The 57,671-nt window shown below is 57.9% G+C and carries 50 protein-coding genes and 1 pseudogene (1 of these 51 running past the window's edge); 24 read left to right on the forward strand and 27 right to left on the reverse strand.

Going from position 1 to position 57,671, the window contains the following annotated elements:
- Window positions 1–173: 173 nt before the first annotated feature.
- Window positions 174–401, forward strand: a pseudogene (locus H7848_RS11900) (DDE-type integrase/transposase/recombinase); the annotation flags it as partial.
- Window positions 402–595: 194 nt separating this feature from the next.
- Window positions 596–880, forward strand: a complete 285-nt coding sequence (locus H7848_RS19875; RefSeq protein WP_237072719.1) for an IS110 family transposase — start codon at window positions 596–598, stop codon at window positions 878–880.
- Between the two features lie 381 nt (window positions 881–1,261).
- Here H7848_RS19875 and H7848_RS11910 read toward each other — a convergent pair whose 3' ends face one another.
- Window positions 1,262–3,472 carry a 3-hydroxyacyl-CoA dehydrogenase NAD-binding domain-containing protein gene (locus tag H7848_RS11910; RefSeq protein WP_208351785.1) on the reverse strand — a complete coding sequence of 737 codons (2,211 nt, stop codon included), beginning with the start codon at window positions 3,470–3,472 and terminating at the stop codon, window positions 1,262–1,264.
- A gap of 14 nt (window positions 3,473–3,486) precedes the next feature.
- Window positions 3,487–4,701: an acetyl-CoA C-acetyltransferase gene (locus tag H7848_RS11915; RefSeq protein ID WP_208351787.1), complete on the reverse strand. Its 1,215-nt coding sequence runs from the start codon at window positions 4,699–4,701 to the stop codon at window positions 3,487–3,489.
- 322 nt (window positions 4,702–5,023) lie between these two features.
- Here H7848_RS11915 and H7848_RS11920 point away from each other — a divergent pair, with 322 nt between their 5' ends.
- Genes H7848_RS11920 through H7848_RS11935 form a run of 4 tightly spaced genes read left to right on the forward strand, consistent with a single transcriptional unit; the run spans window position 5,024 to window position 9,675 of the window.
- Complete coding sequence (locus tag H7848_RS11920; protein WP_208351789.1) at window positions 5,024–6,019, forward strand: phosphotransferase family protein; 996 nt, start codon at window positions 5,024–5,026, stop codon at window positions 6,017–6,019.
- 3 nt (window positions 6,020–6,022) lie between these two features.
- Window positions 6,023–7,264 (forward strand): acyl-CoA dehydrogenase family protein, encoded by a 1,242-nt coding sequence (locus H7848_RS11925; protein WP_208351791.1) that lies wholly within the window; start codon window positions 6,023–6,025, stop codon window positions 7,262–7,264.
- On the forward strand, window positions 7,261–8,001 hold the full coding sequence (locus H7848_RS11930; RefSeq protein WP_208351793.1) for an SDR family oxidoreductase: 741 nt from the start codon (window positions 7,261–7,263) through the stop codon (window positions 7,999–8,001). Before H7848_RS11925 ends, H7848_RS11930 begins: the two co-directional genes overlap by 4 nt.
- A gap of 39 nt (window positions 8,002–8,040) precedes the next feature.
- Window positions 8,041–9,675 carry an ankyrin repeat domain-containing protein gene (locus tag H7848_RS11935; protein ID WP_208351795.1) on the forward strand — a complete coding sequence of 545 codons (1,635 nt, stop codon included), beginning with the start codon at window positions 8,041–8,043 and terminating at the stop codon, window positions 9,673–9,675.
- A 7-nt stretch (window positions 9,676–9,682) separates the two neighbouring features.
- Here the strand turns inward: H7848_RS11935 and H7848_RS11940 are convergent, their stop codons facing one another.
- Together H7848_RS11940 and H7848_RS11945 are read right to left on the reverse strand one after the other, a co-directional pair.
- The gene (locus tag H7848_RS11940) at window positions 9,683–9,985 is read right to left on the reverse strand and encodes a hypothetical protein (RefSeq protein WP_208351797.1); all 303 of its coding nucleotides are present in this window, start codon (window positions 9,983–9,985) and stop codon (window positions 9,683–9,685) included.
- A 147-nt stretch (window positions 9,986–10,132) separates the two neighbouring features.
- Entirely contained in the window at window positions 10,133–10,324 is a 192-nt protein-coding gene (locus tag H7848_RS11945; protein WP_208351800.1) for a hypothetical protein, read from the reverse strand.
- Window positions 10,325–10,536: 212 nt separating this feature from the next.
- Here H7848_RS11945 and H7848_RS11950 point away from each other — a divergent pair, with 212 nt between their 5' ends.
- Window positions 10,537–11,259, forward strand: a complete 723-nt coding sequence (locus tag H7848_RS11950) for a hypothetical protein (protein ID WP_208351802.1) — start codon at window positions 10,537–10,539, stop codon at window positions 11,257–11,259.
- Between the two features lie 250 nt (window positions 11,260–11,509).
- Here the strand turns inward: H7848_RS11950 and H7848_RS11955 are convergent, their stop codons facing one another.
- The 4 genes from H7848_RS11955 to H7848_RS11970 all read right to left on the reverse strand — a co-directional run bounded on the left by H7848_RS11955 (window position 11,510) and on the right by H7848_RS11970 (window position 16,443).
- Entirely contained in the window at window positions 11,510–12,856 is a 1,347-nt protein-coding gene (locus H7848_RS11955; protein WP_237072720.1) for an MATE family efflux transporter, read from the reverse strand.
- Window positions 12,857–12,921: 65 nt separating this feature from the next.
- Window positions 12,922–14,370 carry a ribosome biogenesis GTPase Der gene (gene der, locus H7848_RS11960; RefSeq protein WP_208351804.1) on the reverse strand — a complete coding sequence of 483 codons (1,449 nt, stop codon included), beginning with the start codon at window positions 14,368–14,370 and terminating at the stop codon, window positions 12,922–12,924.
- 50 nt (window positions 14,371–14,420) lie between these two features.
- The gene (locus H7848_RS11965) at window positions 14,421–15,743 is read right to left on the reverse strand and encodes a PQQ-like beta-propeller repeat protein (protein WP_336512093.1); all 1,323 of its coding nucleotides are present in this window, start codon (window positions 15,741–15,743) and stop codon (window positions 14,421–14,423) included.
- Between the two features lie 46 nt (window positions 15,744–15,789).
- The gene (locus H7848_RS11970) at window positions 15,790–16,443 is read right to left on the reverse strand and encodes a tetratricopeptide repeat protein (RefSeq protein ID WP_208351806.1); all 654 of its coding nucleotides are present in this window, start codon (window positions 16,441–16,443) and stop codon (window positions 15,790–15,792) included.
- Window positions 16,444–16,669: 226 nt separating this feature from the next.
- On the opposite strand from H7848_RS11970, the gene H7848_RS11975 reads away from it, so the two are divergent.
- Window positions 16,670–17,758 (forward strand): efflux RND transporter periplasmic adaptor subunit, encoded by a 1,089-nt coding sequence (locus H7848_RS11975; protein WP_208351808.1) that lies wholly within the window; start codon window positions 16,670–16,672, stop codon window positions 17,756–17,758.
- Window positions 17,758–21,555: an efflux RND transporter permease subunit gene (locus H7848_RS11980; protein WP_208351810.1), complete on the forward strand. Its 3,798-nt coding sequence runs from the start codon at window positions 17,758–17,760 to the stop codon at window positions 21,553–21,555. The genes H7848_RS11975 and H7848_RS11980 overlap by 1 nt, the downstream gene beginning before the upstream one ends.
- 7 nt (window positions 21,556–21,562) lie before the next feature.
- Here the strand turns inward: H7848_RS11980 and H7848_RS11985 are convergent, their stop codons facing one another.
- From H7848_RS11985 to H7848_RS12025, 9 genes are all read right to left on the reverse strand, one after another.
- On the reverse strand, window positions 21,563–22,576 hold the full coding sequence (locus H7848_RS11985) for a Hint domain-containing protein (RefSeq protein WP_208351813.1): 1,014 nt from the start codon (window positions 22,574–22,576) through the stop codon (window positions 21,563–21,565).
- Between the two features lie 69 nt (window positions 22,577–22,645).
- Window positions 22,646–23,557, reverse strand: a complete 912-nt coding sequence (locus H7848_RS11990; RefSeq protein ID WP_208351815.1) for an ABC transporter permease — start codon at window positions 23,555–23,557, stop codon at window positions 22,646–22,648.
- Window positions 23,558–23,560: 3 nt separating this feature from the next.
- Window positions 23,561–24,874, reverse strand: coding sequence for an ABC transporter permease (locus H7848_RS11995; RefSeq protein ID WP_208351817.1), 1,314 nt, complete (start codon window positions 24,872–24,874; stop codon window positions 23,561–23,563).
- A gap of 3 nt (window positions 24,875–24,877) precedes the next feature.
- Complete coding sequence (locus H7848_RS12000) at window positions 24,878–25,363, reverse strand: YegJ family protein (RefSeq protein WP_208351819.1); 486 nt, start codon at window positions 25,361–25,363, stop codon at window positions 24,878–24,880.
- A 55-nt stretch (window positions 25,364–25,418) separates the two neighbouring features.
- Window positions 25,419–26,489: an ABC transporter substrate-binding protein gene (locus H7848_RS12005; RefSeq protein WP_208351821.1), complete on the reverse strand. Its 1,071-nt coding sequence runs from the start codon at window positions 26,487–26,489 to the stop codon at window positions 25,419–25,421.
- Window positions 26,490–26,536: 47 nt separating this feature from the next.
- The gene (locus H7848_RS12010) at window positions 26,537–27,634 is read right to left on the reverse strand and encodes an ABC transporter ATP-binding protein (RefSeq protein WP_208351823.1); all 1,098 of its coding nucleotides are present in this window, start codon (window positions 27,632–27,634) and stop codon (window positions 26,537–26,539) included.
- Between the two features lie 157 nt (window positions 27,635–27,791).
- Entirely contained in the window at window positions 27,792–28,367 is a 576-nt protein-coding gene (gene bchJ / locus H7848_RS12015) for a bacteriochlorophyll 4-vinyl reductase (RefSeq protein WP_208351825.1), read from the reverse strand.
- A complete protein-coding gene (gene bchE, locus H7848_RS12020; RefSeq protein WP_208351827.1) occupies window positions 28,368–29,990 on the reverse strand; it encodes a magnesium-protoporphyrin IX monomethyl ester anaerobic oxidative cyclase in 1,623 nt (540 codons plus the stop codon).
- Between the two features lie 75 nt (window positions 29,991–30,065).
- A complete protein-coding gene (locus tag H7848_RS12025) occupies window positions 30,066–31,229 on the reverse strand; it encodes a hypothetical protein (RefSeq protein ID WP_208351830.1) in 1,164 nt (387 codons plus the stop codon).
- Window positions 31,230–31,361: 132 nt separating this feature from the next.
- Here H7848_RS12025 and H7848_RS12030 point away from each other — a divergent pair, with 132 nt between their 5' ends.
- The 7 genes from H7848_RS12030 (at window position 31,362) to H7848_RS12060 (ending at window position 40,380) form a co-directional block, all read left to right on the forward strand.
- Window positions 31,362–32,075 (forward strand): VIT1/CCC1 transporter family protein, encoded by a 714-nt coding sequence (locus H7848_RS12030; RefSeq protein ID WP_208351833.1) that lies wholly within the window; start codon window positions 31,362–31,364, stop codon window positions 32,073–32,075.
- Window positions 32,068–33,576: a bifunctional aminoglycoside phosphotransferase/ATP-binding protein gene (locus H7848_RS12035; RefSeq protein ID WP_208351834.1), complete on the forward strand. Its 1,509-nt coding sequence runs from the start codon at window positions 32,068–32,070 to the stop codon at window positions 33,574–33,576. Before H7848_RS12030 ends, H7848_RS12035 begins: the two co-directional genes overlap by 8 nt.
- Before the next feature lie 204 nt (window positions 33,577–33,780).
- Entirely contained in the window at window positions 33,781–34,791 is a 1,011-nt protein-coding gene (locus H7848_RS12040; protein ID WP_208351835.1) for a branched-chain amino acid ABC transporter permease, read from the forward strand.
- Window positions 34,788–36,092: a branched-chain amino acid ABC transporter permease gene (locus H7848_RS12045; protein WP_208351836.1), complete on the forward strand. Its 1,305-nt coding sequence runs from the start codon at window positions 34,788–34,790 to the stop codon at window positions 36,090–36,092. The genes H7848_RS12040 and H7848_RS12045 overlap by 4 nt, the downstream gene beginning before the upstream one ends.
- Before the next feature lie 229 nt (window positions 36,093–36,321).
- Window positions 36,322–37,914 carry a phosphate ABC transporter substrate-binding/OmpA family protein gene (locus H7848_RS12050; RefSeq protein WP_208351837.1) on the forward strand — a complete coding sequence of 531 codons (1,593 nt, stop codon included), beginning with the start codon at window positions 36,322–36,324 and terminating at the stop codon, window positions 37,912–37,914.
- A 49-nt stretch (window positions 37,915–37,963) separates the two neighbouring features.
- Complete coding sequence (locus H7848_RS12055; RefSeq protein WP_208351839.1) at window positions 37,964–38,998, forward strand: hypothetical protein; 1,035 nt, start codon at window positions 37,964–37,966, stop codon at window positions 38,996–38,998.
- A gap of 260 nt (window positions 38,999–39,258) precedes the next feature.
- Window positions 39,259–40,380 carry a TauD/TfdA family dioxygenase gene (locus tag H7848_RS12060; protein WP_208351843.1) on the forward strand — a complete coding sequence of 374 codons (1,122 nt, stop codon included), beginning with the start codon at window positions 39,259–39,261 and terminating at the stop codon, window positions 40,378–40,380.
- Between the two features lie 27 nt (window positions 40,381–40,407).
- Here the strand turns inward: H7848_RS12060 and H7848_RS12065 are convergent, their stop codons facing one another.
- On the reverse strand, window positions 40,408–40,671 hold the full coding sequence (locus tag H7848_RS12065) for a hypothetical protein (protein WP_208351845.1): 264 nt from the start codon (window positions 40,669–40,671) through the stop codon (window positions 40,408–40,410).
- Window positions 40,672–40,697: 26 nt separating this feature from the next.
- Complete coding sequence (locus H7848_RS12070) at window positions 40,698–43,481, reverse strand: [protein-PII] uridylyltransferase family protein (protein ID WP_208351849.1); 2,784 nt, start codon at window positions 43,479–43,481, stop codon at window positions 40,698–40,700.
- 54 nt (window positions 43,482–43,535) lie between these two features.
- Here H7848_RS12070 and H7848_RS12075 point away from each other — a divergent pair, with 54 nt between their 5' ends.
- The 4 genes from H7848_RS12075 to H7848_RS12090 all read left to right on the forward strand — a co-directional run bounded on the left by H7848_RS12075 (window position 43,536) and on the right by H7848_RS12090 (window position 45,986).
- On the forward strand, window positions 43,536–44,006 hold the full coding sequence (locus H7848_RS12075) for a YbaK/EbsC family protein (protein ID WP_208351851.1): 471 nt from the start codon (window positions 43,536–43,538) through the stop codon (window positions 44,004–44,006).
- A gap of 107 nt (window positions 44,007–44,113) precedes the next feature.
- Complete coding sequence (locus H7848_RS12080) at window positions 44,114–44,527, forward strand: DUF2852 domain-containing protein (protein WP_237072721.1); 414 nt, start codon at window positions 44,114–44,116, stop codon at window positions 44,525–44,527.
- 72 nt (window positions 44,528–44,599) lie between these two features.
- Window positions 44,600–45,055, forward strand: coding sequence for an RDD family protein (locus H7848_RS12085; RefSeq protein WP_208351857.1), 456 nt, complete (start codon window positions 44,600–44,602; stop codon window positions 45,053–45,055).
- A gap of 103 nt (window positions 45,056–45,158) precedes the next feature.
- Window positions 45,159–45,986, forward strand: a complete 828-nt coding sequence (locus H7848_RS12090; protein WP_208351860.1) for an arginyltransferase — start codon at window positions 45,159–45,161, stop codon at window positions 45,984–45,986.
- A gap of 162 nt (window positions 45,987–46,148) precedes the next feature.
- Here the strand turns inward: H7848_RS12090 and H7848_RS12095 are convergent, their stop codons facing one another.
- From H7848_RS12095 to H7848_RS12115, 5 genes are all read right to left on the reverse strand, one after another.
- Complete coding sequence (locus H7848_RS12095; RefSeq protein ID WP_208351862.1) at window positions 46,149–46,628, reverse strand: disulfide bond formation protein B; 480 nt, start codon at window positions 46,626–46,628, stop codon at window positions 46,149–46,151.
- Window positions 46,625–47,203, reverse strand: coding sequence for a YqaA family protein (locus H7848_RS12100; protein ID WP_208351864.1), 579 nt, complete (start codon window positions 47,201–47,203; stop codon window positions 46,625–46,627). The genes H7848_RS12095 and H7848_RS12100 overlap by 4 nt, the downstream gene beginning before the upstream one ends.
- Before the next feature lie 101 nt (window positions 47,204–47,304).
- Window positions 47,305–48,441 carry an acetate/propionate family kinase gene (locus H7848_RS12105; protein ID WP_208351866.1) on the reverse strand — a complete coding sequence of 379 codons (1,137 nt, stop codon included), beginning with the start codon at window positions 48,439–48,441 and terminating at the stop codon, window positions 47,305–47,307.
- Window positions 48,438–49,817 carry a bifunctional enoyl-CoA hydratase/phosphate acetyltransferase gene (locus H7848_RS12110; protein WP_208351867.1) on the reverse strand — a complete coding sequence of 460 codons (1,380 nt, stop codon included), beginning with the start codon at window positions 49,815–49,817 and terminating at the stop codon, window positions 48,438–48,440. The genes H7848_RS12105 and H7848_RS12110 overlap by 4 nt, the downstream gene beginning before the upstream one ends.
- A gap of 39 nt (window positions 49,818–49,856) precedes the next feature.
- On the reverse strand, window positions 49,857–50,147 hold the full coding sequence (locus H7848_RS12115) for a YggT family protein (protein ID WP_208351869.1): 291 nt from the start codon (window positions 50,145–50,147) through the stop codon (window positions 49,857–49,859).
- Window positions 50,148–50,272: 125 nt separating this feature from the next.
- Here H7848_RS12115 and H7848_RS12120 point away from each other — a divergent pair, with 125 nt between their 5' ends.
- The 4 genes from H7848_RS12120 (at window position 50,273) to H7848_RS12135 (ending at window position 54,000) form a co-directional block, all read left to right on the forward strand.
- Window positions 50,273–50,821, forward strand: a complete 549-nt coding sequence (locus H7848_RS12120; RefSeq protein WP_208351871.1) for an acyl-CoA thioesterase — start codon at window positions 50,273–50,275, stop codon at window positions 50,819–50,821.
- Window positions 50,822–50,887: 66 nt separating this feature from the next.
- Entirely contained in the window at window positions 50,888–52,294 is a 1,407-nt protein-coding gene (locus tag H7848_RS12125) for an MFS transporter (protein ID WP_208351873.1), read from the forward strand.
- Complete coding sequence (mepA, locus tag H7848_RS12130; RefSeq protein ID WP_208351875.1) at window positions 52,255–53,112, forward strand: penicillin-insensitive murein endopeptidase; 858 nt, start codon at window positions 52,255–52,257, stop codon at window positions 53,110–53,112. The genes H7848_RS12125 and mepA overlap by 40 nt, the downstream gene beginning before the upstream one ends.
- 24 nt (window positions 53,113–53,136) lie before the next feature.
- Entirely contained in the window at window positions 53,137–54,000 is an 864-nt protein-coding gene (locus H7848_RS12135; RefSeq protein WP_208351876.1) for an esterase-like activity of phytase family protein, read from the forward strand.
- A 153-nt stretch (window positions 54,001–54,153) separates the two neighbouring features.
- Here H7848_RS12135 and H7848_RS12140 read toward each other — a convergent pair whose 3' ends face one another.
- The 3 genes in view from H7848_RS12140 to H7848_RS12150 are tightly spaced (at most 60 nt apart) and all read right to left on the reverse strand, a layout consistent with a single transcriptional unit that may run on beyond the window.
- On the reverse strand, window positions 54,154–55,326 hold the full coding sequence (locus H7848_RS12140; RefSeq protein WP_208351878.1) for a DNA recombination protein RmuC: 1,173 nt from the start codon (window positions 55,324–55,326) through the stop codon (window positions 54,154–54,156).
- A complete protein-coding gene (gene mutL, locus H7848_RS12145; protein WP_208351927.1) occupies window positions 55,323–57,140 on the reverse strand; it encodes a DNA mismatch repair endonuclease MutL in 1,818 nt (605 codons plus the stop codon). The genes H7848_RS12140 and mutL overlap by 4 nt, the downstream gene beginning before the upstream one ends.
- Window positions 57,141–57,200: 60 nt before the next feature.
- A protein-coding gene (locus H7848_RS12150; RefSeq protein ID WP_208351880.1) for a branched-chain amino acid aminotransferase crosses the window boundary here: on the reverse strand, window positions 57,201–57,671 show its 3' portion. It continues 396 nt past the right edge of the window; the window shows 471 of its 867 coding nt (coding positions 397–867); its start codon lies beyond the right edge, outside the window; the stop codon is at window positions 57,201–57,203.

Raw genomic sequence — 57,671 nt, forward strand, 5'->3', positions numbered from 1 at the left:
TCTCCCGAAGGTCCATCGAAAGTGCCTTACCCACTGCTCGCCCTCCATCTTGTGGTCGGCGACAGTGAATCAGCAAAATAAGCCTATGTGAATCCCCCTTGATTCAGGTCGATTTCATCACGCTCTAGCTGGCACTCGCCATTGTCCTCGGACCAATGGCGGACAAAGGCTCGCTCCTCGATCTGCATTCACGCCGGGAGATCGGTTGGGCAGTGAGTAATCGCATGAAACCTGATTTCGCGATCCGCGCATCAAAAATGGTCATCGCGTTGCGATAACTGCCCAGGGGCTGCGTTCACCACACCGACCGCAGCAGCAGGTACTACTCACACGACTACCAGAAGCTGCTGCGACAGCACGGCTTTAAGGTATCAATGAGCGGAACCGGCAATTGTCACGACTGTGAATGTGGTATCGCAGCCTGACGGCCTGACCCATGCTACGATTGACTCCGTGTCATTGCGTTGACGTGTCGACCGTCAGGTTGCCCCGGCAGCGGGCGAGATGTGACTTTATAGGAGCCTGACGGTCTGCGTACCATCACAGTCCTGTCCGCTTCGATCGGTGCCCGGGCCATTCCAGCGAAAGGGCATTCATGAACCAGATCATCGTCGGCGTTGACACGCACAAATCCAATCACATTGCCGTTGCCATTGATGCGCATGGCGCCCGTTTAGGCAGCATGACCATTCCCACGACGCGGAAGGGATACAATGATCTCCAAACCTGGGGGTCCCAGTTCGGTCATGTCAAAGCCTTTGGCATCGAGGGAGCCGGCTCTTACGGCGCAGGCCTGTCTAGAGATCTGCAGGCCAGGGGCATAAGGTTCTGGACGTCATGCGGCCAATCGCCAGCTGCGCTATCTTCATGGCAAATCTGACTGCCTCGATGCCGAGAGCGCTGCCAGATCGGTGCTGAACGGACAAGCAACGGCCCATGCTAAGGCGCAAACTGGTTCGTCGGAGATGATCCGCCACCTGAAGATCGCGCGAGATAGTGTGGTCAAAGCCAAGTCTCAGGCGATGATCACACTGATATCGGTGCCCTGCCCGCCGGCCTCCAGCAGTCAGACAGTCACCGCGAGGTCCTCACTTAGCCGCGACGCCAGCGTACACCCCGCCGCAGCCACCCCCAACAATCACATAATCAAATGCCGTCATGACCTTCTTCTTGGAAAAAGCACTCTGGGGTTTGGGGCAAAGCCCCAATCGCACGCAGTGCCAGAAAAAATGCCTGGGCCAGCGGCCCGGGCACCTTTGGATCAGGCAGCCATGTCTTCAGATTTGGGGCCAAAGCGTCCATAGAAAGTTTCGCCTTTCTCTGCCAATTCGCGCAGCAATTTCGGCACCTCGAACCGATCGCCGAACTTCGCCGTTAACGCCTCGGCAATCTCAACCGCACGCGTCGCACCCAGAATATCCAGATAGCTGAACGGCCCGCCGGTCCAAGGCATAAAGCCCCATCCCAGGATCGCCGCGACATCGCCTTCACGGATGTCCATCAGCACACCATCCTCAAAACTACGCACCGCTTCAAGGGTTTGCGAAAAGGCCAGACGGTGCATCACCTCGGTCACATCGGGCTGCTCTTCCATAGGCGGATACTGATCGCGCAGCCCGTCCCACAGACCCTGACGACGACCGTTTTCGTCATAGTCATAGAAACCAGCCTTGGTTTTCTTACCCAGGCGTCCCTTGTCATGCAGGAAGAACGCCACATCGTCCGACGGGCTTTCAGGATAGGCATCGCCCATCGCGGCCTTGGTCGCCTTGATGATCTTGACCGCCAGATCGACCGCCGTTTCGTCACCCAACTGCAGCGGTCCCAGTGGCATACCCATCTGTTTCGCAGCGTTTTCGACCAGCGCCGGTTCAACGCCCTCTGCCACCATGCGCCAACCCTCGTTCATATAGGGAATGATGCAGCGGTTGGCATAGAAGAACCGTTCATCATTGACCACAATCGGGGTCTTTCTGATCTGGCGCACGAAATCCAGGGCCTTGGCCACGGCTTCATCCCCGGTCGCCTTGCCCTTGATGATCTCGACCAGGTTCATCTTGTCCACAGGGCTGAAAAAGTGGATGCCGATAAAGCGTTCATCATTCCGACTGGCCTTGGCCAGATCCGTGATCGGCAGGGTCGAGGTATTGGTGGCGAAAATCGCGTCATCGTCCAACTGCGCCTCGGCCGCTTTGGTGACGTCGGCCTTAACGCCCATGTCTTCGAACACAGCCTCGACAATCAGGTCACAGCCTTTCAGATCATCATAGCTGTCGGTCGGAGTGATCAGCGACAGCAGCGCCTCTTTCTTTTCGGGCGTCGACCGTTTGCGGCTGATGGCCTTGTCCAGCAAACCGGTCGAGTAGTCTTTACCCTTCTCGGCCGCTTCCATCTTCTGGTCCAGCAGCACGACCTCAATCCCCGCCTTGGCCGAGACATAGGCGATGCCCGCACCCATCAGGCCCGCGCCCAGAACACCGACCTTCTTGACGGTCATATCCTGAACGCCAGCGGGGCGGTTTGCGCCCTTTTCCAACGCGGTTTTGTTCAGGAACAACGTGTTGATCATAGCGCTGGACGATGGGTTCAATAGCACGTTCGTGAACCAGCGCGCCTCGATCTTCAGCGCAGTATCGAATGGCACCTGAGCACCTTCATAGATCGCAGACAGCATCGCCTTGGCCGCCGGATAAACGCCTTGGGTCTTGCCATGGATCATCGCACTGGCGCCGACAAAGGTCATGAAACCCGCGGGATGATACGGTGTACCACCCGGGAATTTAAAGCTTTTCTGATCCCAAGGTTTCAGAATATCGGCGTCTTTGGCGTTTTTGACCCATTCTTTGGCCGTCGCGATCAGTTCATTGGCTGGCACCACTTCATCCACCAGACCAGCAGATTTTGCGCGGTCGGGCGACACCATCTTGCCTTCCATCAAAAACTGGCTGGCGTTCATCAGCCCCAGCTTGCGGACAACACGGGTCGTGCCACCGCCACCGGGGAAAATGCCAATCAGGATTTCCGGCAGACCGATCTTGGCCTTCGGGTTATCGGCCACAAAGATGCGGTGACAGGCCAGCGGCAGTTCCAGCCCGATGCCCGCACCGGTGCCAGGCATCGCACAGGCAATCGGCTTGCCGCCTTTGTTGGTTTTCGGATCCATCCCTGCGCGTTCGATCTTGCGCATAACCTGATGGCCCTGCATCGTGAAATCGAACAGTTTCTGCGCCGGGTTATCGCCCGCCTCAGACCGCAAAGACCCAAGCGTGTTCAGATCCATACCGCCCGCAAAATCCTTCTTGCCCGAGGTCAGAACAGCGCCCTTGATCGCGTCGTCGGACAGAACCGTGTCGATGATATCGTTCAGTTCCTGAAACCCTTGCAGGGTCATCACGTTCATCGCCTTGCCCGGCACATCCCATGTGATGGTTGCAATACCGTCGGCATCGACTTCATGCGTAAATTCAGCCATTTATCTGTCCCCCCTTACACGCGTTCCAGGATCGTGGCCGACCCCATTCCGGCGGCCACACACAATGTTGCAAGGCCGATTTCCTTATCCGTGCGTTCCATTTCATCCAGCAGTGTCGATATCAAAATCGCACCGGTCGCCCCCAGTGGGTGACCCATCGCAATCGCACCACCGTTCACATTGACCTTGCCGTGATCGGCATCAAACGCCTGCATAAAACGCAGAACAACGGCCGAGAACGCCTCGTTCACCTCAAACAGATCGATGTCGCTGAATTTCATCCCGCTTTCGCGCAGGATTTTTTCGGTCACAGGCACGGGACCGGTCAGGTTCATCGTCGGGTCTGTGCCGATCTTGGCATTCGCCCGAATGCGCGCGCGGGGTTTCAGGCCATTACGTTCGCCGAATTCTTTCGACCCGACCAGCACTGCCGCAGCCCCATCCACGATGCCCGAGGAGTTACCCGCCGTATGCACATGGTTGATCTTTTCCAGATGCGGATACCGCAGCATGGCGACGGCGTCGAAGCCGGGCATAACCTCGCCCTGTTCCTTGAACGCGGGCTTCAGCGCGCCCAGGCTTTGCATATCGGTTTGCGGCCGCATGTATTCGTCACGATCCAAAATCGGCAGACCGTTCTGATCCTTGATCGTCACGACCGATTTCTTGAACCGGCCTTCTTCCCAGGCCTTCGCCGCACGTTTCTGACTTTCAACAGCGTAGGCGTCGCAGTCATCCTTGCTGAAACCGAATTCCGTCGCGATGATGTCGGCCGAAATGCCCTGCGGCACGAAATAGGTTTTCATTGCCAGATGGGGATCGACAGCCATCGCGGCACCGTCCGATCCCATCGGTACGCGGCCCATCATCTCAACCCCGCCCGCGACATAAGCATTGCCCGATCCGCCACGGATCTGATTTGCAGCGATGTTCACGGCCTCAAGTCCACTGGCGCAGAACCGGTTGATCGACACACCGGGGGTCTGTTCGCCATAATCGGAATACAGAACCGATGCGCGGGCAAGGCACCCGCCCTGTTCAGCAACTGCAGTCACGTTGCCCCAGATCACATCTTCGACCTGCGTCGTGTCCAGATTGTTACGCTCTTTCAATGTGTTCAGCACTTCGGCTGACAGCCGGACGCTGGTGACTTCATGCAGGCTGCCGTCTTTGCGGCCCTTGCCCCGCGGACTGCGGATCGCGTCATAGATATATGCTTCTTCAGCCACTTTGGCCTCCCCTTTTTTCAAAATGCCCAAAGGCAAAACCCTTTGCAGCGCGATGTGTTCGTCTGAAGCGCCTGACTACGGCGCAGATCGTTTTTATGCTCAACACCTAGTTGTAAAACCAATATCCTAAAAGGCGCGGAAAGTCCGCAGAACTTTGTAACGCTACGTAAAGAGAAATGGCCATGCCGCTGATCCCTCCCCATTTTTACAGACCGCAAACTTTTGACACAGCGGATGAAAATTTATTTTGCACTCGCTGACAAGACCAAATACCCCTAGATTCAGCAAAGTGACGTGATGTCGTCGCAACCGGAGGAGAGCGATGGACGAAACCAAGGCGCAGGCTGCGCTGAATATGGTCATGGATGCGGCCCCGCAGGTCAGCGCGATCAAAAAGCTGGACGGTGGCGTATCGAACTTCACCTATCTGGTTGAAACGGATGACAAACCGCTGATCCTGCGCACCCCACCACCCGGTGCCCGCAGCGGCAATGCCCATAACATGGTGCGTGAGGCGCGCGTGCTGCAGGCGGTTCATCCCGTCTTTGCGCTCGCCCCAAAGGCGATCGGGTCTTCGGATGATCCGTCCGCGACCGGTGACAGCTTTTTCATCATGGAAAAGCGCGAGGGGTTGATTTTGAAGCCCGGCCAGAAACTGGACATCACACCGGAGCAGGCGAGCGCCTTGTGCGACAGTTTCGTCGATGTTTTCGCAACATTGCATGAGGCCCCGATCCCGGACACAGCCCGCGATATCTTTGGCGACCCCGACGGCTTTGTCGCGCGGCAGGTCGCCGGTTGGACGAAACGCTATCACAAGCTGGGCCTGGCCGAGGATTTTACCGACCTGGTGGACTGGCTGGATCAGAACCAACCGCCGCCCAGCCCCCATACCTCGCTGCTGCATAATGATTTCAAATTCGACAACATGGTGTTGAACCCCGATGATCCGACCCGCATCATCGGTCTGCTGGATTGGGAACTGGCCGGTCGTGGTGACCCCTTGATGGATCTGGGCAATGCGCTGGCCTATTGGATCGAGGCCGCCGATCCCCCCACAGCCCATCAGTTCAAGCGCGGCCCAACCGATATTCCCGGCATGATGACCCGCGAAGACCTGATCGACGCCTATTGCGCCCGCCGCGGCTTTGAGCGCCCCGAAAGCATGACGTTTTATCAGGCGATGGGCCTGTTCCGACTGGCCATCATCGCACTGCAGGTCCACGTGCGCTTTGCCGGTGGGCCCGATGTACAGGGCCCCTTCCGCGATGCAGGCATCATGTTGCTGGGTCGCGCCACTGATCTGACGAAAGGCTGACCGATGGATTTTGCCCCCTCTGACAAAGCGAAAGAGTATATCGACCGCGTCACAGCCTTTATAGACGATCACGTTTATCCGGCCGAGGCGGTCTATAATGAACAGCATAATGCCAAAGGCGACCGCTGGTTCATCCCGCCCGTGATCGAAGAGCTGAAAGCCAAGGCGCGCGCGGCAGGTCTGTGGAACCTGTTCCTGCCCGACCCAGAACTTGGCGCGGGCCTGTCCGTTCTGGAATATGCCCCGCTGGCCGAAATCACAGGCCGCAGCCCCATCGCGCCCGAGGTCTTTAACTGCAACGCCCCGGACAGCGGTAATATGGAAACGCTGGCAATGTACGGGACCGATGCGCAGAAAGACCGCTGGCTGAACCCCCTGCTGGCGGGCGACATCCGGTCGGCCTTTCTGATGACCGAACCTGATGTAGCATCCTCGGACGCGACGAATGTGCAGTGTTCGATCACGCTTGAGGGGAATTCGACCTACGTTATCAACGGACGCAAATGGTGGTCCTCGGGCGCGGGTGATCCGCGGTGTGAAATCTTCATCGTCATGGGCAAAACAGACCCGCAGGCCGAAACGCACAAACAACAATCCATGATCCTTGTGCCGCGCGACACGCCGGGTGTGACGGTGAAGCGCCCGCTGACTGTCTTTGGCTACGACGACGCCCCCCACGGACATATGGAGATTGAGCTGAAGGATGTCCGTGTGCCTGCCGAAAACATCCTGCTTGGCGAAGGGCGCGGGTTTGAGATTGCCCAGGGCCGCCTTGGCCCAGGCCGTATTCACCACTGCATGCGATCCATCGGTACGGCGGAACGCGCGCTGGAACTGATGACCGAACGCCTGATCAGCCGTCAGGTGTTCGGCAAACCCATCGCCGCCCATTCGGTCTGGGAAGAACGCGTGGCGAATGCCCGGCTTGAGATCGAAATGACCCGCCTGTTGTGCCTGAAAGCCGCGTGGATGATGGATACCGTGGGTAACAAGGCCGCGCGCAAGGAAATCGCGCTGATCAAGATCGCGGCCCCCACCATGGCGCTTAAAATCATCGACGACGCGATACAGGCGTTCGGGGGCGAAGGGGTGTCCGGCGACACACCGCTGGCGGCGATGTATTCCTGGCAACGCTGCCTGCGCCTGGCCGATGGCCCGGACGAGGTGCACCGCCGCACCGTCGCCCGCATGGAATTCAAAGACGCCGCTGCACGCACCGGCATCACATTAGGGGGAAAAAGATGACAGAGCAGATTGCATTGGTGACCGGGGCTTCCTCGGGACTTGGCGCGCAGTTTTCAAGGGTTCTGGCGGCCAACGGCTATACGGTGATCGCAGCGGCGCGACGCGAAGACCGGCTGACCACCCTTTGTGACGAAATCGCTGATGCTGGCGGCAAAGCGCATCCGCTGCAAATGGATGTGACTGATATCGCGGGCATCGCCGCCACTTTGGATAAGACCGAGGCCATGGCCGGGCCGATCACCTGCCTGATCAACAATGCGGGCATCGGCACCGAACAACGCGCCACCGACGTGACCCCGGACGACTTCGACCACATCATGACCGTCAACCTGAAAGCACCCTTCTTTCTGGCCACCGAAATGGGCCGCCGCTGGATCGGACGCAAACAAGAGGGACGGATTGTCAACGTCAGTTCCTTGTCCGTCGCACGGGCCATCCCCGGGCTGACGACCTATGCCATGACAAAAGCAGCGATCAGCCATATGACCCGGATGTTGGCGCGCGAATGGATCAACGTCGGAATAAACGTCAACGCCGTCGCACCGGGGTACATCAAAACCGAAATCAATGAGGCCGCATTTGACACCGACAAAGGCAAACAAATGATCGCCATGATGCCCCGACGCCGGATCGGAGAGCCATCGGATCTGGATCAAACGATCCTCTATCTGGCCGACCCCGCGCAACGGTTCCTGACAGGTCAGGTGATCTATGTGGATGATGGCCAAGGGCTTTAGAACCGCGCATTGGCAACACTAATTATGTGATTGTACAAAATGGATTTCTCTGACCCGTTCAAGATGATTGCGCAAGGCCTGTCGACCATGGCCGAGAATAAACGGCAATCTTATCAAAACAATATGGATATTCTGGCCCGCTACGAAAAACGCGCGGCTTGGAAAAGCGACACTTGGACCTATTGGGATTTCGAAACGGCACCAGAGGAACGGGCGCTGCTCGACGGGCAAAAGCTGACAAAGCGACAGGTTGAGCAGCGCAGTCAGGAGTGGATCGCCAAGGATGCCAAGACAAAACCGCCCTTGATCCGTTTGATTGAAAAAGGTTCGCATGACGGAATGGCGGACCGGGTGCGCGCACTTGTCGAAGATGGCGAAGACCCCAACGGCGCCACGCTTCTTAAGGACACGCCACTCAGTTATGCACGCTACTGGGGTTACGATGATATCTTTGACCTGCTGATAGAACTTGGCGCGGATGGTGAAAAGGCGGGCTTTAGCAAACTGCATCACGCTGTGCGCTATGGCACGATCACCGATGTTGCGCCGCTGATCGGTACATTTGATATTTTATGGAAAAATTTTGATGCAACTTCGGTCCTGCATGAGGCCGTCACAGCGGACAAACCTGATGTCGTTGCTGCGCTGTTGGATCAGATAGCCGCCGAGGGACGGATTGAGGACGACGAAACCGCCTTGTGCTTTAGTCTGGCAGTGTCGCTGAAAAAAGCCAAGGTACTGGATGTGTTTCTGCAAGACGATCTGCGCTCGGAAATTGCACTAGATGCGACGTTGGAAACCTTTGACACAGACATGCTGAAAACACTGCTGAAACATGGCGCGGATGTGCATCAGATTTCAACCTTTCTACTGTTTCATAACGACCCACTTCATGTATTAGATAAGAATGGCCGACCAGCTATCATTGAGTATGTCAGGACATTAGTGGATGCGGGCTGGAGCGTCGAGGATCTGTTCGAATACGAACGCGCTCAAATTCGATATGTGACTGAAGCTTACCGTATTCCACCGCAGGATATCTCTTCCCCAGACTTTCTGGAGGGGGCTAAAATGTGTTCGGGCACCGCCAACCCCGAGGAACGTACGCTGCCTTATCATCTTGAGATGCTGCGAACAGGCGAAAGTTCCGATCTGGCGCGTCAGCGTATGACTGATCTGCCTTACGGTGTGTGGTCCGCAGATCGGTTTGGCCAATCGACGACCCGTCTGCCCGACGGACGTTGGGTTCAGATTGGGGGCGAGCATGAGGATAGCTATGATCCCGATTTCGTGATTTTCAGTGACGTTGTGGTTCAGGGTCCGGGCAATGACGTCCGTATTTTCTTCTATCCGGCATCGGTTTTTCCACCTACGGATTTTCACACGGCCACTTTGATTGACGACGCGATCTGGATCATCGGCGGGCTGGGCTACGCAAGCGACAGGCAAGATGGCGTCACACCTGTCTTTCGTCTTGATCTGGCTGATTTCAGCATGCACCGCGTCCAGACCAGTGGCGACGCCCCCGGCTGGATAAGCCGCCATAGGGCCCAGGTTCATGGATCAAGAATCACTGTTTCCGGGGGCAAAGTGTCAGTCCGCGGCCAATATTGGGATTTATCAGGCAACTATGTGCTCGACACTCAGACGGGCCGTTGGACCCAATTGACATAACGTCTGACTAGGCAGCTTTTTCGGCTTTCTCGTCAGTTTCACTGGTGTCTGGTTCGGGCGAGGGCTCTTCTTCAATCGGACTTTCACCCTCATCTTCCGGTGCCGGCAATGACAGTGCTTCGTCCTGCAACTGGCCTGGCAACGCCAATGAGATATGGCCGCTGGCCGGATCGACGGTGACTTTGGGCTTATTCGCCTGACGACCGATCAGATCGTTCAATTCATCGATCACGCGCTCGAATGCCTCGCGCTGAGTTTCGACCTTGGCTTCGATTTCATCCCCGCGTTTGCGAAACAGAAATTTGAACATGACAATCCCCGCTGTGACCTTCAGTTACTTAAACTTAGTCTATCAAAGGCCAAGAAAAATAGTTCCTGACCCCATGTTACGGAAGGTCGCAACTGCGACACAAGGAAAATTCTTCGATCTGCCAAAAATTCACGCGGCCCGCTTGTGCTAGGCGCGGCTTTGTGATGATTTTTTCCGCCCTGACAATGGGTTACGCTTCGTTTCCAGTTCAACCGAAAAAAGCTCTTTCAACTCGTCGCGCGTGACGGATTTAGGCTTTTTCTGCCCTGTGACGGCAGGTTGATGCTGCCCCTTTTTCCCAAAGGCCAATAACTGGCCAAGTCCGCTGATGCGTACCATTTCGTCCAACCCCAATCTTGCGCCGCCTCACACCCAAAATGATGGCAGCCTCGCCCTTATTTCCGCCTTTTTTTTGCCATCATCTCAAAAATCTGTTTTCTGTCAACGTGTTGTGGGATGTTTGGTTACCAAAATCTTACCCGTGATTCTTTTACAACGCTTCCTGAATGGGTAATTGTGAACCATTCCGACCATGTCATCGTTTAAGAAACATGAGACATATCAAAAGCATCCTTGTTCTGATCGTCACGCTTAGTTTCGTGATATCGCCTTTTCTGACACGTGATTTTAGCGGGTTTCGCGCGGATCAACTGCCGATTCCGCAGATTGATCCGCCCGTTCAGCCGGCGGGATATGCTTTTGCGATCTGGGGCGTGATATATATTTGGCTTGCGATGTCAGCGGTTTACGGGGCGATCTTCAAAAGAACCAGCGCGGACTGGGACGCGGCGCGCAGCGCGTTGATCATTAGCCTTGGGGTCGGGACATTCTGGTTGGCGATCGCGGTGCGCAGTGCGGAGTGGGCGACGGTTTTGATCTGGGTGATGCTGATCAGCGCGATTGCTGCGTTGATCAAAACGCCACGCACAGATCGTTGGGTTTTTCAGGTGCCGATTGCCCTTTATGCCGGATGGTTGACGGCGGCCAGCTCGGTTTCGCTTGGATTATTGGGCGCTGGATATGGTTTTGTTTTCAATCAGATAGGCTGGGCGTATGCCGGGCTTACGGTAGCAACAGTGATTGCCTTTGCCGTCCAGCTAACACGGCCGGATGCCCCGGAATATAGCCTGGCCGTTGTCTGGGCCCTGATCGGCGTCATTGTCGCCAACATGGGTGAAAACATCGGTGTGCAGGTCTTTGCCGCCGCGGCCATAGTCATTTTGGCCGCGGTTTTTCTGTGGCAGCGGATCGGCCAAAGGAACGCAACGTCATAACTCTTAACCGCCCGTACGCACGCCAAATCGCATGTGCAAATTGCACATTTTTGGCGAAATCGGCCAGGGCGAACGAGGCGTTTGTGGCAATTTGTACGTTTCGTACGCAGCTTTTGTACGATTCCGGGACGTACGAAACTGCCTGTCAATAAGCGCTGCGGTGTGGGAGATCTTTAATACTCGGCTCGCGTTAACGATTTCGTTGCGACGTTAACGTTTCTCAAACTCCAGGCCCGATAAAACATATCCGCTATGGTCGCGCCCCAGCCCCCGTCAGGCGCCAGAACCGGATCGGCAGTACGATGGCGGCCAGTATGATGCCGGTGCCGTAGCCAGCCCAAAGACCAAGCGGGCCGAAGTCTAGGATAATCCCAAGCGTGTAGCCAAGCGGCAGGGCGAACAGCCAATAGCACGCCAGGGTGAACCCTGTGGGCCAGACGAAATCCTTTGCCCCGCGCAGGGCACCCAGGGCCGTGGACTGGATACCGTCGGCCACCTGGATCAGGGCGACGACGACAAACATCGCAACGGCAATGCCGATCACCTGGGGGTCATCGGACAAGGCGTTGGAAATGTGCCGCCCGGTGAGCAGAAGCGCCACCGTCACGCACAGCATCCATCCCGCGACGATGATCATCGCCGTGCGTGCAATCGGTCTAAGACGGCTTCGCGCATTGGCTCCGATGGCCTGCCCGATGCGGACCGTCGTCGCCGTCGCCATGCCAATCGGCAGCATATATAGGACACCCGCGATTGACTGGACGATCTGATTGGCCGCCAGCGCCGCCGCCCCGAAAAGACCAAGCAGCAAGCCGACAACGGAATAGGCCGCGCCCTCGCCCACGTAGGCGATTGTCAGGGGCATGCCTTCGGTCGCCATCTGGCTTCGCAGGCCACTTTCTGTTTCCTGCTTCAGAAACCCGTTCCGGCGCAGCCATCCCAAGGCAACAGCCAAGGCCAGACCGTCGGCGATCACGGTTGCGACCCCTGCGCCAAACAATCCAAGGCCCGGCCAGCCGCCGATGCCCCAGATCATCACGTAATTGAGCGGAACGTTAACCAGAACGCCGAAAAACGCAAAACACGCTGCGGTCCAGGCCCGATCGATGGCATTCAGCACGAAAGAAATCGCCATAAGGGCCGCGACGGACATCAGAACCAGTGACACCATGAACCAATAGCCGCGCACCTCGGCTATGACCTCGGGCGGTTGACGGAAGAGTGGCAGCAGGAAATAGCTGACCGCGAAAATCGCGGCGGCGGTGATCCCGGCTATACCAGCCATGGACAGCCCGCCTTTCAGCAACCGACGCACGCCGGCATGATCGCCCTGGCCATACCGCTGCGCGGCCTCGACCCCGATGGGCGAAAGAAAGCCGTAAAGCCCGGAATAGATGATGATCAGAACCGTCGCCGCCAGTGAAATCGCCGCCAGCGGCACGGTGCCCAGGGGCGAGACCATGATCGTGTCGATCACACCAAGCAGCAATGTCGCCGATAGCCCCGCAATGATCGGGATCGAAAGGCCCAGCAGCGCGCCTGCCTCGGACGGGCCTTTGGGGGCCATATTGGCCGTTTTCTGCAGTGATTTTGACATCTGTCCCCCGCGTCCCGTGTTAGCAACAGATAGGAAGGCGGCAGGACAAAAAAAGGTACCAATGCCTAATCGGCCAGGGGACGTTTACCAAGGTGCTTGCGCAGGCGGGATGGGGTTGATTTTTTCTTGTTCTTATAGGGGTTCTTGTCCGCCTGGGATCGCATCGTCAGGCGGATGGGTGTGCCCGGCATGTCGAAGTCTTCGCGCAATCCGTTGACCAGATAGCGTGAATAGCTTTCGGGCAGTTTACCGGGGTGCGAACACATGACGACAAAAGCGGGGGGGCGCGTTTTGACCTGGGTCGCGTAGCGCAGCTTGATGCGCTTGCCGCCGGGTGCGGGGGGTGGGTGTGCCTCGACCATGCCGATCAGCCAGCGGTTCAATTGGGCGGTCGTGACGCGACGGTTCCAGACGTCGTAGGATCGTTCGATCGCGGCTTTCAAACGGTCCAGCCCCCGACCGGTTTTGGCCGAGACTGTGACCAAAGGCGCGCCGCGCAGTTGTGGCAGAAGCCGTTCAAAGGCTTCGCGCAAGGCTTTGAGTTTGTTCTGTTTATCGTCCTCGATATCCCATTTGTTGACGGCAACGACCACCGCGCGGCCTTCACGTTCGGCCAGATCGGCGATGCGCAGGTCCTGCTGTTCAAAGGGGATCGCGGCGTCCAGCAGGACCACGACGACCTCGGCGAATTTCACGGCGCGCAGGCCGTCTGAAACGGACAGCTTTTCCAGCTTTTCCTGCACCTTGGCCTTTTTGCGCATGCCTGCGGTATCGAAAATGCGCACGGGCAGGCCATCCCAGTCGATCTGCAGCGAGATCGCATCGCGGGTGATCCCGGCCTCGGGCCCCGTCAGCAGACGATCTTCGCCCAGTATCTTGTTGATCAGGGTGGATTTTCCGGCATTGGGCCGCCCGACGACGGCGACCTGCAAAGGGCGTTTACGATCGGCCAGCGCCACGTCTTCGGCGTCGATATCGACGTCAACATCGGGCTGATCCTGCGCGGCGCGCTCAGTGAATTTATCGGCCAGTGGCATCAGAACGGCCAGCAGGTCGCCCATGCCTTCGCCATGTTCAGCCGACAGGCGCAGAGGTTCGCCCAGACCCAGGGCGTAGGCCTCAATCACGCCAGCGTCGGCCGCCCTGCCCTCGCCCTTGTTCGCGGCCAGGATCACATGGGCATTCTTCTTGCGCAGGATGTCGGCAAAGATCTGATCCGTTGGGGTCACGCCGACGCGGGCGTCAATCATGAACAGACAGATGTCGGCCATTTCGACGGCGCGTTCGGTCAGGCGGCGCATCCGGCCCTGCAGGCTTTCGTCGGTGGCTTCCTCCAGTCCGGCGGTATCGATGACGGTGAACTTCAGATCGCCCAGCCTGGCAGCACCTTCCCGCAGATCGCGCGTCACCCCGGGCTGGTTGTCGACCAGCGCCAGTTTCTTGCCCACCAAGCGGTTGAACAGCGTGGATTTTCCAACATTTGGACGGCCGACAATGGCCAGGGTAAAGCTCATCCCAAAAATCTCCGACCCGGATCAGACCCCGGCTTTACACCAATGCACCGTTATCGGAAAGCCAGCAGTTGCCCGCGATCTGTCACCAGATAGAGCGTGCCACCCACGACAACGGGGTTCGTGGTCGCCCCGCCGGGCAGCCGGACTTCGTCGATGCGGGCGCCGTTGACGGGGTTGAACGACCGGATCAGACCATCGTTTGACGCCACGATCAGACGGCCGCCCGCCAGCACAGGGCCATAATGGGCAAAGACACCCTTGCGACGGCGTTCGCGTTCGCGAGTGTAGAATGGCAGCGAAACGCCCCAGATGCGTTCGCCGTTCGAGGCATCCAGCCGCACCAGTTCGCCCAGATCGGTGACGGCAAAGACAGACCCGCCAGCGGGCCAGACGGGGCTATAGGCGCCCTCGGTCGCGGTCCAAAGCCGCGCGCCATTGGCGGCTGACAGCGCCACGATACGGCCGCTTTGGTTACCGACATAGATCGTATTGCCGTCGATAACGGGATCGCCGGTGATATCAGACACGGTGGCATAGACGCGGCCCTGACGTTCGCCGGACACGGTCGCGCCCCAACGGCGGATACCGCCACGCCGGAAGGCAGCCAGCAGATCGCCCGAACTGAAGGGGAAGACGACAATCTGATCGTTCACAGCGGGGGCTGCACCGCCCACCATATTCGCAATCGTTGGTGTGCCGGGCAGTTGCCAGCGCACGCGCCCGTTTTCGGCATTGATCGCCCAGCCCACATTGTTTTCAGACACGACATAGACCAGCCCGCGGGCCACGGTGGGGGCGCCTGTTGCGGGTGCCTCAAGATCCTGATGCCAGATCACGGCACCGGTTTCCGCATCAAGCGCGCTGAGGCGTCCGAAGCCGGTGGTCACAAAAACGCGGCCGTTTTCATAGGCCAACCCGCCGCCCGACGCTTCGCCTTCGTTTTCCGACGGCGGGGTCAGATCGCGGGTCCAAATGCTGCGGCCGCCTGTGGTATGGGCCGCCACACCGGCTTTGGCATCCAGCGTAAAGATACGGCCGCCTGCAACAACGGGGTCGGCTGTGATGCGGTGCCTGCGGGTTTCACCCGCGCCGATGTTGGCGGACCAGGCCAGCGACAGGCTGCTGTCCAAGGCGGGATGCTGAATCTGGTGTTGGGCGTTGCCGTTGCGGTGGGTCCAGCTGCTGTGATTAACCTGGGCGGGCAGCCGGATCGGGACAGCGCGATTGACCTGCGCGTCGGTGGGGGCTGCGGCATCATCCGACAGGGGCGTGCGCAGATCCAGCCGTTCACCTTCCAGCCGCTCTTCCCGTTCGGCACAGGCAGATATAATCAGTGTCAGAAACGACAGGAAAATAAACTGAAACGGCTTCACGGCCTGATTGTCCTTTTCATTCGTGCGGACGCTGCCGCAGGTCGGCTTAGGTTGCCTCTAATTCGCCGCCAAGTGAAATAATCAGCTGCGACACGCGGCGTTGCAGCCCAGGTGTAATCGTATTGTCTGACAGAATCTGTTGCAGCCGCAAGAGAGCGGCGTCGGTCTGCCCGTCTTCAATCTCTAAAAAAGCAAGTTGTTCTTCGGCCAAAAGGCGGAAGGCCCCACCGGGGGCGGACAGCGTGGCAAAGCCCGCGCGGCGTTCGTCAAACGACAGCGTGTCTTCCTGCAACAGCAGCGCCTTGAAAGATGCCAGATCACGATAGATATCGGCATTTTCGTCATCTGCCCGCACGGCATTATAAATCGCCAGCGCCGCATCGCGGTCGTCATTTTCCAGATGCGCGTCGGCCAGCAAAAGCTGCACGATCACATCGGCATTGGTTTCGGTTTGAACGCCCTGCAAGGCCTGGGCACGAGCCTGAGCCTGATCCGCCTGAAAGGCTGTGATGATCTGATCGCCTGCTGCGCGCGCGGCCTGTGCATTCTGGGCCTTACGGTATTCGTTAAACGCAGCACCCCCCACCAGCGCGACAAGCACCAGCACAACGATCCAGCCATACCGCCGCATCATCTTGAACAAACGATCGCGGCGCAGTTCTTCGCTGACCTCTTCGATAAAGCTGTCGGAGTTGGACAAGAGACTTCCCTTTTTTCTTTCGGCTGTCTTACGGAAAGATAAAGGGAATGCCAAGGGGCGGCAGACAAGTGGTAAATCGCCCAAACCGCTTATTCCGTTGCGCTGTGTTTGCGAAAACGATAATTTGAACCAGAGTGTTCAGTAAGGACACATTGATTTCGCAATGGGCGCATGTGGTGATGTATTAAAGCACCCGGGCCAATTGCGAAGACGACACGAGGCCGCTATGAGACTGTTTCCGATCCTGACAGCCCTTTTGGTGTCAGGTTTTCTGTATCTAATGGTATTCGAACGCGACGCGCTGATGGCCTTTGCTGCGGGTGCGGCCGAAACGATGGATACGGCGGCAGACACCGAAAGCGCAGGGATCAAGCCGGTGTCGGTCATGGCGCTGCGGTCTAACGCGCAGTCGATTGATAACGCGGTCATTTTGCGTGGACAGACCGAAGCTTGGCGCGAAGTTGTCGTGCGTGCCGAAACATCGGGTCTGGTCGTATCCGACCCCCTGCGCAAGGGCAGCCGCGTTAATGCAGGGGATCTGTTATGTCAGATTGACCCCGGCACGCGCGAGGCCCAACTGACCGAGGCCGAGGCCCGGTTGCAAGAGGCACGGATCAATGACAACGCAGCATCACAACTCAGCGAAGGCGGCTTTGCGTCCCAAACCCGTGTCGCATCCACCACAGCGGCCGTTCAGGCCGCCGAAGCCGGGGTAAAGGCCGCGCGTACCGAAATCGACCGCCTTGCTATTCATGCGCCCTTTGCAGGATTGCTTGAGTCTGACACCGCAGAAATCGGCAGTCTTTTGCAGCCCGGCGATCAATGTGCAACGGTGATACAGCTTGATCCGATCAAACTGGTGGGTTTTGTGCCCGAGGTGGATGTTGACCGGATCACCGTGGGTGCCCGCGCGGCGGCTCGTTTAACGTCAGGGCGCGACGTCACTGGCGATGTTGTTTTCGTGGCCCGATCCGCCGATGAACTGACCCGCACGTTTGAGGTCGAAATTGCGGTTCAGAACAACGATCTGGCTATTCGGGATGGTCAGACCGTCGAAATCCTGATCGCGTCCGACGGTCTTAATGCGCACCTGCTGCCGGGGTCTGCGCTGACGCTGGACGACAACGGCACACTTGGCGTTCGTGTGATCGATGATCAAAGCAAGGCGTCTTTTGCCCCTGTTACCTTTATCCGCGACAGCATCGAAGGCGTCTGGGTCGATGGTCTGCCGCAGACCGTCGAGGTGATTGTTGTGGGTCAGGAATATGTCACCGACGGTGTGCCTGTGACGCCGACCTATCGGGGGGGCAACTGATGACGGGCCTTGTCGATTGGGCCGCCGCACGTGCACGGATGATCCTGGCCTTCATTGCGCTGTCGATCATTGTGGGCGCCGTGGCCTATGTGTCTTTGCCCAAGGAAGGCGAGCCGGATATCGAAATTCCGGCGCTGTTCGTGTCCGTCCCCTTCCCCGGCATTTCGGCAATCGACAGTGAAAAGCTGCTGGTCAAACCGATGGAAAATGAGCTGGTCGATATCGACGGGCTGAAAACCATGACCGGCACCGCCGCCGAAGGCTATGCCGGGGTGGTGCTGGAATTTGAGTTCGGGTGGGACAAGACCCGCGTCATGGCGGATGTGCGCGACGCGATGAACTCGGCCGAGGCTGAATTTCCCACCGGTGCCGAAAAATATACAATCACGGAATTCAATTTCTCAGAATTTCCGATTGTCATCATCAACCTGACCGGCGCCTTGCCGGAACGGACGCTGGTGCAGGTCGCCAAGGACCTGCAGGATCGGATCGAAAGCGTGGATGCCGTGCTTGAGGCCGGGCTGGCCGGGCAACGTGACGAGATGCTTGAGGTGATCATCGATCCATTGCGGCTGGAATCCTATAATGTGACTGCAGATGAGCTGATCAATGTGGTCACAAGCAACAACCTGTTGATCGCGGCAGGCGAGATCGAAACAGACAGTTCCGCCATCGGGGTGAAAATTCCATCGTCGTTCGATGACCGGATCGATGTTTTTAACCTGCCTGTGAAGACGAACGGCGACCGGGTGATCACGCTTGGCGATCTGGCGGATATCCGACTGACGTTCGAAGACCGCGAAGGTGTGGCGCGCTTTGATGGCGTAAATACCGTTGCGCTGCAGGTGGTGAAACGCAAGGGCTTCAACCTGATCGACACGGTGGAAGAGGTCAAACAGGTGGTCGCCGACACGCAGGCCGGCTGGCCCGAGGAACTGCAGACCGCCATCCAGGTCGGCACGTCCAACGACCAGTCGCGCGTCGTCGATTCGATGGTGACGCAGCTGGAAGGGTCGGTGCTGACCGCAATTGCGCTTGTGATGATCGTTGTGCTGGCCGCCCTTGGGCCGCGCCCGTCCCTGCTGGTGGGGTTCGCAATTCCGACGTCGTTTCTGCTGTGCTTTCTGTTCCTGGCGCTGATGGGGATCAGTATTTCGAACATCGTGATGTTCGGTCTGATCCTGGCCGTCGGCATGCTGGTGGATGGCGCGATTGTGGTCGTCGAATACGCCGACAAACGCATTCAAGAGGGCTCTGGCCCCATGCGCGCCTATGTCGAGGCCGCAAAGCGCATGTTCTGGCCCATCGTCAGTTCCACCGCGACGACGCTTTGTGCCTTTCTGCCGATGCTGTTCTGGCCCGGTGTGCCGGGTGAGTTCATGGGCATGCTGCCGGTCACGCTGATCTTCGTTCTGTCCGCGTCACTGGTCGTCGCACTGATCTATCTGCCGGTGATGGGGGGTGTGACGGGCCGGTTAAGCCGCACATTTGGCTTCGCGGCAGATGCCCTGAAGCGCAACATGCAACGCCCTGTGATCATCGCGCTGATCGCGCCCGCAATCATGATGGTCTTTCTGGGCGCGATGCAAGTTCTGAACCCACGCTATCTGTTGGGCGAGGCCGGGGAAACGGCGCCGGGCTTTGCCATATTCGTCGGTGCGGCACTGTTTACCGCAGGCGCTATCGCCGTTTCGATCACCGTCAGCGCCAGCCAGCATCCCCATCAGAAAACGCGGATCAGGGCCGGACGGGCCCGAACACTGTTTGGCCGCGCCATCCGCTTTATCACCGGCAACCCGATCATGCCGATTGTAACCATCGCTGCGGTTATCGGCTTTGTCTTTATGACGTTCGGCATCTTCGGACAGAATAATCCGGGTGTTGAGTTTTTCGTTGAATCCGAACCTGAACAGGCCATCGTCTATGTCCGGGCCCGCGGAAACCTGTCGCTGGCCGAAAAGGATGCTCTGGTCCAGCAGGCCGAGGAAATCGTGCTGGCCCACCCCGGCGTGCAGAATGTCTTTGCCTTTGCGGGTGCTGGGGGTCTGAACACTGACGCCAGTGGCGGGTCGGCCCCGCGCGATACAATCGGGCAGATCCAGATCGAAACCGTCCCTTGGGAAGATCGCCGCGACCGGCCCGATCTGGACGGCAACATCGTGCTGAACGAACTGACCGAACAGTTGGGGCAACTGCCCGGCATTCAGATCGAAATCCTGGATATGTCGCGGGGTCCTGCATCGGGCAAACCCATTCACCTGCGCATCCGGGGCGAAGATCTGGACGTGCTGGAACAGGCCGCCCTGACCGCCCGCGCCCGGTTTGAGGCCACGCCCGGCCTGACCCTGATCGAAGATACGCTGCCCCTGCCCGGCATCGACTGGGAAATCGATGTCGACGTTGAAAAGGCTGGCCGCTATGGCGCCGATGTTGCGACTGTGGGGGCTATGGTGCAACTGGTGACACGCGGCATTCTGCTGGATACGATGCGGGTTGACACCTCGGACGAGGAAATCGAAATTAGGGTCCGCCTGCCACGTGAGGACCGGGTGCTAAGCACGCTGGACACGCTGAGGGTGCGTACAGCTGACGGGCTGGTCCCACTGTCGAATTTCATCAGCCGCAAGCCGGTGCAGACCCTTGCCCAGATCGACCGCGTGGACCAGAAGCGTCACTATGATGTTAAGGCGGATGTTCTGAGTGATCTGACCGCCTTCAAGATCACATTGGAACAAGGGCCTGAGGCGGATGATAGCCAGGCGGTTGCCAGTGACGAAGCGGAAGAGGTTACTGTTGGCGTCGGCCTGGTTCTGGAAGCGGCAGATGTTGAAAGTGGGATAAGACCGAACCTGACCCTCATCGAAGAGCGTACTTGGCCCTTTGCGGACGTCGTTTCGAACTACCTGATCAGTGATTATGCCGAAGGTTGGACTGCGAATAGCATTCAGGCAGCCATCGGAAATGGTGCTTCGTTTTCGGCGGCGCCCCTGACGGCGACTGAAAGGATTGATGTTTTAACCGAATGGCTGGAAACCGAAAACCCCCTGCCCTCAGGCGTCGAATGGGAATGGACCGGTGATCAGGAAGATCAGGCCGAAAGCCAGGCGTTTCTGACGCAGGCTTTTGCGGGTGCATTGGGGCTGATGTTCATTATCCTGCTGGCGCAGTTCAATTCGTTTTATAACTCGGTTCTGGTTCTGCTGGCCGTGGTGATGTCGACCGCGGGCGTTCTGATCGGGATGCTTGTCATGGGGCAGAAGTTTTCGATCATCATGACCGGCACGGGGATTGTTGCGCTGGCGGGGATCGTGGTGAACAACAACATCGTGCTGATCGACACCTATCAGGACTACAGCCGTTATATGCCGCGGATCGAGGCGATCATTCGCACTGCCGAAGACCGCCTGCGCCCTGTGTTGCTGACAACAATCACCACGATGGCGGGGCTTGCGCCGATGATGTTTGGCCTGTCACTGGATTTCATCAACGGTGGATATTCGGTGGACAGCCCGACGGCGCTGTGGTGGAAACAGCTGGCCACGGCCGTTGTGTTCGGCCTGGGGATTGCCACGGTTCTGACACTGGTCTTCACCCCGTCCATGCTGGCCGCGCGGGTCTGGGTGACCAGCTATGCCGGTTGGGTGGCCTGGGCACTGCAAAAGATGTCCCTGGGCGAACAAAGCCGCGCAGCCCGTGACTGGGCCCTGCAGGTCGAAGCGCGGCGGGTCAAGCTTCCGGAAATCCAGTGGGATGAAGATCCGGCCAGTCCATCAACGGCGCTAAAGGCTGCTGAGTAATCGCAGATTAGGTGTTTAGGTTCAAAACCGCGCAGGCCTCGTAGGCTTTCAGCACAGGCAAGGCCGTCTGGCCGTAGGTTTGTTGAAGTTCGGGAAAAAGCGCCAGAAGTTCGGCGCGTACAGGCGCATCAAAACCATTCACGCCAGCGTCACCCGGGTAAAAGCTTTCGGTTGCAACGCCCTCGGCAAAGATGATCTGATGGTCATCGAAAAGCAGGTGGAAATAGTCTACCACGCCACCTTCGGCCACACGCACACCCGGCATTCCAACAAAATGCTTGGCCGCGACCAGAACGGCATCCTCCCCGATCATCAGGGCGACCGAAGCGTTGGCGCAGACAAAGCGATGCTGCGGGGACACGCGCAAAACCCGCCGGTTACCGATGGAGCCCGCATCAAAGACGATGGGGGCCAGGTGGCCCTTGGCAGGGACACGGGTTGACCCGACCCAACGCAGCGTCTGATAGCCATCATGTTGCGTGTGGATCTGATCACCCGGCTGCAACGCCTCGACCGGGATATCGCCGCGGTCCGTTTCAATCAGCGTGCCCGCGACAAAACAGGGGGGAACGGCGTAATCGGGCGCGGGGAAATCGGGGCCCTCGGCAGCAGACTGGATTGTCAAAGGGACGCCGACGGGCGGGAAAGTTCCGATAAAGGCCAGCCCTTCGATGGTTGCGAAGGGGGGCGAGGAATCCCTGACATTGAACCCGACAAGGGTGTACTGATTGCCATCCGGGTCTTCGACGACAAAGGAATATTCGGCCTCGACCACCGTGCCATCGCTGTAGAGTGTGCCGTCGATAGTCTGATCGCCGTTCAGAGTCTGATTACCGTCGTTGTCCTCAAAGTTGTTATCGCCGGTATCGCTGATTTCGATCGGACGCCAGTTGTTGGCATTGATCGTCAGTGTTTCACCAACAAGATGGCTGCCGTCCCCTTGGGTCACACCATCCAGACCAACGCCACCGGTCAGGAATACATCAGCTTCATCCAGAACATAGATTGAATAATCGGGCATTCTCGAACTCGTTACCAAAATTAACGATTTGGTAACGTTCTAAGGGCCTTCAATCAAGTTATGACGTGGTTAACCAGGGCTGAGACCGCGCATCTTCTCGGATCTACGGCGGAGAAATTCAACCGTTGTCAGAAGGGCGATCGAAACAACAACCAGAAGGGTCGCCACCGCCAGAATGGCCGGACTGATCTGTTCCCTGATTCCATTCCACATCTGGCGCGGAATGGTCTGCTGATCGAAGTCGGCCACAAACAGAACCACGACGACCTCGTCAAAGCTGACGACAAAGGCAAACAGAGCGCCTGAAATGACGCCAGGCAGGATCAGCGGCATGATCACGCGGAAGAACGTCGTGGTCGGATTGGCCCCCAGACTGGCCGAGGCGCGGGTCAGCGAATGATCAAAGCCGACCAACGTGGCTGTGACCGTGATGATCACAAAGGGGATGCCAAGCGTGGCATGGGCCATGATCACACCCAGATAGCTGTTGGCCAGACCGACGGACGAATAGAAAAAGAACATCCCCGTGGCCACAATGATAATCGGGACAATCATAGGCGAAATCAGAATGGCCATGATGGCGCGGCGATAGGGCATCTCGGGGCGGCTAAGACCCAGGGCCGCAAGGGTGCCCAGAACGGTGGCCAGGATGGTTGAGAAAAAGCCGATGATGACCGAATTTTTCGCAGCCTTGATCCAGGCGGCGTTCGCCCAGGCATCTGACCACCAGCTGAAATCCCGTTCAGCGCCCGGTGCATTCATTCCGAAGGTCAGCAACAGATCGTACCAGCGGGTGCTGTACCCTTCTGGGTCAAAGCTCAGCATCTTGTCGGTGAAGGTGAAATAGGGCTCGGCGTTGAAGCTGAGCGGGATCACAATCAGGATCGGCGCGATCAGGAACAGAAAGATCAGCGCGCAGATCACCAGATAGGTGTAATGCCAGATCCGTTCGAGGGGCGATGCGTGTTTCGGCAGGGCCATGGATTATCCCAGTTTCAGATTGTCGATGCCGACCAGCCGGTCGTAGAGCCAATACAGGATCAAGACGCCCCCAAGCAGAAGTGACGCCAGCGCGGCCGCCAGTGACCAGTTGAGCGAATCCTGCATGTGGAAGGCGATCAGGTTCGAAATCAGCTGACCCGATGACCCGCCCACCAACGCAGGCGTGATGTAATAGCCGACAGCCAGAATGAACACCAACAGCGACCCTGCCCCGATGCCCGGTACAGTTTGCGGCAGATAGACCCGCCGAAACGCTGTCCAGCTGGATGCGCCAAGCGACCGGGCCGCACGCACATAACTGGGGTCGATGGGCCGCATGACCGAATAAAGCGGCAGCACCATAAAGGGCAGCAGGATATGTGTCATGGCGATGATCGTGCCGATCTGGTTATAGATCATCTGCACCCGCCCATCGTCGCCGATGATGCCAAGGGCCACCATGGTGTCATTCACGACGCCTTGCGATTGCAGCAAAACGATCCAACTGGTCGTGCGCACCAGAAGCGATGTCCAGAACGGCAACAGCACCAGGATCATCAGCAGGTTGGAATAGCGCAACGGCAAAGTGGCCAACAGATGCGCAACGGGAAAGCCCAGCAGAAAGCAAAGCCCGGTGATCAGCGCCGACAGCAAAAGCGTGCGGATGAACAGCGTTACATAGACCCGACGGTTTTCATTGACCTGCACAACAGCGCCGGTTTCATCGCGGGTCAGATCAACCGCGGCCAGGTAGAAATTCAGGGTATAGGGGCTGGACGCATCGCGCATCGCGCGCCACAGTTCCGGGTCGGCCCAGTCTTCGTCGACATCCAGCAGGGCCTCTTTGAACGGCGGCTCCAACCGTTCGGCACGGCGGGCGGATTTGGTGAACAGCGACCGCGTGCCCGACACATCGTAGTTGATCCGCGTGCCCACCTGCCCCTGTGCGCGCAATTCCCGCAGACCCCGAAGATCTGCGACCAACGCGGCATAGGCGGCCTCATCCGGCTCAGTACCTGCGGGGTTTTCATCAAACCAGGCGCCAAGGTTCGTCATGATCGGTGTACGTTCATTCGTGCCGAAATCACGATGTTCGGTAAAGCTGTTGTTATGGACCGACCGATGCAGCATCTGGCCGATGGGCACGATAAAGGTGATCAGCACGAACAGCAAAAGCGGCAAAACCAGGAAAAAGGCCCGTCGTTTCGCACGGGCCTGGGCCGAGGCCAGCGCGGCCTTTAGCGGCTTGCCGTCTGCCGTGGTCAGTGCGGCCCCCGTGGGTGCAGATATCGGTGATGTCAGACTGACGTCGGCCATGCGCTACTCCGGCAGGGGCGCGAGCATTGCGCGCAGTCCGGCGGCCTGATCGTCGGGCAGATGGGGCAACATCACGCGGGTGGTGTAATTGCCATGCAGCTTGCCGCCCTTCATATACGACCAGTCCGACACCATCGAGGCCGGAAAACTGACCGGATCACCGGCGTTCATGTCGAAATCAACGGGCTGATTGGCCAGAATGCCGGTATAGTCGCCATTGTCCTGCCGTCCGGTGACAGCTGTCCAGATATGTTCCGACGCGCCATCGGGGCCTGTCGGTACCTCAATCTTCAAAAGGAAATTATCGGCAGTGGTGGCCGTATAGGAATATTCGCTTTCAAACACGTTCAGTGAACTTTTGGCCGCCGCAATCGCCGCATTCATCTGGTTGTCAGTCTGTTCAAAATCGACAATCGGGTTTTCAGCGATGACGGGCGCGGTGACGCTGATCGTCAAAATAAACGCAGTAAGTATCAAATGGCGCAGCATGGGCGTTCCTTAAAGGTCCGGGGTCCGCAGCACACTGCGCACCCCGATTTTGCAATTACTGGGCAAGCCAGGCGTTGAACCGCTCGGACAGTTCTGTGTCACGGTCGGCCCAGAACTCAAAATTATTGACCAGCGCGTTTTCCAGATTGGCTTCAGCGGTTGGCATATGCGGTGCCATGTCGGTTTCACCGTCCATGAACTTGCCGACCAGTGCGCCCGAGGATTTGCGTGCGGGGCCATAGCTGATCCAGCTGGCCTGATCCGCCAGACGCTGCGTATCGGTTGAAAACGCAATGAATTGCAGGGCCTCTTCCTTGTTTGGCGCGCCGCGTGGCACGACGAACAGGTCAAAGTCCATGATCTGACCGTCCCAAACGATTTCGAACGGCTGGCCTTCACCGATAGCTGCGTTGAAGATACGACCGTTATAGGCTGTGCTCATCACGACCTCACCATCGGCCAGAAGCTGGGGTGGTTGTGCACCGGCTTCCCACCAGACAATCTCGTCCTTGATGGTGTCCAGCTTGGCAAAGGCACGATCAACGCCTTCGTCGGTTTCCAGAAGGTCATAGACCTCGGCTGCAGGAACACCATCGGCCATCAGGGCCATTTCCAGGTTCGCCTTGGCCGATTTACGCATGCCGCGCTTGCCGGGGTAGTCGACCAGATTGAAGAAATCGTCGATGCTGTCGGGCGCACTCGTGACGTTTTCGGTGTTATAGGCAAAGACGGTGGACCAGACGATATTGGCCACCGCACAATCGGTCAGCGCCCCTTCGATGAAGTCATCCTGTGGCGAAGTGCCGTCAGGGGCGTCGGGCAGCATCGAGTGGTCGATTTCTTCCAGCAGGCCTTCGTCACACAGACGAATGGCGTCGGAATATTCCACGTCGGCCACGTCGACTGTGACATTACCCGCCTCGACCTGAGCCTTGATAGGCGTGGCGGGGTTGTCGGCATCAACCGAATTCACGGTGATCCCGGTCTCGGCCATGAAGGGCTTATGATACGCCTCGACCTGCGATTTGGTATAGGCGCCGCCCCAGGACATGACTGTGACCTCTTGCGCGGATGCGGCAAAGGCAAAGCCTGTCAAGGCGGTGGTTAGGATAAGTGTTTTCTTCATTTGGTTTCTCCCGTTTAGGACTGTTGTTGGCCGATTTGGCACGGCTCTTATGAAATCGGATCAAGCGCGCGGGCATCTTCCGTAGCCCAGGTCACTTGGGTGGTTTCGCCGAGCGACAGATGTTTGTGGCCCGCGGCATTGGGGACTTTGACAATGAAATCATCGTTGCCATGGACGTTCATCCGGCAGCGGATGTGATCGCCCAGATAGATCAGTTCCAGCACGCGGCCCTCGGTCGTATTGGGGCCAGCCGCCCCGCCAACATTGACACGTTCAGGCCGGACAGAAATCAGCGTTTCGGCACCAGTTTCCCCGCAATTCACGGCCAGCGCCTCGCACTGCTTCCCATCTGGCAGTTGAACCAGCACGGCATCGCCGGCACGATTGATAACTTTACCATGTAACCTATTGTTTTCGCCGATGAATTGCGCAACAAAGCTGTTGTCGGGCCGTTCATAAAGCTCATCGGGTGGGGCAAGCTGCTGGATCACACCGTCGTTGAACACTGCAACGCGATCAGACATTGTCAGCGCCTCGGACTGGTCGTGGGTGACGTAGACGACCGTGATGCCAAGATTTTCGTGCAAGTGCTTGATTTCATACTGCATATGTTCACGCAGCTGCTTGTCCAGCGCGCCAAGTGGTTCGTCCATCAGCACCAGTGCCGGATCAAAGACCAAGGCACGGGCCAAGGCGATGCGTTGTTGCTGACCACCCGACAGTTGCGCCGGGCGGCGACCGCCGAAATCGCCCATCTGGACCATATCCAGCGCACGCTGCACACGATCCTCGCGTTCAGACTTGCCCATCCCGCGCACTTCCAGCGGAAAGGCCAGGTTTTCGGCAACCGTCATATGCGGAAACAGCGCGTAGTTTTGAAACACCATCCCGATACCGCGCTTGTGCGGGGGGATGTTGTTGATTTCACGCCCGTCCAGCCGGATTTCGCCGTGGGTCGCTGTTTCAAACCCGGCCAGCATCATCAGACAGGTTGTCTTGCCCGACCCGGACGGCCCCAGCATCGTCAGAAACTCGCCCTTTGGCATGGATAGATTAAGGTCTTTCACGACCAGCGTTTCGCCGTCGTAGCTTTTCTGGACGCGGTCAAATTCCACGAATGCGTCCGTCGACACGGTTGATGCCAAAACTGGCTCCCTGTTATTTTCGTGCGGTTGGCCCGCTTTTGTCGCCTAACTAAAGCAAGCGCGGGCCTGTCATGCAAGCGTCATGATCGATTTTTTCAGCAAATGCCGCAAATCCGGGCTGTTTTGGGGGCCTGTGCCAAGACATGTGGCGCAGGTATTATCCTGTAACAGTAAAACGGCAGACAGGCGTCCCATCGCGCCAACAGCTATTGTGCGTGATGATGATATCTGCGTCGATCAACCTGTTGAAAAGGCGCTGCAAAACGGCTTTGTGCCAGACACTGCCGGGCATGGTTAATAGGTTATCGGCAATCTCGATTACATGGCCCACAACGTGGCATCGGCCGGACCCGGCGAAGGTCCAGGCGTTTTTCCGGATCGCTTTTGACAGCAAAGCTGCGCCCAAGCGACGCGGGGCCAGGCGCAGCAGGGTTTTGGCAAATCGGGGAATGCGGTTGGCGATGATATAGTCCGCTGTCCACAGCCCCGCTGTTTCTGCGATTTTTGCCGCAACGTCAGGCGGATGCACCTGCCAAAGCGCGTGAAACAGCGCTGCCGGAATGGCCTGATCAATCATCTGTTGCGGCGGGTTAAGCAGCAAATGTGCAAAGCCTGTGCCAGCAAACAGATCATGCGCCGCGTCAAATCCCAGATGATGTTCGACCGCCCGGCCAAGCTGAATTACAGCGTTCGGCCCAACGACGCCCTGCGTGATATGGGCGCTGCCATCCAACTATTCACCCGCCAATTGCGGCACGGCATCATCCATCTGTTGATCCCCGCCGCCACAGGCCTTGACCGCCGTGCTTTCGCGGCGCGCCTTCGCGCGGGCGGCGCGATCGGCGGCGGCTTCCCAATCGTCCAGCTGTGCCTTGGCGATTTTGCGGGTGCGGTCAAAGTTGAAGTTGACCTTTTCCTTCGACTGCGGCCCCCAGTAATTTGCCTTGCCCAGATCATAGAATTTACGTTCAAACCCGGCCTTCAGGAACGCCTTCAGACACCCAAGCAGATAGCGGCGGCGGAAGCCTGTGCCGCGCCAAGGGTAGTGAAACAGCGCCTTGCGGGAATAGAAACGGCGATAGTTATGCATCACACGATCCAGAAGCGTGGCGCGATCCATCGCGTCGGGCCGCATGATCGGCGTGACGAAATTGTACTTCGAGAAATCGAAGATCTCGACCTTATCGCCCAATTCCTGAAACAGCGGTGTAAAGGGCCAGGGCGTGTACATCGCCCAATTCGCCAGATCGGGCTGCCAATCCCAGGCCATCTGAAACGTCTCTTCCAGCGTTTCGGGCGTTTCATTGTCCAGTCCGACGATAAATTGCGCTTCGACAAAGATATCGGCTTCACGCAATAACCGCACGGCCTCTTTGTTTTCTTGGACCTTGGTTTCCTTGTTGAACTGGTCCAGTTTCAGCTGCGCTGCGGCCTCGGTCCCTAGGCTGACGTGCACAAGGCCCGCACGTCGGTAAAGCGGCAGCAGGTCCTTGTCGCGCATGATGTCAGTGACGCGGGTGTTGATGCCCCACCGCACCTTGTGCGGCAGGTCGCGCGCGATCAGCTCTTCGCAGAATTGGATGAATTTACGGCGGTTTATCGTGGGTTCCTCATCCGCCAGAATGAAAAAGCCAACGTCCTGTTCGTTCACCAGCGTTTCGATTTCATCCACCACCTTGATCGGGTCGCGCACGCGATAATCACGCCAGAATTTCCATTGCGAACAGAAGGAACAGGTAAAGGGACAGCCCCGCGCCATGTTCGGGATCGCCACGCGCACACCAAGCGGCACGTAGATATACTTTGACCACTCCAGCAACGTCCAGTCGGGGTTGATGGCATCCAGATCCTTGACGGTCGAGGCCGCCTGCGTCGCCTTGATCACATCGCCGTCGTGGAAGGCCAGCCCCTTGATCCGCTTGCGATCAGCGGGCCAGCGGCCATCTTCGATGGTCAGGATCAGTTCGCGAAAAATCTCTTCGCCCTCGCCCCGGACGATCACGTCGATCCAGGGGGCCTCGGACAGGACTTGCTTGTATATAAAGGTCGCGTGGACCCCGCCCAACACGCGCACGGCGTTCGGGCAGACCTCTTGCGCGACTTTCAGCACGCCTTCGGCCACATAGATCGACGGCGTGATCGCGGTGGTGCCGACAACATCGGGCTGCAGCTCGGCCAGCTTCACCCGCAGGGCATCATCGTCGATGTTGTGCGTCATGGCGTCGATAAAATGGATGTCGTCAAAGCCCGCATCCCGCAGATGTCCGGCCAGATAGGCAACCCAGGCCGGCGGCCAGTTCCCCGCAATCTCGGCCCCGCCAGAGTGATAATTCGGGTGAACAAGCACGATGCGCATGGGCGCCCCTCCTGATATATGTAAATCAAGAGTGACAGTGTCAGATATTATTTACATTGACCTGGATCAACCCACCTAAGAGTCCAGGCAATGGCTGATATAGGTATTCACCTGATCCACACCCCATTCGCTTAGCATGAACGGGCGTTTTGCATCCAGCCTTCCAATTATGGGTGCAACATCGGGTGGCCCATGGCGAATTTGTGACGCCCTATCTTCAAAGTTATAAAGACAGCTGAATTTGCCTTTATCTGCATGAGTTTCAGTATTGTGGCGCCCTTCGACACCGAATTGAGTAATCATCGGACGATTCTCTTTCCATGCAATCTCAACCGACAACAGGGTTAACGGACTGCCTATGTCGCGTGTAAGATATGTGTTCAACAGAACCGTGTCGGATTTTTCCGGATGACTGATCAACTCAGGATACTCCGCGCGGGTGATAGGCCCAAATGTTTGATACTGACCATTCACGTTACGGCCCCAGGCCAGTGCATGGCTGACCCCCATATATTGCGCAGGTGTATCGGGCTGTGCCGTGACAAAAAACAAGGTATAATAGGATTGATCAAGAATAACGTGATCATTTCGACCATCACCGTTCATGTCCAATTTGATCGTCTGATCGGGTGGTTTAGTGTGTGAAGACATATAATATACAATCGTCACATACTCTTCCTGACATTTCTGGGGCAAAGGCGTGGTTTGCCAATCCCTTATCGGCAAAACCTGAAAGCTGCCCTCAAGCATTACGTCACCGGCGACATGATAAAAGACACCATCCCCGCTGGCATAGTCGATATGGCACCCCTCCGCCCCGTCATAATAAAACCCTATCGCCCAGTCGTTCACATAGGACGTTACTACAAACGCATCCTTTTGCAGGGCAATCGTCCAGCGCTGAAACCAGTATCCCGTGCCCGCACCTAGATGATTGCCGGTTTGAGTCAACTCAACACCACGACCGCCTGCTGTCGCCTCAAGCTGGACGTCCCGCGATATACCATCAGAGGCGGGCAAAAATTTGGGGATAATCTGGATTTTGTCCAACTCATTGTCTGCAATGCTGAAAATGAAAAATTCGATATCGGCCAACGCAGGATCGTCGCTGTTGCGCACCACCCTGATCTGATCGTCGTGCCCATCTGCGTTCCAATCGACAGTTGCGGTTGTCAAAATCTGATCTGCACGGGCATGAAAGGCCAGAAATACGCCAATCGAAGCAAGAAACACCTTCATCCATTTATCCAGATATTTCAAAGATCAAACCAGTCTGCCACCAGTCCACGAATGGCATCTGTTTGATATACCTCAATGCGCCGTTTGTCAGCCCGGATCATGGTCAGATCAGCCACTCCGAAAGGATAACCATTGCACCGCGAACACGGCCATAGCAAAGCTGAAATCGCCGCACGAATTGCGGCACCGGGAAAAGCCAGTCATCTGCGCGATGTGATCTATGGTGGCATCGACGGGGCGGTGACGACCTTTGCGATCGTGGCAGGGGTCCAGGGGGCCGGTTTGCCGACGGGTGTGATCCTGGCGCTGGGGATCGCCAATGTACTGGCCGATGGATTTTCGATGGCTGCGGGCAATTATTCGGGCACCAAGGCAGAACTGGATGATCGTCAGCGTCTGCGGCAGATTGAGGAACGGCATATCGACCATTTCCCCGAAGGCGAAACCGAAGAGCTGCGCCAGATCCTGGCGCAAAAGGGATTGTCCGGCGACGTTCTTGAGGAAGCCGTGCGGGCGATCGCATCGGACCGCGCCAAGTGGATCGAGATGATGCTGACCGATGAATATGGTCTGGCCCCGGTTGAACCGCGCCCAATGGCCGCTGCGGTGGCAACATTCGTGGCCTTTCTGATTGCCGGTATGATCCCGCTGATGCCTTTTTTGATCGGGCTACCCAATGCCTTTCTGAATGCCACGATCGCAACGGGTGTCGTGTTTTTCCTGATTGGGGCCGTAAAAAGCAAATGGTCCCTGGCCCCCTGGTGGCGGTCGGGGCTGGAAACGCTTGCCATCGGGGCTGTCGCCGCGGCGATTGCCTTTTACGTGGGCAGTTTGTTTCATGAATGACGAGGCCCGTCAGGAACAGACTATCAGCTTTCTTGAGGGCCGCCCGGATTTCGACACCCGCATCACCACCCACTGTGCGCATGTTTTTCTGTACGCGGGCGAGGCGCTGAAGATCAAACGCGCCGTCAAATACGATTATCTGGATTATTCGACGCTGGACCTGCGCCTTCAGATGTTGAAGCGCGAGCTACAGCTGAACGCAGGTGCAGCCCCCGATCTTTACCACGACGTGGTGCCGATCATGCGCGGGAGTGACGGGCTGAGCATCGGCGGCGCGGGCGACCCTGTCGAATGGGTACTGCGCATGGACCGCTTTCCGCCCGAGGCCGAGCTGGACCATATCGCAAAGACCCAAGGCATCCCCAATGATCTGGCCGATGGGCTTGGCCGCGCGGTTGCGGATTATCACGCGGCGGCGACAGTTCGGCCTGAGGATGGTGCGGATCTGATCGATGAGATCATTGATGAGCTGAACAGGTTTTTCGTGCCCGTGGCCAATCAGGTGGGCCCCGACCGTGTGAGCGCATTCAAAAATCGGATCCAAGGGCATTTTGCGGATGTCTCGGACCTTTTGACACTGCGCACCGATCAGGGTCAGGTGCGGCGCTGTCATGGCGATCTGCATTTACGCAATATCATCATGTGGCGTGGCGCACCGACACCCTTTGACGCGCTTGAGTTCAGCGAACGGCTTGGCACCTGTGATGTGCTTTACGATCTGGCGTTTTTGCTGATGGATCTGGATCACCGTGGCTTGCCGGATGCCGCGTGCCACGTCTTTAATGCCTATCTGTTTTACGGCCGCGCTGATCTGTCGGGGCTGGCCGCCCTGCCCCTGTTTCTGGCAATCCGCGCAGGCATTCGTGCGATGGTCGATGTTCAAACCGCGCAGGGGCAGGATGACCCCAGTAAACTGATTTCAGATGCGAAAGCCTATCTGGATCAGGGGCTGCGGTATCTGCAGCCCCCTGCCCCCCATCTGTTTGCCATCGGCGGGCTGTCGGGCACGGGCAAGACCACCCTGGCCCGGAAATTCGCGCCGGGCATCGGTCGGGTGCCGGGTGCCGTGCACATCCGCAGCGATTTGGAGCGCAAGGCGCTGATGGGCGTCGATCCCCTGACCCGCCTGCCCGCCGCGGCCTATCGACCCCAGGTCAGCGATCAGGTCTTCGCCATCATGCGGACCAAAGCCCAAGCTGCTCTGCAAGCGGGCCATCCGGTAGTGCTGGACGGCGTCTATGCAAAGCCGCAAGAACGGCAATCGGTTGAGGCATTGGCCCGTGAACTGGGCTGCCCCTTTGCCGGTATCTGGCTGGAAAGCGATCTGGCCACACGTCAAACCCGCGTCAGCCGCCGTGATCACGATGCGTCAGACGCAGACGCCGAGGTGCCCAGAATGCAAGAGGATTTTAAGATTGGCCCGGTCACCTGGCACAGACTGGACAGCAGCCAAAGCATCGACGACTTGCTGAACGCCGCACGGAACATCATCCGCACCTGAAGGGCCGCCACACTATCTGCGCCGCCCCGGCAAGGACACAAAGGCTTTGTAACTTCGCCCCGCACAGAAGTTAGGTTTGAGCATAGTGCATATGCCCTTTTTACAGGCAGAGCGGTTCAAAAACTGTGTTTGAGGCTTTGCAAGTGACCCCAAAATCATTACAAGCCCGCGAAACAGACGAAAGCCAGTGTAAGAAAAACAATAATGGACTTCCTGAACGCCCTTGTGGCCCTTTCCAACTTTGTACTGATCCCTGCCGTGGCCTATGGTGCCCAACTTGCGCTTGGGGCGCTTGGGGTGACCCTGATCTACGGTATACTGCGGTTTTCGAACTTTGCCCATGGCGATACGATGGCCTTTGGGGCGATGGCCACAATCCTGGTGACATGGGCCTTGCAAGGCGCTGGCATCACATTCGGCGTGCTGCCCACGGCCCTGCTGGCGCTGCCGGTGGGGATTGCCGTGACGGCACTGCTGCTGCTGGCCACGGATAAAGCTGTTTACCAATTCTATCGCCGCCAGAAAGCGGCCCCCGTCATACTGGTCATCGTGTCGATGGGTGTGATGTTCATCATGAACGGCATTGTCCGGTTCATCATCGGCCCGGACGATCAGCGGTTTGGGGATGGGGCGCGGTTCATCATCTCGGCCCGCGATTTTCGCGAAATGACCGGCCTGCGCGAAGGACTGGCGTTCAAGACGTCGCAAGGGATCACCATCGTTGTGGCCGCGATCGCCGTGATCGCGCTGTTCTGGTTTCTGAACAAAACACGCACCGGCAAATCCATGCGCGCCTATAGCGATAACGAGGATCTGGCGCTGCTGTCAGGTATCAACCCCGAACGCGTGGTGATGTACACATGGCTGCTGGTGGCGGCTCTGGCGACGACGGCCGGTGTGCTTTACGGGCTGGATAAATCTTTTAAACCCTTCACCTATTTCCAGCTGCTGCTGCCCGTTTTTGCGGCAGCCATCGTGGGCGGGCTGGGCAACCCTGTGGGTGCGATCCTGGGCGGTTTCGTCATCGCGTTTTCCGAGGTCATGTTCACCTATGCCTGGAAAAAAGTGCTGACCTATCTGATGCCCGAGGCGCTTGAGCCGTCAGGCCTGGTTCAGCTTTTGTCCACCGACTATAAATTCGCCGTCAGCTTTGCGATCCTTGTGATCGTACTGCTTTTCCGACCGACCGGTTTAATGAAAGGAAAAGCGGTATGAGCGCGCAGGCCAGAACGATCGGGCTGTTTGCCCTTGTCGGCGTGCTGATCATTCTGACCGGTGTGCTGCAAAGCTGGAACACGGCGCTGTTGATCCTGAACATGGGGCTGATTTCAGCCATCATGGCGCTTGGGGTGAACCTGCAGTGGGGGTTTGCGGGGCTGTTCAACATCGGTGTGATGGGCTTTGTGGCCCTGGGTGGTCTGGCGGCTGTACTGATATCGATGCCCCCCACCACCACCGCCTGGGCTGCCGGGGGCGCGCGTGTTCTGCTGGGGCTACTGACGGGCGCGGCGACGATTGTTGCGGCTATTCTGGTGCAAAGGCGCATGGCCCCTGAGCGCAATCGCAGTCTGGCGACGCTGGCGGTTCTGGTACTGGGCTTCATCCTTTATCGCTTTGTCTTTGACCCCGCCGTCGACGCGATTGAGGATGTGAACCCCGCCGTCACCGGCTATCTGGGGGGCTTGGGTCTGCCAATTTTGCTGGCCTGGCCGGTGGGTGGATTGCTGGCGGCCGGTGCTGCATGGATCATCGGCAAAACCGCACTGGGCCTGCGGTCAGATTATCTGGCCATCGCGACGCTTGGGATTGCTGAAATCGTCATTGCCGTTCTGAAAAACGAAGATTGGCTGACCCGTGGCGTCAAAAACGTCATCGGCCTGCCCCGCCCTGTCCCGCGTGAAATCGACCTGCAGCAAAACGCCGATTTTATCGAACGGGCGCAGGGGCTTGGGCTGGACCCGGTCACAGCATCGTCGCTTTACGTCAAGCTTGGATATTCGGTGCTATTTACCGTCGTGCTGGTGATCCTGCTGGTTCTGGCCCAGCTTGCGCTGAAATCGCCGTGGGGCCGGATGATGCGCGCGATCCGCGATAATGAGGTCGCGGCGGCCGCCATGGGCAAGAATGTCACCAAACGTCATTTGCAAATCTTCATTCTGGGCAGTGCCATCTGCGGGATTGCGGGGGCGATGATGACCACGCTGGATGGTCAGCTGACCCCGGCCAGCTATCAGCCCCTGCGGTTTACCTTTCTGGTCTGGGTGATGGTCATTGTCGGCGGATCGGGCAACAACTTTGGCGCCGTTCTGGGTGGGTTTCTGATCTGGTTCCTGTGGGTCCAAGTCGAACCGCTTGGCCTGGCGTTCCTGCAGTTGATCACCGCTTGGCTGCCCGAGCAAAACGCGCTGCGATTACACCTGCTCGACTCAGCCGCGCACATGCGTTTGCTGACCATGGGCATTATCCTTTTGCTGGTCTTGCGCTTCAGTCCACGCGGTCTGATCCCCGAGCGGTGATTATGGCGTTTTTCGGTCAGGATTCTGGCAAAATAGTGGCGAAATAGTTAATAGATCGTTAGTGTGTCATAAAAAATGTATATTTTGCAACAGTTTAGAACGATAAACTGACTTCGCGCCAGCCGCCCCTTACAATTGGTTAACGAATCTGAAAAGCGAGTGTCAGGGACACGTGCCGCCTTGGGGATTGGGGCGGCGCGATCATCACGAAAAAACAGGAGATACTCGCTTGTCTTACCTAAAAAGCGTTCAAGCCGCTGCTTTTGCGGCTCTCTCGGTTGTGGGAGCGGCCACAACATCAGCCATGGCACAGCAGGTCATTTTGCGATCAGATGATGGCAGCATGACCGTCAGTGGCGAGTTACTGGATTTCGATGGTCAGAACTATACGATCGGTACAATTGTTGGCACAATGCAGGTCGATGCGTTGCAGGTTCAATGCGAAGGATCTGCCTGCCCTGAAGTCACCGAACAGGACCTTGGTTTTGTTGTCACCGGCGACAAGGGTATTGCTGATAACTTGCTGCCTGTTATTGCGGACCGTTTTGCGGCCAACATCGGTGGCAGCTCAAGCCTGCAGATGGCGGGTGAAGGCCGGATGGCAGTCACAATCGGCACGGATACGGGCGAAACCCTGGCAAATATCAGTTTTGATACTCAGGGTGCGACCGCCGGTTTTGCCGAACTGATCAATGGCAATGCCGGGCTGGTGGTGTCGCGTCGGCCCGTTCGTCTAAGCGACGTTACCCAGGCAGGTGCAAGCCGGTTGGAAGACGTGTTTGACGAAGCCCAGGAAAAGGTGATCGCCCTTGATGGTGTCGTTGTCGTCACATCGCGCAACAACCAGCTGCGGACAATATCCGAAGACGCGCTGGCGGATGTTTTTGCAGGCCGTATCACGAACTGGTCGCAACTGGGTCTGCCGGATGCCCCGATCAATGTCTACCTTCAGGACACGTCCGAGGCCACTGCCGAGCGGTTTGACGAAGTTATCCTGAACCCGCGGCGTCTTGATTTCACGGGAAATGTCACGCAGGTAGATTCAGATCAGGCGGTTGTCGCTGCAGTGGCAAGCGACCCTACCGGGATCGGCATCACAACTTTTTCCAATGCCCGCTTCGGTAAGATTGTCGATATTCGCGGTGTCTGTGGACTGCAGGTGTCGCCGACCCCCTACACCATCAAGACCGAGGAATATCCCCTCAGCCAACGGATCTACGCCTATCAAGCCAAGGATGAGAACCGCCCGGTGTATAACCGCTTCTTTGACTTTCTGGATTCGCCCCAGGCCCAGGCGGCGGTCAGCGGATCGAACCTGATCGATCTGGGTGTGTCGTATCAGGACAATAATGAACAGGGCCTGCGCTATCTGGCGGCTCTTTTGCCGTCCGATGTCGAAGTCAGCTTTGGCCAGTTGCGCCAGATGTCCGAACAGATGCTGGCCGGAGACCGCATGTCAATCACTTTCCGCTTCGACTTCGGCTCGTCCCGGTTGGATGCACGGGCCCGTGAAGATATTGATCGTCTGGCCAACATCCTGACGACGGGGGATTTCACCAACCGGGAAGTGTTGCTGATCGGTTTTACCGACTCGGTCGGCGATGGCATTTCGAACCAACGTCTTAGCGCACGACGTGCGGAATTTGTTAGAAATGCCTTGTTGGATGCAGCCCCGGCCGGTGCATTGGATAATGTCCGGATCCGCGCCATGGGCTACGGTGAAATGTCGCCTGTCAGCTGTAACCAAAGCGAAAACGGGCGCGCTATCAACCGTCGCGTCGAGGTATGGGTGAAGGACACTGTTCAGGCACAGGCACAATAATGGGTGGGACAACGCAAAAGACTTCAACATCAGGTCAGTCGGTGAAATTATGAGATTTTGGTCAATTCTAATGTCTGTCGCCGTTGCGGGCTTTGCCAGCATCGCGTCAGCTCAGCAAAACGACGTGCAGCGTCACATCCAGGCCTGGCTGTCAGGCGAAGATGAAAACAGTCTGGCTGCCCTGGCCCAGGCCGCGGCCGGGGGCAATACAACCGCGCAGATCCTACTGGGCCAGATCGACCGCGATACGGTGCCCGGTGGCTTTTCGCCCTATCTGCTGTCCCTTGGCAATGACGCACGTGACAGCCTGCTTAGACGGAATGGCACAGATGGCACCGAAAACTGGTTGTTGGATTTGTCGAACCCTGATCCGGCGGACTATGGCATGCGCCTGTTCGGTTATCGTGTCGGGCGTACCCCGATCCGCAATGCCGTGGCCCTGCGCGAAGTTGATGAAACCGTCGCGGCCGAGTTCGTCTTGTGGACCACGCTGAACGACGGTCGGTTCGATCTGGTCAACGCCATGCCCGCGGAAAACTATGGTCTGGGCCAGGCGGGCTTTCTGCTTTGGCTGCGGGGCTATATCGAAGGTTCAAACAAGGTCATGACCATGGATCGCCTGTCGCAAGACAGCAATCCGGCCAAGCTGCCCGGTCTTTTAGCGCTGGATAAGATGTCGCGCCTGCTGAACCTGGGCCAGTTCATCTCTGACGATGTCAAAGTGCTGATCACGGTTCTGAAGGGTCAGCGCTATGCCCTGCCCGACGATGCCAATGTCATCATGATCCGTAATGCGCTGAACGACATGGCACAGGTCGACGCGCCCCTTGGCATGCTGGCCACGCTGTGTGGCAATTGTGAAAACGGCACCGTGGATCCCGAATGCATGAGCCAGTCGCTGGAAATCATCGGGGGCTACAAAACCCTGATGTCCGTGCGCACCCCGGCTGAGTCTGTCATCCCGGCAGGCACGTTCTACTCATCTCAACGGGCCCAGATTACACTGGAACAGCTGATCAAAAGCCGGTCCGAATACTATGCGCCCGAAATTGAATCGAGCTGTATTGCCGGGTTCATCGAATAGACACCCCAGTCATAGAAACGACTGACAGCGACAGGCCTCTTCGGAGGCCTGTTTTGCATTCAACCCGCCAAAATCGTCCGAAAAACTTGCGATAACGCCCCCGCCGCAGTAGCGTTCAGCATGGAAAAACCACCTGTTGCAGATATGATCGTAGCGGGGCGCGTCATGGCCTGGCCTTATGGCAAGACGCAGGAATGGTGGCCACCGCCCGCCAAATGATCCTTTACGATCATTTTCACCATATCCACAAAGGTTTACCCATGAATGCAACACATCTATCGGTCCAGACCGATGCCCTTGTCGTCGAGTGGTCAGATGGCAGCTCGTCCCAGTTCCCAACACTCTGGCTGCGTGATAACTGCCCGTCAGGGCTGCATCCCGAAACGCACGAACGCATGTTCGATCTGCTGACAATCAATGAGACCCCCGAACTGGTGTCGGCCGAATTGTCTGACGATACGGCCGTTTTGCAGTATCGCGATCACCATGTCAGTCATATGCCGCTGTCATTGATGCTGGCCAATCGTTCGGGTCAGCGCGCATCCGATCCTGGTCGTTTACCCCCACAACTTTGGCGGGGGGATCTTGGGGCCGAAAACATCCCCCGCCATCCTTCTGCGGCCATCATCGATGAGGACGCAGCGCTGGCACGTTGGATGAATGACATCGCGACCTTAGGGCTTGCGATTGTCGATCACCTGCCCGGCCAAACCGAGGCCGGCATCCAAGTGGCCGAACGCATCGGTTTTCTGCGCGAAACCAATTTTGGCACGACATTTGAGGTGATCAACAAGCCCGATCCAAACAATCTGGCCTATACCTCGGTCGCGCTGCCCTTGCACACCGATCTGCCAAACCAGGAAGTCCCGCCTGGCTATCAGTTCCTGCACTGCCTTGCGAATGACGCGACCGGCGGCGGGTCGGTTTTCGCGGACGGTTTTGCGATGGCCGAGGACCTAAGGGCGCAGGACCCGGATGCATTTCGTCTGCTGTGTGATGTCCCGATTCCATTTCGGTTTCACGATAAGGACGCAGATATTCGCGTGCATCGACCGGTGATCACTTTGGGCGATGATGATCAGGTCATCGAAATCCGATACAACGCCCATTTGGCTGGTGTCTTTGATATGCCAGCCGATGTGATGATGGACTATTACGGCGCTTATCGCGCTTTCATGGCCAAGACGCGGGACGCAAAATACCAGCTGACCTTAAAGCTGAAAGCGGGCGAGATGGTTGTTTTCGACAATCGCCGCGTCTTGCATGGGCGCCAGGCCTTTGATCCGTCAACGGGCTTTCGCCACCTTCACGGCTGTTATGTCGATCGGGGTGAGTTTGCATCGCGGTTGCGTCTGTTGGCCAAGACACAGGCAGTGACCTGATCCTTTATCAGCTGCGCAGCGTGCAGACTACGACACACGCGCCGCGCGGCCACCGCGCCGTTTTGGGGTCGGCGCATCCTGCAGGGCTTCGCGCAGCACGTCTGTCATCGGGTGGTCCGGATGCAGGGGGCTATAATGGGACAGAAGCGTTTTGACATAGCCCTTGGCCGATTGATCCTGCGGCACGCTGATGGCCCAGTCCAGAAAGATCGATCGGCATTCAGGCAGCGCGATGCCTTCTATATTATAGGCCTCGCGGATCAGGCCCTTGGGATCTTCTTGATCATGCATCGGTGCGCCTTTCTTTTTCTGAATGATCAGCTAGACGGTTGCGGCGGATTAGCAAGAGCATCCTGAATAATGCCGTGCGCATCGCGCCTTTTTGCGTCCAAATCTGCAAGCACACCGTCGATATCCGCCCCATCGGTTTCCCGCAGCAGAATATCACAGCCGCCCTGGCCCAGCTTTTCGGGCGAAAGCCCGTCTTGACTGATCAGCTTGCCTGTCGCGCGGATGTTCCAAAGCAGATCATAGGCCTTCACCAGTCGGTCGCAGGTGTCCTGATTATACCAGCCTAGGGTCAGACCCGCAGCCAACTGCATCTTTGTGTCACGCCGATCACTTCCAGCCATCAGGGCGGCCGCCTGGGCGAAAAGCTCAATCTCTTGCAGGCCGCCCTGCCCCAGTTTGACATCCCACGGACCATCGCCAGGTTTCGCGGCAGCCAGTCGATCCAACATCTCGGACACGTCCTGGCATACCTTCTGAGGCGCGCCGGTGGTTTTCAGAACCTCGGTCCGAAACTGTTCTATATCGTCCAGCAAATCGGGATGTCCGACGATGCCGCGGGCGCGGGTCAGGGCAAGATGTTCCCAGGTCCAGGCCTCGTCCCGCTGGTAATTCCGGTACGACGTCCAGCTTGTCGCAACAGGTCCCTGACGCCCCGAGGGACGCAGCCGCATGTCGACCTCATACAGTTTTCCCTGGGACATCGGCGCGCTGAGGGCTGTGACCAGCGCCTGTGTCAAACGCGCAAAATAGCTGCGGGCGACCAGGGGGCGCGGTCCATCCGAATTTTCAACACCCAGATCATCATAGATCACAATCAGATCCAGATCGGAACTGGCATGCAGCCGGGCCGCGCCCAACGATCCCATGCCCACAACAGCTGCACCGCGCCCTGGGGGCCTCCCGTGTTTTTTCGAAAACTGCGCGACGACACGCGGCCAAAGCGCCTGCAGGCAGGCCTGCGCGATATCTGAATATTGCTGCCCCGCCTGATCAGCATCAATAAGATCCCGCAGGTGATGCACGCCCACCCGGAAATGCCATTCCTTGGCCCACCGCCGCGCCATATCCAGCTGACCTTCGTAGTCCGCCACCGCGGTCAGTTGTTCCTCCAGCGTTTTGGCCAGACCAGATGCACCGGGCCATGGCGCAAAGAAATCGCCCCCGATGACCGCATCCAAGACGCCCGAATGCCGCGACAGATACTGCGCCAAAGCCGGGGCCGACGCACAGATGTCAACGATCAGATCGATCAGCTGCGGATTTGCCTCGAACAAGGAAAACAACTGCACACCAGCGGGAAGCCCGGACAGGAAGCCATCAAACTGCAACAGCGCCTCGTCCGGTTTGGCAGCCCGCTGCAATCGGCGCAACAACTCGGGCTTCAGGCGATTGAATATCTTAACCGCGCGTTCGGACCTAAGCGCGGGATACCCCGGCCAGCGCTGCGTGATCTGGTCACCGAAATCGTCGCCCTGGTTTTCCTGCGGAACCGAGGGCGCGAAGAAGCCTTCGATCAGATCATGCACTTCGGTCAGGCGCCTGTGCAAATCGCCCTTCAGACGATCACTGTCCGTGCCCATAAAGGCCGCAAGGCGCGCAAAGCCTTCGTCGTTTTTCGGCAGATCGTGGGTCTGGGCATCGCCGATCATCTGAACGCGATGTTCGACCAACCGGTGCGCGCGATAGTGATCCTGCAGGATGCCCGCCGCATCCGATCTGATCCACCCCGCCTGCGCCAAAGCATCCAATCCCGGAACGGTGCCGCGCAGGCGCAATGCCTCATCCCGGCCACCCGCAATCAGCTGTCGGGTCTGGGTAAAAAATTCGATTTCCCGGATGCCACCCCGACCCAGCTTCATATTATGACCTTCAAGGGTAATGGAGCCGTGCAACCCTTTGTGGGACCGGATTTTCAACCGCATGTCATGGGCATCCTGAATGGCCGCGAAATCCAGATGCTTGCGCCAGACAAAGGGTTTCAGGGTTTTCAAAAACGTCTCGCCCGCGCCCAGATCACCGGCGCAGGGACGTGCCTTGATATAAGCGGCCCGTTCCCAGGTGCGCCCTTCGCTTTCATAATATCGTTCGGCCGCGGCCATCGACATACAAACCGGCATGACCGACGCATCGGGGCGCAGCCGCAGATCTGTGCGGAAAACATAGCCCTCGGCGGTCAAATCGCTGAGCATCGCGGTCATTTTGCGCGTAGCACGGATAAAGGCCGCGCGGGCCTCATATTCATCGCCGGGATTGAAACGTGTTTCGTCAAACAGGCAGATCAGGTCAATGTCGGACGAATAGTTCAGCTCATGCGCGCCCATTTTGCCCATGGCCAGCACGACCACTCCGCCTGCCGTCGCAATGTCGTCTTCGGTTTGCCCCGGCACCTTGCCGCGCCTTATCTCAGCCCCGACCAGTGATTTGATGGCCGTATCGACGCTGATATAGGCAAACTGCGTTAACACCTTGGTCACATCTTCAAGCGGCCAGACCCCGGCCAGATCAGCCAGTGCCGTTATCAAGGCAATCCGCCGCTTGGCCTGGCGCAGTCGGACGGGCAGGTCGGCCAAGACTATCGTAGGCAACTGCTGAAACTCGTCCCCGCAAGCCGCTTCGGGGTCATCGAAGGCCGCAGCGATCCAATCTGCCTCTTTCTGGATCAGGGATTTCAGATAAGGGCTGCAGCCTGCCGTCCCTTTCACCAACTCTTTCAATTCATTGGGCAAATGATCAAACAGCCCCAGAACATCATGCCCCTGATCGGGATCATATGCGGCTGGACACCGGGTCATGCGTTTGATGAAACTCATGGGGCTATAAATGGTCAGAACAGCAGCCCCCGGTCAATCATGAGGATCACAAAGATGAGCAAAAGCCTGAAACGCGTGAAACAGGCACTGCAGGACGCGGGCGTAGAAACCATCGTTCTGGAGATGTCGACAGAAACCCGGACCGCGCAGCAGGCGGCAGATGCGGCCGGGTGTCATCTGGATCAGATTGCCAAGTCGATCATTTTTCGCGGGGAAAATTCGGACAAAGCCATCCTTTTTATCACCGCGGGCGGAAATCAGGTGGATCATGACAAGGCATCGCAGCTGGCCGGTGAGCCACTGGGCAAAGCCGACGCCGGTCTGATCCGCGCGCAGACGGGGTTTGCCATCGGCGGGGTCGCCCCGGTCGGGCATCTTTCCCCGATCCGGTCGTTTCTGGACAAACGTCTGCTTGAGTTCCCATTGGTCTATGCCGCCGGAGGCACGCCGCGACATATATTTTCGATCGTTCCGACGGATTTACATGACCTGACAGGGGCAGAAATCTCTGATTTCATTATATAAAAAGCCTAATGTAAATTAATTTTACATTAACTCTTGATTGTACCAAACAGCATTCCAATATCTGTTATGTGAAAAGCATTCACATCAACATTCAGATGGAGAGTTCAATGACCCCCGCCCCCGCAACCTCAGATGCGATGCACAGCAACGCAGGTTGGTTCACCCGCACCGAACACTGGATGGATCAGCGCGGCAAAGGTGCCTGGATCGCGGCCATGATCCTTGGCTTTGTCTTTTTCTGGCCCCTTGGTCTGGCCATTCTTGCCTATATGATCTGGAGTAAACGCATGTTTTCAGGCTCTTGCAACCGCCGCGTCAAACGCACGATGATGACCCATAAATCAAGTGGTAACAGCGCCTTTGATGCCTATAAAAACGAAACCCTCAGACGGCTGGAAGAAGAACAGGCCAGCTTTGAGAAGTTTCTGGAACGGCTGCGTGACGCCAAGGACAAGGCCGAATTCGACCAGTTCATGGACGAACGTGCAAAATCCGCACAAAACGGCGAAGACGCCGCCTGATCGGAAAACCAAGGCAGCCCCAGGGCGGGGTTGCCCCTTTTATTCCATAGCGAAAAAGCACATATCGACATGATGAGTTACGAAAACCCATATCGCGGCCTGCCCGATCCGGACTATCAGTCTGAATTTTACAGCGACATTCCCACAAAGCGGTTTTTCGCATGGGTCGTCGATGTTTTCATCGTGACCCTCATCGTGACGGTGATCAGTTTGCTGTCACTGGGTGTCGGGTTTTTCTTTTTCTTCCTGCTGATGTTCCTGATCGGGTTTGCCTATCGGGTCATCACGCTGTCGGGTCAGTCTGCGACGCTTGGTATGCGTCTGGTCGCGATTGAGCTGCGCACGTCCTCGGGCAGCAAGTTTGATACCGGAATGGCGTTTTTGCACACCATTGGGTATTACATGTCCATGGGTTTTGCTCTGGCCCAATTCGTTTCAATCATTCTGATGCTGGCTACCCCAAGACGGCAAGGGCTGACCGACCATGTCCTGGGAACCGTGGCCCTGAACCGCGCCGCAGAAAGCTGATTGAATTATATTTGGCAAAGGTCTTTGATGCGTCATAACAACTAGGGGTTGGCGGACGCAGATTCGGTTGCTAACCTTTGGCAACTCAATTTCGACAGGTTCCATGCGCCACACCCTACCGATTGCACCGCAGTTCTATGTGACAGCACCACAGCCCTGCCCCTATCTGGATGGCCGGATGGAGCGGAAACTGTTTACCGCGCTGCAGGGTGAACATGCTGAAAAACTGAATGATGGCTTGTCGAAACAAGGCTTTCGTCGATCGCAGAATGTGCTTTACCGCCCGTCCTGTGCTGATTGTGCGGCCTGTATGTCGGCCCGGATCAAGGTCGCTGATTTTGAGCCCTCGCGCAGTCAGAAGCGCACGATGAAACGCAACGGACATCTGCAGCGCGTGGCCTCAAGCCCATGGGCGACCGAAGAACAATACGAGCTATTCCGCAGATATCTGGACAGTCGCCACGCCGACGGTGGCATGGCCGATATGGATATCTTTGAATTTGCAGCGATGATCGAAGAAACGCCAATCCGCAGCCGGATTATCGAATATGCGACGGCGACACATGATCCCGATCAGAAAAATGACCTGACGGCGGTCTGTCTGACCGATGTTCTGGATGACGGGTTAAGTATGGTTTACTCGTTTTATGATCCCGAACAGGCCCGCAATTCAATCGGCACTTATATCATACTGGACCATATCGAAATCGCACGGGAAGCCGGTTTGCCCTATGTATACTTGGGCTATTGGGTCCCAGGGTCGCCCAAGATGGGATATAAGGCCAAATTTTCCGGTCTTGAGGTCTATCGCAAAGGTGCCTGGGAAACGATGGCCGACCCCGAGGCCTATTCGTCAGACACCCATCCGCTATCAGTGGACCCGATTGCAGAACAGGTCGCTCGGATCAGCCTGCCAGACACGCGTGGCTAAGGATATTATCTTTAAAATCCGCAATATTCAGAGGGCAGCGGCCGTCCGCGGGTGGGCGTGAAGCGCCCGCCGTCGTGCTGCAAGCACGCCTTCGGCGTGACGGGGGGCGGTCGGGCGCTGCCCGGTGTTTCACACCGGGCGATTGGTCTCAAGATCAGTGTTCTAGGCGTGTTGATGCGCCGAAATGGGTCGCATTAAAGCCACCACCCAAAGCGCGGCCAGTCCAAAGGACGCAATCGCGTTCCATCCGGCCATCGAAATCCCCAGAATCTGCCATGCGATTTCGTCACACATGACGATGCCCGGTCCCTCCAGCGACAGCAGTTGATCGCCGCTTAGACCGCTCAGCGAACCGCCAGAACAGGATGCCGGACCGGGCCACCAGGCCTGTTCGACCCCCACATGATAGACCCCGATACCAGCGGTTGTCAGGGCCGCCAATGCGCCAAGCCCAGTCCAGACCCGGGGATAGAAGCCCGTCAGAACCAAAGCCCCCAGCACCACCGCCGCCATATGCGGCCAGCGTTGCCAATAGCACATCTGGCAGGGCGCCAGACCACCAATGTACTCAAACCCCCAGGCCCCAAGCAGCAACCCAAGCGACCCCGCCGCGGCAAGTAAGGAAAGCGATGTGCGTGTCACAGGTATCTCACCAGAAAGAAGCCCCCAAGCAACAGGACAACAAACAGGGTAAACATAAGACCAAGCCGCTTTTCAATGAAATCACGAATTGGTGCCCCGAAGAAGTAAAGCAGCCCCGCCACGATGAAAAACCGCCCACCGCGCGCGATGATCGAGGTCACGATAAAGGTACCCAGTGGCATCCCCGTCCAACCCGACATGATCGTGATGACCTTATAGGGAAAGGGTGTCAGACCCGCGATCAGAACGGCCCAGAACCCGAAATCGTTGAAACGTTCGTTGAAGGCTTCGATCGTGTCAGCCTTGCCAAGCGCCGTCAGAACCGGCTCACCAATCGCCTCATAGAAAAACGCGCCGATGGCATAACCTGCCAGACCGCCCAGCACCGATGAGACCAGCGCAACAAAGGCAATCAACCAGGCCCGTGACGGACGCGCCAGGATCATCGGGATCATCAGCACATCGGGCGGGATGGGAAAGACCGAACTTTCGATGAAAGACACAAAGGCCAGAACCCAAAGCGCACGCGGATGATCGGCCAGCGAAATCGTCCAGTCATAAAGGCGTCTTAACATCCACGGGCTCCTGCTCTTTTGGCCCATAGGACACGGGCCGCAGCTTAGGTCAAGATCGCCTTACAATTCTCGGCAAGAGTGTTCCCAGGCGCCCACGTGGATCAGATGACATCCGCCACTGCACGCGCAATCACGCGTTCTTCGTCCGTCGGGATAACCAGAACGCGGGTCGGGCCCGCCTGAATTTCAGGCGCATTGTCCTGATTGGCGGCGTCATCGACAGATAGGCCCAGCCACTCCATCCCGTCGCAGACCCGTGCGCGGATGTTGCGGGCGTTTTCGCCGATGCCACCGCAGAACACCAACGCGTCTAGCCCGCCCAGAACGGCGGCCATCGCCCCCAGTTCTCGCCGAATGCGGAAGACGAAATAATCAATCGCCTGGGCCGCGGCAGGATCGTCCGAGCCTTCCAGATCGCGCATATCGTGACTGACGCCCGACATGCCCTTCAGCCCGCTTTCCTTATACAGCATCGTGCTGATCTGATCGGCATCCATGCCCTCCTGATCCATCATGTAAAGCATCACACCCGGATCAAGCTGACCGCATCGCGTGCCCATCGGCAGACCGTCCAGCGCGGAAAAGCCCATGGTCGATCCCATGCTGCGCCCGGCCTTGACCGCGCACATCGATGCGCCATTGCCCAGATGCGCGATGACTACACGACCGTCGGCCAGATCCGGATAAAGGCGCGCGACCTCGCCCGAGACAAAATCATACGACAGCCCGTGAAACCCGTACCGCCGCACGCCTTTTTCATAATACCGGCGCGGCAGGGCAAAGGTGTCGTTCACAAAGGGATGCCCGCGGTGAAAGGCTGTGTCGAAACACCCGATCTGCACGGCCTGTGGAAAGGCCAGGATCGCGGCGTGAACAGCGGCCAGGTTATGCGGCTGGTGCAGCGGGGCCAGCGGTGTCAGTTCCGCCAGTTTCATCAAGACATCGCCGGTCAGCACCTGCGGTTTGTCAAACGTAATCCCGCCGTGCACGATCCGGTGGCCAACGCCCGCGACCGCCCTGCCCTGCAGGACCGGCTCAAGCAGGTCCAGTATCGCCTGCACGCCCGCCTCATGATCCGGCGCCACCACGGGTTCGCGTCGATCGCCGAAGACCATTTCAGCGTCGCGCCCCAGATTATCGATCTGCCCGCGCGCCAGTTCAACCGGATCATCCGTGCCCTGATAAACCGCGAATTTGATCGAGGATGACCCCGCATTCAGCGTCAGGATCGCGTTCACACCGCGACCCTCGCCGCGTGCAGGGCGGCCACGGCGCAGGATGCCAGCCGCGCTTTGTCGTCATCGGCACGGCTGTTCAGGATCACAGGGCAACGCGCGCCCATCACAACACCGCCCGCCTCGGCATGGGCGATAAAGGTCAGTTGCTTGGCCAGCATGTTGCCGGTTTCCATATTCGGCGCGACCAGAATTTCGGCACGCCCCGCCACCAGCGATTTGATGCCCTTGGTCATGGCCGCATCCAGATCGATGGCATTGTCCATCGCCAGCGGCCCATCCACGATACCGCCCTTGATCTGGCCACGATCTGCCATCTTGGAAAGGATCGCCGCATCAAGCGTGGACTGGATCGCGGGGTTCACGACCTCAACCGCCGACAGGATGCCGACCTTGGGTTCAGGCATGCCCAGCGAATGCGCCAGATCAATCGCGTTCTGGATGATATCCACCTTCGTCTTCAGATCAGGATAGATGTTGATCGCCGCATCCGTGACCAGCAAAAGATGATCCAGACCAGGTACATCCATCACGAAGATATGGCTTAGACGACGCCCCATCCGCAGCCCGCCATCGCTTTTGATCACGTGCTTCAGCAGCACGTCGGTATGCAAATGCCCCTTCATCACCGCCTTTGCACGGCCTTCGTGCACCAGGGCCACACCACGGGCCGCCGCCGCGCCATGATCAGGGATATGTTCGATGACCAGATCACTGATATCCGCGCCCAGGGCGTCGGCGGCCGCTTCGATCTTGGCCTGATCGCCGATCAGAATGGGCGTGATCAGCGTATGATCGCGGCCCAGCAATGCCCCCCCGAGCGAGCTTTTGCCTTCGGGGCAGACCACCGCCGTCGGAATGGGCGGCAGGGGTTCGGCCAGTTCCAGCAAACGGTCAAAATGCATATGCTTTTGCACCGTCAGGCCAGGCACGTCATCGGCTGTAAACGACTGGTCCGACGTGGGGGCCGTAACCTCGGCCACACCTTCGACGACACGCGCCCCATCCTGATGTTCGACCCATGTGTCAAAACGGGCCAGATTATCAGGCCCCTTTTCGACCAGCTTGACCTTGGCGACAAGCTGATCACCGGCATGGGCGCGGCCCACAAAATTCAGGGTCTGACTTTTATAAAGCGTCCCCGGCCCCGGCAGCTGATTGCCCAGAACGGCCGAGATCAGCGAAGCAACCCAGATCGACGGTGCCACGGCCTCGGGCCGACCATCGCCATCGCCGTCCTCTTTCGGCAGGTGCATCGGGTTCAGATTGCCGGAATTATTAGCAAAAACATACAGATCATCGGCCACGCAAAGGCGCTCGCTCTGCGCCTCCATCCCGATTTCAAGCTTGTCGTAAGGCGTGTTGGCAAAAACGGCCATGCGGTCGTTCTCCTTTTAAAATGAATGGGTTAAGCCCTTCTACGAATAGAAAAAAGCCTGATTATTGATCAGAATAATACGGATAGCTATCAGTCCTATGAAGGCCACTAGCGGCGCCAGATCTATGCCGGGCGTATTTGGCAGAATACGGCGGATTGGGGCATAAATCGGCTCAAGCAAGCGGTTCAGACCGTTCCAGATTTGCCCGACAGTCGGCTGATAAGGATTGATGACCTGAAAGGTGATCAGCCAGCTCATGATGATATGAATGATCATGATGAAATAGGCGACATTAACAATTAACATCAAAATCATGTAAATCGACTGCATCCGCGGGTCCTCTTGTTTCGTCACCACACCTAAGTCGCCCTTATGCCCGCCGCAAGAACCTTCCGTAAAGTCAAAGTTGACCACAGCGTAAATCGGGGCAATTTGGCGGGCGAAAGGATTTTGTCATGTATCCCTTTGTCAGAATGATTAAAGAACTGGCGGTGAACAGAAAATCACCGCCGCTGCCCCTGATGGGGATGCATGTCAGCCACCACATCTGCTGGCCCTGGGACCTGGATATGTGGATGGAGCTGAACAACGGCCGCACCCTGACCCTATACGATCTGGGCCGCCTGCCGCTGGCGCAGCGTGTGGGGCTGTTTTCGGCGCTGCGGCGGGAAAAATGGGGGCTGACGATGGCCGGCGTCACGGTCCGCTATCGCCGCCGCATCCATGCGTTCGAAAAGATCGAGATGCGCAGCAACACGCTGTTCTGGGACGATAAATTCATCTATATCGAACAATCGCTTTGGAAAAAGAACGGCGAATGCGCCAGCCACGCGCTTTATCGTTCTGCGGTCACGGATAAGAACGGCATCGTCACACCCGAGCGCGTCCTGGCCGCGATCGGCGCCGATGACAGCGCGCCGGACTGCCCCGACTGGGTTGCCGCCTGGATTGATGCCGAAGCGCAACGCCCCTGGCCGCCAAATCAAAACCCCGCGCCCAACTGACAAGCTTTACTTGCGATGCCTGCGCTTTGCCTGTCTTATCGCGGTGATTTTGAAGGCAGGTCATAAATGGCAGAGATAGCGCTGAAAAAGCGGATTTGGGGCTGGATGGCATTCGATTGGGCCAGCCAGCCGTACTACACTTTGGGGCTGACATTCATTTTCGGCCCTTACTTCGCGGGCGTCGCGGCCGAATATTTCATCGCGGGCGGCATGGCCGAACAGGATGCCGACGCGCGGACGCAAAGCCTGTGGTCCTTTAGTCAAATGGTCGCTGGTCTTTTCATCGCCTTTACCGCGCCGGTTCTGGGGGCCTTTGCCGATGCCAGCGGGCGCAAGATCCCATGGATCGCCTTCTTTTCCGTCATCTACATCGGTGCCGCCTGGTCCCTGTGGTGGCTTTACCCTGATGGGCGCGGGCTGTGGCTAACACTGATCCTGTTCTATGTGGGGTTCATCGCCGCAGAATCCGCCCTGAATTTCGTCAACGCGATCCTGCCGTCCCTTGGCAGTGATGATGAGGTCGGCCGTATATCAGGTTCCGGCCTGGCCGTCGGGTACTGGGGGGGCGTATTTGGGCTGATTGTCATGCTGTTGTTCTTTGTCGAACAGGATAGTGGCAAAACGCTGATCGGTCTTGATCCAGCTTTCGGTTTTGATGCCGAGGCCCGTGAAGGCACCCGCTTTATCGGGCCGTTCATCGCGATGTGGTACGCAATTTTCATCATCCCCTTCTTCATGTGGGTGCGGGATGACAAACTGCCAAACAAACCTAAAATCCCTGCAAAACAGGTGATGACAGACCTGTGGGCCACCATCAAATCCGTCTTTCGCCGCAAAAGCCTAGGGTCGTTTCTGCTGTCGTCCATGCTATACCGCGATGCGCTGAATGCGATGTACACCTTTGGCGGGGTCTATGCGCGACTTGTGCTGGAATGGTCGCTGACCATGATCGGCATCTTTGGGATCATCGGCGCGATCACGGCAGCGGTTACATCCTATGTCGGCGGGTTCTTTGACCGCAAGCTTGGGCCCAAGCCAGTGATCCGGGTCTGCATCTATGTACTTGTGGCCGTGGGCGTCGTCATCGTCAGCATGTCGCGCAGTCAGATCTTTGGCATCCCCTTGCCCGAAGGATCGATTGTGCCCGATGTCATCTTCTTTCTCTGCGGGGCGGGCATTGGCGGTGCGGGCGGTGCGCTTTTCGCATCATCCAGGTCCATGATGGTGCGTCACGCAAACCCCAATCGCCCGACCGAAGCCTTCGGCCTTTTTGCACTGTCGGGCAAGGCCACCGCATTCCTGGCGCCGGCCATGATCGCGCTGTTCACGTGGGTCTTCAACAGCAATCAACTTGGCTTTATTCCGGTCATCTTTCTCTTTATTTTAGGGCTGATTTTGCTACGCTGGGTCAACGCAGACGGAGACAAAGCAGAATGGTCCGCTTCCTTGGCATCCTCATCGCGATCACCCTAACGCTGCCTTTGGCGGCAGAGCCACCGGCCAAACAGCAGTTCGGGGCCAAAGATCGCGCGTCGCGGCAAAATCCGGCCCCCTTGGGCAGCTATTCACGCGGGTGTCTTGCCGGTGCCGAAGAACTGCCTGAAAGCGGACCGACATGGCAGGCCATGCGCTTGTCGCGCAACCGCAACTGGGGCCACCCGGACGCAATTGAATTCGTCAAGGATCTCAGTCGGTTCGCCGCAAGCCAGCCCGGTTGGAACGGGCTTTATGTGGGCGATATTTCGCAGCCCCGCGGGGGTCCGATGCTGACGGGGCACCGCAGTCACCAGATGGGGCTGGATATCGACATCTGGATGCGCCCGGCAACCAACCTGAACCTGACCCGTGGCCAACGCGAAAACCTGTCGTCCATCTCAACCCGCCGGGCCAAGGGCGCCTATGTCAACGAAAACTGGACACGTCAGCATCATGAAATTCTGAAAGCCGCTGCAAGTGACAGCCGGGTTGCCCGAATCTTTGTCTTTCCCGGCGCGAAGGTGCAAATGTGCAAAGACGCCCGCGGCAACCGCGACTGGCTGCGCAAAATCCGGCCATGGTGGGGGCATCACTACCATTTCCACGTCCGCCTGAACTGCCCCCGCGGGTCACGGGGATGCGTCGAACAGGACCCGATCCCGCGGGGCGATGGCTGCAAACAGGCGGAAGAATGGGTGAAAAACATCCTCAATCCCCCCAAACCTGATCCAAACGCCCCGGCCCCACAGCGCCGGCGTGAGCTGCGTTTGTCCGATTTGCCCACACAATGCCGCACGGTGTTGTCATCGCGTTAAACTTATCCCTATAGACGCAACGCTATGAGTCTTCGTTTTCTGGCGACACTTGCTGTTGCGCTATTACCTACACTAGCACTGGCTGATCAGGCCGTCTTTTCCGGTCGCCTGACGCTGGTGCATCCGTCGGATGCCTTCGGCGGGCTATCCGGCTTTGATCTGTCGCCGGACGGCACCCGGTTCAGTGTTGTCAGCGATCGCGGGCGGCTGTTTCAGGGCCAATTGCTGCGCGAAAATGGCAAACTGAGCGAGGCCCGCTTCAACGCCGACATATCCCTGCGCGACACCGACAATCAGACCGTCTCGAAATTCCTGTCTGACGCCGAGGGTCTGGCGATCCGTCCCGACGGCCGCATCTTTATTTCCTTCGAGCAATACCACCGCATCTGGACCTACAGCGCCCCGACATCTCAGGCCGCCTGGCTGCCGCGGCACCCTGATTTCAAGACGATGCAGGATAATTCATCGCTGGAAGCATTGGCAATAGATGCACGCGGCAGGCTTTATGCCATCCCTGAACGATCCGGCGATCTGAACCGCCCCTTTCCCGTTTATCGCTATAGCCGGGGGGCGTGGAGCATTCCTTTCACCCTGCCCCGACGTGATCATTTTCTGCCTGTGGGCGCCGATATCGGCCCGGACGGAAAGCTCTATCTATTGGAACGGCATTTCACCGGCCTTGCCTTTGCCAGCCGTGTCAGACGGTTTGATCTGGATGGTGGGAATGAGCAGACCCTGCTGACAACCCTGCCCCGCAAGCATGACAATCTGGAAGGTCTGGCGGTCTGGCGGGATCAGGCGGGTCAGATACGCCTGACCATGGTGTCCGACAACAATTTCCGCTTTTTTCAGATCAGTGAAGTTGTGGAATATCGGGTTGTGGACTGAAACATAGTCCTGCCCGACCCCTCGAAACACTCTGCCACCCTATCTCCGCCCAGTGGAACCACCGGGCCGCGCCGCCCTGGGGGGGCGGGTCGGTCGCGGCCCTAAGTTCATTGCGTCTAAGCCACAGTTTGTCAGCGATAAGATTTCCTTAAATCAAGATTTCGACGACTCAAGCGGAACAACAGTCCCGTCGTCCTCAACCTGCACGTCCTCAAAGTCAAAGTTATCCAACCGCCGCGCGCGTTTCCCTGCTTTTTCAGCCGAAATCTTGATCTCGGTTATATCCTTCGCCGCCTGTCCAAAGTGGCGATCAAGATTTTCGACCCGCGTGCCCAGACGGTCGACATCGGCATAAAGCAGACCCAGTTCCTTACGAATGGCCCCGGCCTGTTCGCGCATCCGGGCGTCTTTCAGAATAGCGCGCATCGTGTTCAGCGTGGCCATGCAGGTCGTGGGTGACACGATCCACACACGCGCCTCGAACCCTTCGCGCACAATAGCGGGAAAATTGGCGTGCAATTCGGCATAAACGGCCTCGGACGGCAGGAACATCAGCGCGCCGTCAGCCGTTTCGCCTTCGATAATGTAACGTTCCGATATCGCCTTGATATGCGTTTTGACGGCTATGCGCAGGGCTTTGGCGGCCTCGTTCAGCTCCCAATCGGTGGTGGCACTGCGCAGCGCCTCATAGGCCTCAAGCGGGAATTTTGAGTCAATCGCGATCGGCCCCGGCGGGTTCGGCAGATGGATCAGACAATCGGCCCGCTTGCCGTTCGACAGCGTCGCCTGCAGGGTATAGCTGTCCGATGGCAGCGCCTTGCTGACGATATCATTCAGCTGGATTTCCCCAAAGGCCCCGCGGGTCTGTTTGTTTGACAGAATATCCTGCAGGCTAAGAACATCGCCCGACAGCTTTGTAATGTTTTCCTGCGCCTTATCAATAGTTTGCAACCGCTGCTGCAGATCCCCCAACGACTGCGCCGTTCGACGGGTCGAGGTCTGAAGGTTTTCGTTCATCTGCTGTGTCACCGCGCCCAGACGCTGCTCCATCAGTTGCAGCATATTCGCCTGACTGGCCGCCTGCGCCTCGCTCACATGAGTCAACCCACCGGCCAACTGCTGTTGCCCGTCGCTTAGCATCTGCACCCGCTGCCCCAGCCCCTGCATCTGCATCGCCAGCGGTTCGGCCAGCCGCGCCGACCGTCCCGCCGCCCGCACCGCCATAATCAGCAGAATGAAGATCAGTACCAGGGCCCCCGCCCCGGCCAAGACCGCCAGAACCAGCGGGTCCTGAAAACTGTGTGTCTGATCACCGATCTGAATCATGTGCGGCCAAACAGTTTTTCGATATCGGAAAGCTTCAGTTCCACATAGGTCGGCCGCCCATGGTTGCATTGCCCCGAATGCGGCGTCGCCTCCATCTCGCGCAGCAGGGCGTTCATTTCATCGCCACGCAAGCGGCGCCCTGTGCGCACCGATCCATGACAGGCCACGCGGCTCAGGATCGCCTCGATCCGATCCTGCAGTGATTGCGTTTCGCCCAGATCGGACAGTTCATCCAGAATATCATGGATCAGCGCCCTGGCATCGACCTGACCCAAGATCGCAGGGGTTTCGCGCACCGCCACCGCACCCCCGCCAAAGGCTTCGATGCCCAGACCGAACCGCTGCAAATCATCCGCCCGCGCCAGTAAGGCCGCGCAATCGCTGTCGGACAGCTCAACAATTTCCGGGATCAGCAGCGCCTGCGCCGCCACGCCGGTTTCAGCCATCTGTCGTTTCAGCTTTTCATAGACCAGACGTTCGTGGGCCGCGTGGGCATCGACGATCACCACCCCATCCGCGGTCTGGGAAATGATATAGTTTTCATGCACATGCGCCCGCGCCGCGCCCAAGGGGTGGTTCGGTTCATCCTGGGCCACCTCTTCCACGCGGGCAAAAACCTGGGCCGTTTCCTGAAACCCCGGCGACTGCAGATCATAGGACGCCTGTCGCGCGGCGGGGCTTGGCCGATCCATCTGATAGACGCGCGCGCCCGTCGGTTCCGGTCGCATCGCCCCCAATGTCGCGTCCGCCACGGTGGTCGATGCCCGGTGCCCCGCCTCGGCCAGTGCATGGCGCAGACCTGATACAATCAGCCCGCGCACCACGCCCGGTTCGCGAAAACGCACCTCGGATTTTGCGGGATGCACGTTGACGTCGACCCGCTGTGGGTCGCAATCGATGAACAGACAGGCCGCAGGATGACGGTCACGGCTTAAAAAATCGGAATAGGCCGCGCGCAAGGCGCCGATCAGCTGCTTGTCACGCACGGGCCTGCCGTTCACAAAGAAAAACTGCGCCACTGCTGAGCCACGCGAATAGGTCGGAAGGGCGGCGTAGCCCGACAGATGCACCCCTTCGCGTTCGGTATCGATCCGCAGGGCGTTTTCGGCAAAATCCGCGCCCAGAACCCGTGACAACCGCCCATGCAGCGCATCAAACAGATCGCCGGTTTCCGCATCCGCGCGAAAGGTCACGCGGCCTTCACCGCCGTCACTGACATCGCGCAGGGTAAAGCTGACAAAAGGTTCGGCCATCGCAAGACGCTTGACAATATCCGATATCGCCTGGCTTTCCGCCCGGTCTGACCGCATGAATTTCAGCCGCGCAGGTGTGGCGTAGAACAGATTGCGCAGTTCAACAATCGTGCCCTGGCTAAGCGCCGCGGGTCGGACGGGCTGCATCTGACCACCGGCGACAGCGATTTGCGCGGCGTCTTGCCCCGCCATCCGCGATGTGATCGTCAGCCGCCCCACCGCGCCAAGCGACGGCAGCGCCTCGCCCCGGAACCCGAAGGTGTGGATGTTCAACAGGTCCGATCCATCGATCTTTGACGTCGCATGCCGCGACAAGGCCAGCGGCAGATCGTCCGCAGACATCCCGCAGCCATCGTCGGTCACCCGGATCAGCGATTTGCCCCCATCGGCAATCGCCACCTCGATCCGCGTGGCACCGGCATCCAAGGCATTCTCAACCAGCTCTTTCACGGCCGAGGCGGGGCGTTCCACAACCTCGCCCGCGGCGATGCGATTGACAGCGGCTTCGTCCAGCTGACGAATGACCGGTTTTTGGCTTATTTTGGGGTCTGAAAGCACCATAGCACTATGGATAGCATAGGATGCTTTCACTTGACCAGCGGTGATTGGGCCAAAAAGCCCCTATTCGCGCACCAGTTTTTCATAGCCTTCAGCGATGTTCCGGGCCAGCGCACCGACCTCGAAATTGTAATCGCCAATCTGCCCCACCGGCGTGACCTCGGCCGCGGTGCCGGTCAGCCAGCATTGTTCAAAGCTTTCAAGCTCTTCCGGCATGATGTGGCGTTCGTGCACCTTGACCTGACGATCCCGCAACATGCCAATCACGGTCTGCCGGGTGATCCCGTTTAAAAAGCAATCGGGGTCCGGCGTATGAACCTCACCATCTTTCACAAAGAAGATGTTCGCGCCCGTCGCCTCGGCCACGTAACCGCGATAGTCGAACATCATGGCATCGGCGCAGCCCTTCGCCTCGGCCGCGTGTTTCGACATGGTGCAGATCATGTAAAGACCGGCCGCCTTGGCATGACTGGGGATCGTTTCGGGGCTGGGGCGTTTCCATTTGCTGATGTCCAGCTTGGCGCCTTTGTATTT

This window comes from Pseudaestuariivita rosea, assembly GCF_017592335.1.
Lineage (GTDB): Bacteria > Pseudomonadota > Alphaproteobacteria > Rhodobacterales > Rhodobacteraceae > Parasulfitobacter > Parasulfitobacter rosea.

Coding starts and splice junctions, on each gene's coding strand:
- H7848_RS12000 (WP_208351819.1), bottom strand. CDS start 25,363: ATGCTGCGCCATTTGATACTTACTGCGTTTATTTTGACGATCAGCGTC.
- H7848_RS12055 (WP_208351839.1), top strand. CDS start 37,964: ATGAGATTTTGGTCAATTCTAATGTCTGTCGCCGTTGCGGGCTTTGCC.
- H7848_RS12075 (WP_208351851.1), top strand. CDS start 43,536: ATGAGCAAAAGCCTGAAACGCGTGAAACAGGCACTGCAGGACGCGGGC.
- H7848_RS19875 (WP_237072719.1), top strand. CDS start 596: ATGAACCAGATCATCGTCGGCGTTGACACGCACAAATCCAATCACATT.
- mepA (WP_208351875.1), top strand. CDS start 52,255: ATGGTCCGCTTCCTTGGCATCCTCATCGCGATCACCCTAACGCTGCCT.
- H7848_RS12025 (WP_208351830.1), bottom strand. CDS start 31,229: ATGAAGGTGTTTCTTGCTTCGATTGGCGTATTTCTGGCCTTTCATGCC.
- H7848_RS12035 (WP_208351834.1), top strand. CDS start 32,068: ATGAATGACGAGGCCCGTCAGGAACAGACTATCAGCTTTCTTGAGGGC.
- H7848_RS12060 (WP_208351843.1), top strand. CDS start 39,259: ATGAATGCAACACATCTATCGGTCCAGACCGATGCCCTTGTCGTCGAG.
- H7848_RS12045 (WP_208351836.1), top strand. CDS start 34,788: ATGAGCGCGCAGGCCAGAACGATCGGGCTGTTTGCCCTTGTCGGCGTG.
- H7848_RS12110 (WP_208351867.1), bottom strand. CDS start 49,817: ATGGCCGTTTTTGCCAACACGCCTTACGACAAGCTTGAAATCGGGATG.
- H7848_RS11930 (WP_208351793.1), top strand. CDS start 7,261: ATGACAGAGCAGATTGCATTGGTGACCGGGGCTTCCTCGGGACTTGGC.
- H7848_RS12085 (WP_208351857.1), top strand. CDS start 44,600: ATGAGTTACGAAAACCCATATCGCGGCCTGCCCGATCCGGACTATCAG.
- H7848_RS11910 (WP_208351785.1), bottom strand. CDS start 3,472: ATGGCTGAATTTACGCATGAAGTCGATGCCGACGGTATTGCAACCATC.
- H7848_RS12080 (WP_237072721.1), top strand. CDS start 44,114: ATGACCCCCGCCCCCGCAACCTCAGATGCGATGCACAGCAACGCAGGT.
- H7848_RS12040 (WP_208351835.1), top strand. CDS start 33,781: ATGGACTTCCTGAACGCCCTTGTGGCCCTTTCCAACTTTGTACTGATC.
- bchE (WP_208351827.1), bottom strand. CDS start 29,990: ATGCGCATCGTGCTTGTTCACCCGAATTATCACTCTGGCGGGGCCGAG.
- H7848_RS12090 (WP_208351860.1), top strand. CDS start 45,159: ATGCGCCACACCCTACCGATTGCACCGCAGTTCTATGTGACAGCACCA.
- der (WP_208351804.1), bottom strand. CDS start 14,370: ATGAGCTTTACCCTGGCCATTGTCGGCCGTCCAAATGTTGGAAAATCC.
- H7848_RS11990 (WP_208351815.1), bottom strand. CDS start 23,557: ATGGCCCTGCCGAAACACGCATCGCCCCTCGAACGGATCTGGCATTAC.
- H7848_RS12140 (WP_208351878.1), bottom strand. CDS start 55,326: ATGATTCAGATCGGTGATCAGACACACAGTTTTCAGGACCCGCTGGTT.
- H7848_RS11985 (WP_208351813.1), bottom strand. CDS start 22,576: ATGCCCGATTATTCAATCTATGTTCTGGATGAAGCTGATGTATTCCTG.
- H7848_RS12135 (WP_208351876.1), top strand. CDS start 53,137: ATGAGTCTTCGTTTTCTGGCGACACTTGCTGTTGCGCTATTACCTACA.
- H7848_RS11935 (WP_208351795.1), top strand. CDS start 8,041: ATGGATTTCTCTGACCCGTTCAAGATGATTGCGCAAGGCCTGTCGACC.
- H7848_RS11950 (WP_208351802.1), top strand. CDS start 10,537: ATGAGACATATCAAAAGCATCCTTGTTCTGATCGTCACGCTTAGTTTC.
- H7848_RS11925 (WP_208351791.1), top strand. CDS start 6,023: ATGGATTTTGCCCCCTCTGACAAAGCGAAAGAGTATATCGACCGCGTC.
- H7848_RS12100 (WP_208351864.1), bottom strand. CDS start 47,203: ATGTTAAGACGCCTTTATGACTGGACGATTTCGCTGGCCGATCATCCG.
- H7848_RS12070 (WP_208351849.1), bottom strand. CDS start 43,481: ATGAGTTTCATCAAACGCATGACCCGGTGTCCAGCCGCATATGATCCC.
- H7848_RS11995 (WP_208351817.1), bottom strand. CDS start 24,874: ATGGCCGACGTCAGTCTGACATCACCGATATCTGCACCCACGGGGGCC.
- H7848_RS12005 (WP_208351821.1), bottom strand. CDS start 26,489: ATGAAGAAAACACTTATCCTAACCACCGCCTTGACAGGCTTTGCCTTT.
- H7848_RS11955 (WP_237072720.1), bottom strand. CDS start 12,856: ATGTCAAAATCACTGCAGAAAACGGCCAATATGGCCCCCAAAGGCCCG.
- H7848_RS12125 (WP_208351873.1), top strand. CDS start 50,888: ATGGCAGAGATAGCGCTGAAAAAGCGGATTTGGGGCTGGATGGCATTC.
- H7848_RS11945 (WP_208351800.1), bottom strand. CDS start 10,324: ATGGTACGCATCAGCGGACTTGGCCAGTTATTGGCCTTTGGGAAAAAG.
- H7848_RS11975 (WP_208351808.1), top strand. CDS start 16,670: ATGAGACTGTTTCCGATCCTGACAGCCCTTTTGGTGTCAGGTTTTCTG.
- H7848_RS11940 (WP_208351797.1), bottom strand. CDS start 9,985: ATGTTCAAATTTCTGTTTCGCAAACGCGGGGATGAAATCGAAGCCAAG.
- H7848_RS11980 (WP_208351810.1), top strand. CDS start 17,758: ATGACGGGCCTTGTCGATTGGGCCGCCGCACGTGCACGGATGATCCTG.
- H7848_RS11920 (WP_208351789.1), top strand. CDS start 5,024: ATGGACGAAACCAAGGCGCAGGCTGCGCTGAATATGGTCATGGATGCG.
- H7848_RS12115 (WP_208351869.1), bottom strand. CDS start 50,147: ATGCAGTCGATTTACATGATTTTGATGTTAATTGTTAATGTCGCCTAT.
- H7848_RS12120 (WP_208351871.1), top strand. CDS start 50,273: ATGTATCCCTTTGTCAGAATGATTAAAGAACTGGCGGTGAACAGAAAA.
- mutL (WP_208351927.1), bottom strand. CDS start 57,140: ATGGTGCTTTCAGACCCCAAAATAAGCCAAAAACCGGTCATTCGTCAG.
- H7848_RS12065 (WP_208351845.1), bottom strand. CDS start 40,671: ATGCATGATCAAGAAGATCCCAAGGGCCTGATCCGCGAGGCCTATAAT.